Genomic DNA, 57,671 nt, shown 5'->3' on the forward strand with positions numbered 1-57,671 from the left:
ATTTAAAAGATGAATAATAGATTGATGGGAGAGGAAGAAGTGCTAATAAAAAAGCGGTTTCGCCTGTCCCATTGTCTAACATACCGACGGCAGGTTTAGAGGTGCATTAACACTCTCTATGGGGGGACGAAACCGCCCATATAAGAGTTCACATACGAACATAAAAATGCTCGCTGCGATAGTAGGCAGGTTTCCCCACCGTCTGTTAATATGTTAGACGTTGCAAATGTAGCCTTATTAATTCAATTCGCAAAATATTGGAGATATTTATTGATGCTTAGTGAAGCTAGTTTTCTTACAATGCAAAAAGATTTAGTGAATGGTTAATATGTAAAAATCCCCGGATAATCTAATTGTCCGGGGATGAATTATTCAAGTAAGAGAATATTGAATTATTTAATTCTCTTGTAACCATATACAGCCAAATCTCCCAGTTCCTCTTCAATGCGGAGTAACTGATTGTATTTAGCCATACGGTCTGAGCGGCTTAAAGAACCTGTCTTGATCTGTCCGCTGTTAGTAGCTACTGCGATATCGGCGATAGTAGCATCTTCTGTTTCACCCGAACGGTGAGAAGTAACAGTAGTGTATCCATGACGGTGAGCCATTTCGATAGCGTTCAGTGTTTCTGTCAGCGAACCGATTTGGTTTACTTTAATCAGGATAGAGTTGGCACAGCCTTTTTCGATACCCATTGCAAGGAAATCTACGTTGGTTACGAACAGGTCGTCACCTACCAACTGGCAACGGTTGCCGATGCGTTCGGTCAGCTTTTTCCAGCCTTCCCAGTCGTTTTCGCTCATACCGTCTTCGATGGAGTCGATAGGGAACTTGTTAATCAGTTCTTCCAGGTAGTCAACTTGTTCTGCGGAAGTGCGTTTCTTACCTTTTTCACCTTCAAACTTGGTATAATCGTAAATACCATCGTGGTAGAATTCGGAAGAAGCACAGTCCATACCGATCATAACGTCTTTGCCCGGTTCGTATCCTGCTGCTTTGATAGCGGCCAGAATAGAATTCAAAGCATCTTCCGTACCTTCGAGGTTAGGTGCGAAACCACCTTCATCACCTACAGCAGTGCTAAGGCCACGGTCTTTCAAGACTTTCTTTAAAGCGTGGAATACTTCAGCACCCATGCGCAGACCTTCTCTGAAAGAAGGAGCACCTACGGGACGGATCATAAATTCCTGGAATGCGATCGGAGCATCGCTATGTGAACCACCGTTGATGATGTTCATCATCGGTACAGGCATTACATACGTATTTGTTCCACCGATATAGCGGTATAGAGGAAGATCCAGATAGTTGGCAGCAGCTTTAGCTACGGCAAGAGATACACCGAGAATAGCGTTAGCACCTAAATTCGATTTAGTCTTAGTGCCGTCCAATGCCAGCATTGTGTAGTCGATACCTCTCTGATTGAGTGAAGACATACCAATCAGTTTCGGAGCGATGATTTTATTTACATTATCAACCGCTTTTTGTACTCCTTTTCCACCATAGCGCTGTTTGTCACCATCGCGAAGTTCCAATGCTTCGTGTTCACCTGTGGAAGCACCTGACGGCACAGATGCACGTCCCATAATGCCGGATTCCAATACTACGTCAACTTCTACTGTGGGGTTACCTCTTGAATCGAGAATTTCTCGAGCTACAATTTTTTCAATTTTCATCGTTTCTATTGTTTTTGAATAAGATTTCTGCAAAAGTACGGACTTGACGGGGAGTGAGAAATCACTATAAATAGGTATTCTTTTTGTGCCTATTCCCTATATGTCGTTAGTCCGACCTTATACTATAACAACGGGACGATGCTTTTTGTTTGAGTGCGGCGGGGTGAATTTGCAGGATTTTAATCTTCGATAATAACCCCTAACAGTGGAAGCAAATCCATTGCTTGCAGGGAAGTGATGACAGCCCCTTTCAGATCGCTGATGTTAAGCGTGATTCCGCTGATACGGGAAGTGCGCAAATCTATTCCGCGAAGCGGAGCGTGTGAAAAATCGGCTTCTACGAGATCGCAACTCTCAAATGCGACGGATGAAAAACGGCAGTCGTTCAGACTTCCGTTGCGGAGCTGGCTGTGTGCAAAACGTACCTGGTTCATTTTACTCATAGCCAGATTGATATAACCTGCGTTGCAGTCATGCAGCAAGACGTGATTCATCGTTGTTTCCGATAAATTGGTACCCAATAGTTTGCAGGAAATGAATTCTACCCGGTAGAGCGAACTTTCAGCAAAAGAAATGTTGGATAGGTCGCAGTTCTCGAACCTGACATCGCTCAGTTGAGAGGAACGGAATTTACATTCGCTGAATGTCTGATGCTGAAAGGTGCAGTTTTTGAAACTTTTGTAAGATTTGTCGATGCCTTCTTCTTTTCCTTTGCAGAATAAAAGATGAGAGACGGTTTCTTCTCTGTCGAGCCATTCCTGTAGGGTAATAGTACTGACTTCCTGTTCTTCCATCATGGGAGGAACAACGCGGACGGGTTTGGTTGGGTTTCTTTTAATCATGCCGTAAAGGTAGGATTTATATTCGAATTATTAAATCTGTTTTCCCACATATCCGCCGGCTAACGTTGCGGCTAATCCTATTCCTATACTTAATAATGTATATAGAACAAATGCTCCGTAAAATTCTCCTTTCAGCAGACCTACGCCATCACTGGAGAAAGTAGAGAACGTTGTGAAACCTCCACATAAACCCGTTGTCAGAAACAAACGGACCTCGAACGGAAGGTGGAATCGCTCTGAAAGAGCATAGAACAGACCGATGAGAAAACTGCCGAGAAGATTGACCGTGAAAGTGGCCCATGGAAAATGATAAGGGACGATTCGTTCGTGCATTAACAACTGGATAAAATAACGTAGTGCACTACCAGTTCCTCCACCGATAAAGATATAGATAACTTCTTTACTCATTTGATTGAAAGATTGATATTATTTGTAGGCGGCTTCAAAATCCTTTTCGAATTGTTGGAAGCCTCCGGGATAAACTAAGGTGTTGTGTCATATAAATAATAAAATGTTTGTTGATGTGATTGAGATAATAATCTGCAAATATAGAAAGATTATGCAATATTCATATTTAATCCTTTTAATTTAATCACCATAGACACTATATTTTTGGGGGGAGACAAAATGTGTTATCTGTTTTATTATTAAGTACTTATTTCGTTTTTGAATCTGTATTCCTCTATATTTTCTTTATAAAGAAAAACACTACTTGGATTTCCGGTCTATCTTTGCCATACGATTATTAACTAACTCATTTATATCATGAAGAACATGAAAATAGGAACTGCAATGTGGGTCTGCCTGTTGCTCTCTTTTTTCTTCGGCACATCAGCAAAGGCCGAAAGTATCACTTCTCCTGACGGACAATTAAAACTTAATTTCTCTGTCAACATGCAAGGAGAACCGGTGTATGAACTCTCTTATAAAGGAAAAGAGGTGATTAAACCTTCGAAACTGGGACTGGAATTGAAAAATGATCCCGGACTGATGAATGGATTCACTCTGGCCGATATTAAAACTTCTGCTTTTGATGAAACATGGGAACCGGTGTGGGGAGAGGTGAAATCGATCCGCAACCATTATAATGAAATGGCTGTTACCCTGAATCAAAAGGCGCAAGATCGTAATCTGATTATTTGTTTTCGTCTTTATAATGATGGCTTGGGGTTCCGCTATGAGTTCCCGCAGCAAAAGAATCTGAATTACTTCGTTATAAAAGAAGAACATTCGCAGTTTGCTATGGCCGGCGATCATACGGCATTCTGGATTCCAGGCGATTATGATACGCAGGAATATGACTATACCGAATCCAAGCTTTCAGAGATTCGCGGATTGTTGCAAGGGGCAATTACTCCAAATGCTTCTCAAACTCCTTTTTCACCAACAGGTGTGCAGACATCTTTGCAAATGAAGACAGCCGACGGGTTGTATATCAATCTGCATGAAGCGGCTTTGGTTGATTATTCTTGTATGCATCTGAACCTTGACGATCAGAACCTGATTTTTGAATCATGGCTGACTCCTGATGCAAAAGGGGATAAAGGTTATATGCAAACGCCTTGCCGTTCACCCTGGCGCACGGTGATTGTCAGTGATGATGCTCGTGATATTCTGGCTTCCAAATTGACTTTGAACTTGAATGAACCTTGTGCCTACGAAGATGTTTCCTGGATTAAGCCGGTGAAATACATCGGTGTGTGGTGGGAAATGATTACCGGAAAAAGTTCCTGGTCGTACACGGATGATGTTTATTCTGTGAAACTGGGACAGACGGATTATTCCCAAACAAAACCGAGCGGGCGTCATGCAGCCAATAATGACAAAGTGAAGCGTTACATTGACTTTGCTTCAGAGCATGGATTCGACCAGATCTTAGTGGAAGGCTGGAATGAAGGCTGGGAAGACTGGTTCGGAAATTCGAAGGATTATGTCTTTGATTTCGTAACTCCGTATCCTGATTTTGACGTGAAGATGCTCAATGCGTATGCAAAGGAAAAAGGAGTGAAGCTGATGATGCATCACGAGACTTCCGCTTCTGTACGTAACTACGAGCGCCATCTTGATAAAGCCTATCAGTTTATGATAGATAACGGATACAATGCTGTGAAGAGCGGGTATGTAGGTAATATTATTCCGCGTGGAGAACATCATTACGGACAGTGGATGAACAATCATTATTTATATGCGGTGGAAAAAGCGGCCGAATATAAGATCTGTGTAAATGCTCACGAAGCAACCCGTCCGACAGGATTATGTCGCACATATCCGAATCTGATCGGTAATGAATCGGCTCGTGGCACGGAATATGAAGCCTTTGCAGGGAATAAGCCGTTCCATACCACCTTGCTTCCTTTCACCCGTCAGATTGGTGGACCGATGGATTATACACCGGGTATCTTTGATACAAAACTTTCTTTCCTGTCAGGCGACCACAGTTTTGTACGTACAACTTTGGCAAAACAGTTGGCACTTTATGTAACGATGTACAGTCCTTTGCAAATGGCAGCCGACCTTCCGGAGAGTTACGAACGTCACATGGATGCATTTCAATTTATCAAGGATGTAGCCGTTGATTGGGATGACAGCAAGTATCTGGAAGCGGAACCGGGAGATTATATTACCGTAGCACGTAAGGCAAAAGGTACTGATAACTGGTTTGTAGGTGGTATCACCGATGAGAATCCCCGTACTTCTGCTTTTACACTTGATTTTCTCGAACCGGGAAAACAATATGTAGCTACTCTTTATGCTGACGGAAAGGAGGCGGATTTTGAAAAGAATCCTACTTCTTACCAGATAAAAAAAGGACTTGTTACAAACAAGAATAAGATGTCTGTGAAGCTGGCACGTAGCGGAGGATTTGCAGTAAGTTTGATTGAAGCAACTCCCGCTGACTTGAAAACGATCAAGAAATGGAAATAAGATTCCGGTAAAAAGATTGTTTCCGGATTCCCCGCTTTTTAATAAATATTAGTTGTGCTTCGCAAAGAAAACTAAAACTTTGCGGAGCGCTTTTTTTATAGGACGAATTCTTTTTTGTACTTTTGCGCCATCTTTTTTAAAACATCATCAATAAAGAGAACAACATGGGAGGTTTTTTCGGAACAGTCTCGAAAACTAGCTGCGTGACTGATTTATTCTACGGCACAGATTATAACTCACATCTGGGTACCAAGCGAGGAGGACTCGCAACATATAGTGAGGAAAAAGGTTTTATACGCTCCATTCACAATTTGGAAAGTACTTATTTCCGAACCAAGTTTGAAGGAGAACTGGACAAATTCAAAGGAAACGCCGGCATCGGCATCATTAGCGACACAGACGCACAACCTATCATCATCAATTCTCACCTCGGGCGCTTCGCCATTGTCACAGTCGCTAAAATAGTCAATATCCAGGAATTGGAAGAAGAACTTCTCAGTCAAAACATGCACTTCGCCGAACTTAGTTCGAGCAACACCAACCAGACGGAACTTATCGCATTACTTATTATACAAGGCAGAACTTTTGTGGAAGGTATCGAAAATGTGTTTAAGCACATTAAGGGTTCTTGTTCGATGTTGCTTCTGACGGAAGATGGTAGTATCATCGCTGCCCGTGACCGATGGGGACGTACTCCGGTGGTGATTGGAAGGAAAGACGGTGCTTATGCTGCAACGAGCGAATCGTCCAGTTTTCCGAATCTGGATTATGAGATTGAGAGATATTTAGGTCCCGGTGAGATTGTCCGTATGTATGACGATCATGTTGACCAGCTTCGCAAGCCCAATGAGGATATGCAGATTTGCTCGTTTTTGTGGGTGTACTACGGTTTCCCGACTTCTTGTTATGAAGGAAAGAATGTAGAGGAAGTGCGTTTCACCAGCGGATTGAAAATGGGACAGACAGATGAATCGGAAGTGGATTGTGCTTGCGGTATTCCTGATTCGGGAGTGGGTATGGCTTTAGGATATGCCGAAGGAAAGGGGGTTCCTTACCATCGTGCTATTTCAAAATATACACCGACATGGCCTCGTAGCTTCACTCCGAGCAATCAGGAGATGCGTTCGCTTGTTGCTAAGATGAAGTTGATTCCCAACCGTGCCATGCTGCAAAATAAACGTTTGTTGTTCTGTGACGATTCAATCGTGCGGGGAACTCAATTACGTGACAATGTGAAGATTCTGTATGATTACGGAGCAAAGGAGGTGCACATGCGTATCGCTTGTCCGCCATTGATTTATGCTTGTCCGTTTGTTGGTTTTTCGGCTTCTAAAAATGCATTGGAGTTGATTACCCGTCGTATTATCAAGGAACTGGAAGGGGATGAGAATAAGAACCTGGAGAAATATGCTACTACTGGTTCTCCGGAATACGATAAGATGGTTAGTATTATTGCAGAGCGTTTCGGTCTCAGTTCATTGAAGTTTAATACACTGGAAACGCTGATTGAGGCTATCGGATTACCTAAATGCAAGGTTTGTACACATTGCTTTGATGGTAGTAGCCATTTTTAAAGTAGTCAAATAGGATATTTAAGTATCCGGATAAAAGTATACAATAAAAAGAGCCGTGAATTGCTTTGTAATTCACGGCTCTTTTTTTACCTTTACGGCACTATAAACTATCAATTTGTAAATTGTAATTAGTAACTTGTAATTAAAACAATATGACTTTAGTAGACAGATTTTTAAAGTATGTAAGCTTCGATACACAATCTGATGAATCGACAGGGCTTACTCCAAGTACTCCGAAGCAGATGATTTTTGCTGAATACTTGAAAAAAGAGTTGGAATCTTTGGGATTGGAAGATATTACTTTGGATGAGCATGGCTATCTTTTTGCTACACTTCCTGCCAATATAGATAAAGAAGTACCCACTATCGGATTTATTGCCCACATGGATACAAGTCCTGATATGACAGGTAAAGATGTCACTCCGCGGATTGTGGAAAAATATGATGGCTCGGATATTGTACTTTGTGCTGAAGAGAATGTGATTCTTTCTCCGTCGCAATTCCCGGAATTGCTGGATCATAAGGGGGAAGACTTGATTGTAACCAACGGAAAAACGTTGCTCGGTGCCGACGACAAAGCGGGTATTGCGGAAATTATATCTGCGGTGGTTTATCTGAAGGAACATCCTGAAATCAAGCACGGTAAAATCCGTATCGGTTTCAATCCTGACGAAGAAATCGGTGAAGGTGCTCATAAATTCGATGTAGAGAAATTCGGTTGCGAATGGGGATATACGATGGATGGAGGTGAAGTAGGGGAGTTGGAGTTTGAGAACTTTAATGCTGCTGCCGCAAAAATAACCTTTAAAGGACGTAATGTGCATCCGGGATATGCCAAGGATAAGATGATTAACTCTATCTATCTTGCCAATCAGTTTATTACGATGCTTCCCTCACAGGAAAGACCGGAACATACGACCGGCTATGAAGGATTCTATCATTTGATCGGTATTCAGGGGGATGTGGAGCAAAGCACTGTGTCTTATATCATCCGCGATCATGACCGTGCAAAATTTGAGAACCGTAAAAAAGAGATAGAACGTCTGGTAGCTCAAATGAACGCTGAATATGGAGCTGGTACTGCGACACTCGAACTGCGCGACCAGTATTATAATATGCGTGAGAAAATAGAACCGGTAATGCACATCATCGATACTGCTTTTGCAGCTATGGAAGCCGTGGGTGTGAAACCGAATGTAAAACCGATTCGTGGAGGTACGGATGGTGCGCAGCTTTCTTTTAAGGGATTGCCTTGTCCGAATATCTTTGCCGGTGGTCTGAATTTCCACGGTCGTTACGAATTTGTGCCTATCCAGAATATGGAGAAAGCAATGAAAGTGATCGTAAAAATAGCAGAACTGGTGGCTTCCAAATAAAAAGACGGTAAGCTCCGGTAATACTTAATACCTGATACTTAAAACTTAATACTTTAAAATAATGAAAACCACTCCGTTTACAGAGAAACATATAGCACTTGGTGCTAAAATGCACGAGTTTGCAGGTTATAATATGCCTATTGAATACTCCGGTATCATTGATGAACACATAACTGTTTGTCAAGGTGTCGGTGTATTTGATGTATCGCACATGGGAGAATTTTGGGTGAAAGGACCGCAAGCGTTGGCCTTTCTGCAGAAAATAACATCTAACAATGTGGCGGCACTGGCTCCGGGTAAAATACAATATACTTGTTTTCCGAATGAGGATGGGGGGATTGTAGATGATTTGCTGGTTTATCAGTATGAACCGGAAAAATACATGTTGGTGGTGAATGCTTCCAATATGGAAAAAGACTGGAACTGGTGTGTTTCTCACAATACGGAGGGAGCCGAGTTGGAAAATTCGTCGGATAACATAGCTCAACTTGCTATACAGGGTCCGAAGGCTATTTCGGTTCTGCAAAAGTTGATGGATATTGATCTTGCTACTATTCCTTATTATACATTTAAGGTTGGAACGTTTGCAAGTGAAGAGAATGTGATTATCTCCAATACGGGTTATACCGGTGCGGGAGGTTTTGAGCTTTATTTCTATCCGTCTGCGGCTGATTCTATATGGAAGGCTATTTTTGAAGCTGGTGAAGAGTATGGCATTAAACCTATCGGTTTGGGTGCCCGTGATACGCTCCGGTTGGAAATGGGCTTCTGTCTGTATGGCAATGATCTGGATGATACGACTTCTCCGATAGAAGCCGGATTGGGATGGATCACTAAGTTTGTGGAGGGCAAGGATTTTGTCAACCGTCCGATGCTGGAAAAACAGAAAGCGGAAGGTGTTACCCGTAAACTGGTTGGCTTTGAAATGGTTGATCGCGGAATTCCCCGTCATGGCTATGAACTGGTGAATGATGAAGGCGAGAAAGTGGGAGTGGTGACCTCCGGTACGATGTCGCCTACCCGTAAGATTGGTATCGGTATGGGATATGTGAAACCGGAATATAGTAAGGTGGGTACGGAAATCTGTATCGATATGCGTGGTCGGAAATTGAAAGCTGTGGTAGTGAAACCGCCTTTTAGAAAGTAAAAAATAAGCTTGTTATTGTGTATAGCCCCGGATAAGTTACGACTCTATCCGGGGCTAACTTATTTTATGATGGTTATTGCAAAACATATTCGTAAATATGTTGTTTATCCCATAGAAATAATATAATTTTGTCATCAAATACGATAAAATAATGTCTCAATTACCTACTCTTATAGCTGACCTCGCACTTATATTGATTTGTGCCGGTGTTATGACTTTGTTGTTTAAGAAGTTGAAACAACCTCTGGTCTTGGGATATGTAGTTGCCGGATTTCTGGCAAGTCCGCATATGCCGTATACTCCTTCAGTGATGGATACTGCCAATATTAAGACTTGGGCGGATATTGGTGTTATTTTCTTGCTGTTTGCTCTTGGTTTGGAATTTAGTTTTAAGAAGATTGTCAAGGTGGGTGGTTCTGCCATCATTGCTGCCTGTACCATCATCTTTTGTATGATTTTGTTGGGAATAGGAGTCGGCATGGGTTTCGGCTGGCACAGGATGGACAGTCTGTTCTTGGGCGGTATGATTGCGATGTCGTCTACTACTATTATTTATAAAGCTTTTGATGATTTAGGATTAAGGAAGAAGCAGTTCACCGGACTTGTGTTGAGTATCTTGATTTTGGAAGATATTTTGGCTATTGTATTAATGGTGATGCTTTCCACTATGGCGGTAAGCCAACATTTTGAAGGTACCGAGATGTTGGAGAGTATCGGGAAATTATTGTTTTTCCTTATTCTGTGGTTTGTTGTCGGTATCTATCTGATTCCTGAATTCTTGAAACGCTGCCGGAAATTGATGGGAGAGGAGACTCTGCTTATTGTGTCGTTGGCACTTTGTTTCGGTATGGTAGTGATGGCGGCTCATACAGGATTTTCTGCTGCATTTGGTGCATTTATAATGGGATCTATTCTGGCGGAAACAATCGAGGCGGAATCCATAGACCGGCTGGTGAAACCGGTAAAGGATCTTTTTGGAGCTATCTTTTTCGTATCGGTCGGTATGATGGTGGATCCTGCAATGATTGTAGAATATGCCGTACCTATTATAGTTATTACTTTGGCTGTTATCTTGGGACAGGCCGTTTTTGGTACATTCGGTGTTATTCTCTCCGGAAAGCCTTTAAAGACGGCTATGCAATGCGGCTTTAGTTTAACGCAGATCGGCGAATTTGCGTTTATTATTGCTTCTTTGGGAGTCTCTTTGCATGTAACGAGTGACTTTCTGTATCCGATAGTGGTAGCGGTTTCTGTGATTACTACTTTCCTGACTCCTTATATGATTCGTTTTGCCGAGCCGGCTTCTACTTTTGTGGATGCTCATCTTCCGGAATCATGGAAAAAAATAATGATGCGTTATTCTTCCGGTTCGCAAACAGCTCTGAATCACGAGAATTTGTGGAAGAAGCTAATCTTGTCAATGGTACGTATAACAGTTGTTTATTCAATTGTCAGTATGTCGATTATTGCACTTTCTTTTCGTTTTGTCGTGCCATTCTTTAAAGAGAATCTGCCTCATTTCTGGGCATCATTGTTGGGAGCGGTATTTATCATTCTGTGTATTGCTCCTTTCTTGCGTGCCATTATGGTGAAGAAAAATCATTCGGTTGAGTTTATGACCTTATGGCATGACAGCCGTGCCAACCGCGCACCGCTGGTATCGACAATCGTGATTCGTATTATGATAGCGGCACTTTTTGTTATCTTTGTTATTTCCGGATTATTTAAGGCGTCTATCGGATTGATTATTGGAGTGGCTGTACTTGTTGTATTGTTGATGGTATGGTCTCGCCGTTTGAAGAAGCAATCGATATTGATTGAACGTCGTTTCTTTCAGAATCTCCGTTCCAGAGATGTACGTGCAGAGTATCTGGGAGAGAAAAAGCCGGAGTATGCCGGTCGTTTGTTGTCGCATGATTTGCATCTTGCCGATATGGAAATTCCGGGTGAATCCAGTTGGGCGGGAAAGACATTGATGGAGCTGAATCTGGGGAAGAAGTTTGGAGTTCATGTTGCTTCTATTCTTCGTGGAAAGAGGAGGATTAATATCCCCGGTGGTTCTGTCCGCCTGTTTCCGATGGATAAGATACAGGTGATAGGTACAGATGAACAATTAAGTGTGTTTAATGAGGCGATGCAAAACGGAGCGAAGATAGACTGGGAGGTCTATGAAAAGAGCGAGATGGCTTTGAAGCAGTTTATCATTGACAGTGATTCTGTTTTTCTGGGTAAAACGATTCGTGAATCGGGTATCCGCGACAAATATCATTGTATGATAGCCGGTGTTGAAAGTGAAGACGGTACACTGATGGTTCCTGATGTAAATGCTCCACTCGAAGAAGGCGATGTTGTTTGGGTGGTAGGCGAAAAAGAGGATGTGTACCAATTAGTCGATCAAAAAAACGAAAAAGTACAAGCAGGATAAGAATGGAATACTTATTTTTGCAACGATAAAAACTTAAAATAATAATATCATGAAGAGTGATCCGAAAGAATGTCTGTATTGCCAGAACAATGAAACGCTGCATAATCTGATGATTGAGATTGCGCAATTGAGTGTGTCACGTGTGTTTTTGTTTAAGGAACAAACCTACCGTGGACGTTGTCTTGTTTCTTATAAAGACCATGTGAACGATTTGAATGAATTGAGTGATGAAGATCGTAATGCTTTTATGGCAGATGTAGCGCGTGTCACTCGTGCCATGCAAAAAGCTTTCCAGCCGGAAAAGATTAATTATGGTGCTTACTCGGATAAATTGTCTCATTTGCATTTTCATTTAGCACCTAAATATGTGGATGGACCTGATTATGGAGGTATATTCCAAATGAACCCGGGAAAGGTTTATCTGACTGATGCAGAATATCAGGAATTGATTGATGCTGTTAAGGCAAACCTATAAACGGTAAATTTTGCGGGGTGCCCTGAAAGGGCTTAATTATATAGCGTAGGGCAACGCCCTACGAAAAAACGGTAATCTGAATTTGCGCCCTGAAAGGGCATAATTGTATACAGTTCCGCCCTTTCAGGGCTTGTGGCTGGTGTGTTTTTTTCGTAGGGCGTTGCCCTACGCTATATAATTAAGCCCTTTCAGGGCACCCCCAATAAATATATAATTGTAAGGCTTTCAGCCTAACCGATAAATTCTCATTTAACCGCTAAATTCCCATTTATTATTCTTCACTGTCAAAATCGAAATCAAAGTCGAAATCATCCATGAACTCCGGAGTTGTAAATTCTTCCAGTTCCCGACGATCTTTCTTGGTCGGACGTCCGGTTCCACGTGCACGGTCTACGAATCCGCTGATTTTACTCATTTCAAGCAGTTCGTATTGATCGGGAGTAGTTACGTTTTCCATCATTTCCGATACAAGTTTGGCTCCCACACGTTTTTCAATAGTTTGTAATACCTTGAATGAATAAGTGATAGGCGGTTTCTTCACCTGAATAACGTCTCCCGGTTTTATCATACGGGCAGCTTTGGCTAGAGAACCGTTGATGGTAATACGTCCTTTTTTGCAGGCTTCTGCTGCAATCGTACGTGTCTTGAAGATGCGGACAGCCCACATCCATTTATCTATTCTTGCTTCGGCCATTTTAGTTAGTTGTTTAGTGATAAGCAATTCGTTGGTTAGTATCAGTTGACGTTGTCATTTATCGCTAACCGTTCATTGCTATCTTTATTTTTATAGGACTAGTCTATTATTTTTTATTGAACTGGTTCATCGTGATGTCAATACCGGCGAGACAGAAACTTTTTATAATTTCCCCTGCCATCTCCAGTCTTTCATCCATTGTTTTCCAATCTTCGTCAGTGAAGTGTCCGAGTACATAATCAACCTGTCCGCCACGTGGAAAATCATTTCCGATACCAAATCGCAGGCGGGCATAGTTTTGAGTGCCCAGAATAGCGGCGATATGCTTCAATCCATTATGTCCTGCATCACTCCCTTTTCCCTTCAGGCGTAAAGTTCCAAAGGGAAGAGCCAGATCATCTACTACGATCAGTACATTTTCCAATGGAATATTTTCTTTCTGCATCCAATAGCGAACGGCCAGTCCGCTTAGGTTCATAAAAGTCGATGGCTTAAGCAAAATCAACTGGCGTCCTTTGATAGAAAAGCTGGTAGTGAATCCATATCGTCCATCCATAAAAGGAGGAGCGTTATTGATTCTAGCCAATGCTTCTACTGTCATGAATCCGATATTATGTCGCGTTTCATGATATTCGGGACCAATGTTTCCCAGTCCGACAACTAAGTATTTTATCATCGTATTTCCGTAAAACAGTTCATTAATATAGAAAGAGAAACGCAGATTAATACAAATTAATGCAGACTGAACATCTGCTTTAATCTGCATTAATCTGCGTTTGAAGTATATCTCTTTACAGGGATAATCTCAATTACTTACCAGCGGCTGCTGCTGCACCTCTTGCTGCACGAGTCAACTTAACAGCACATACAACGGCTTCTTTTGCACTAATCAGTTCAAGACCTTCGAAGCTCAATTCGCCAACTTTAACAGTCTTACCCAAGCCCAGGTGAGAAACGTTAACGGTCAACTTTTCAGGAATTACATTGTACAAAGCTTTCACTTTGATCTTACGCATCTGCAGTGCAAGTTTACCACCGGCTTTCACACCTTCTGCAAGACCTTCCAATTGTACAGGAACTTCCATTACGATAGGTTTAGCTTCGTCAATTTGATAGAAGTCAACGTGTAGGATAGTATCTTTTACCGGGTGGAACTGAATATCTTTCAGGATAGCGTTTACTTTTTTGCCATCGATAATCAGGTCTACAACGTAGATGTGCGGAGTATAAACCAAGTTACGAAGTCCTTCGTTAGTCACTGTGAAGTGAACTACTTCATTACCTCCGTAAAGTACACAAGGTACACCACCGTTTTTACGAATTTCTTTCAAAGCTCTTGCTTGTTCTGAAGAGCGTTCTGCAATTGTTCTTGCAGTTCCTTTTACTTCAATTGATTTCATTTCTTTAAAAAATTGTGTTACTCTAAATTAAGTTAGTTTGCTTAATTCACCATCACACGATGTGGATTATCACACGATGTTGCAAAAAAGCGGTGCAAAAGTACATCTTTTTTTTGAAATATCAAAGAGTTACTTTCTTAAAAGTCAATATCAATCTTAATTTCGCTCTCCAATTTGTTTTCCCGGGCTTCTTCGATTGCTTTCCGTTCATTTTCTTCATCAGCTTCGATGTTCAGGCGGGCGATATATTCGTTTGCGTCGCTGCACTCAATGAAATTGACTGCTTCTTCGAGTCCTGCCATAAACTTCTGAAAGTCTTCCCTATATAGGAAGATTTTGTGTTTCTCGAAACTAACTTGAGAATCATCGCCTTCTCCCGTTATCACTTTTTTGCTCTCTGTAATAGCCAGGAACATTTCATCTTTACGATTCTTTTTTACGTCGAGGTAATAGATGCGTTTACCTGCCTTAATGGACTTGGAGAATACGATCTCCTTATCATTCATGTCTGCGCTCATTTTCTTTTTTAAATCTTCCATATCTTTCGGTCCGTTTATAATCGGCTTCAAAATTGGATATTTTTTTTAAACTGTCAAAAGAAAAAGCGCAGAGAATCAAATACTGCATTAAAAAATGTGATTTATTAGTGGAAACTCATTAAAAATATCTACTTTTGCAGTTCGATAACAACAGTATTAATTTGAATTATGATCAACAGAGTTCTTATTCGTCTTAAGATTATACAGATAGTATATGCCTATTATCAGAATGGCAGCAAAAATCTAGACTCAGCGGAGAAAGAGTTATTCTTTAGTCTTTCAAAGGCGTATGACCTTTACAACTATTTGTTAATGCTGATGATAGCATTGACAGAGTATGCACAAAAACGTATTGATGCGGCAAAAGCTAAATTGGCACCTACGACAGAGGAATTGTATCCCAACAGGAAGTTCGTAGATAACAAGTTTATTGCTCAATTGGAAGTCAATAAACAATTGACGGAGTTTATAGCTAATCAGAAAAGAACCTGGACAAACGACCAGGATTTTATCAAAGAGCTTTATGAGAAAATTGTAGAAACCGATATCTATAAAGATTATATGGCTTCTGATGACAACTCATACGAAGCTGATCGTGAACTGTGGAGAAAAATCTATAAGACATACATCTTTAATAATGATTCTCTTGACCAGGTATTGGAAGACCAGAGTCTGTACTGGAATGATGATAAAGAAATTGTAGACACGTTCGTCTTGAAAACAATCAAACGCTTTGATGAAAAGAAGGGTGCCAACCAGGAACTGCTTCCGGAATTTAAGGATGACGAAGATCAGGAGTTTGCACGTCGTCTGTTCCGTCGCACCATTTTGAATTCTGACTATTACCGTCATTTGGTGAGTGAGAATACAAAAAACTGGGATTTGGACCGCATCGCATTTATGGATGTAATCATTATGCAGACTGCATTAGCAGAAATTCTTAGTTTCCCGAACATTCCGGTCAGTGTTTCGTTAAATGAATATGTAGAGATTGCGAAGTTGTATAGCACAGCTAAAAGCGGTAGCTTTATCAACGGTACGCTGGATGGAATAGTTAATCAATTAAAAAAAGAAGGTAAGTTGACTAAAAACTGATACCTTTGTCCATATAGTAGAAACTAAAACAGATTATTTATGAACGTATTGACTGTATTATTGCAAGCTCCTGCCGGTGCTGCCGGAGGTGGAAGTATGATGTGGATCATGCTGATAGCTATGTTTGTTATCATGTATTTCTTTATGATCCGTCCTCAAAATAAGAAGCAGAAAGAAATAGCTAATTTCCGTAAATCTCTTCAGGTAAATCAGAATGTGATTACTGCAGGTGGTATCCACGGAACAATCAAGGAAATTACTGACGACTATATAGTACTTGAGATTGCTTCTAATGTAAAGATTAAAATAGACAAGAATTCTATATTCGCTGATGCTTCAGCGGCTAGCAATCAGTCTAAATAAATAGTTGGTAAATAAATGCCTATGTTTGATCGTAGGAATATAAAATATACATATTTAAAACTATCTAAGAAAATTAAGGATTTTCTGCTCAGTGATAAGAGCAGAGAGTTCTTAATTTTTTTATTTTTCTTTCTGATAGCCGGTGGATTCTGGTTGCTTCAGACGCTCAATAATGATTATGAAGCGGAGTTTTCTATCCCGGTGCGAATGAAAGATCTTCCTAACAATGTAGTGTTGACTTCGGAACCTCCTTCCGAACTTCGTGTTCGAGTGAAAGATAAAGGGACAGTGCTTCTCAATTATATGTTGGGGAAAAGTTTCTTTCCGGTCAATCTAGGTTTTCTTGATTATAAAGGAAAAGATAATCATGTGAAAATTTATGCTTCCGACTTTGAGAAAAAAATATTAAGCCAACTGAATGTATCCTCCAAAATCCTATCGATCAAGCCGGATACATTAGAATATATCTATTCCGAAGGAAAGTCCAAGCTGGTTCCTGTTCGTTTTCAGGGGAAAGTGACAGCCGGACTTCAATATTATGTATCTGACACCATTTGTAAGCCGGACTCTGTATTGGTTTATGCTCCGGAAGGAATTTTGGATACTATAACAACTGCATATACTCAAAATATAACTTTGGAGAATATATCTGATACAACCCGGCGACGAATTCTGCTGACTTCTGAAAGAGGAGTGAAGTTTGTTCCGGCTTCGGTAGAAATGACTTTCCCGGTGGATATTTATACGGAGAAAACGGTCGAAGTGCCATTACATGGAGTTAATTTTCCGGCAGATAAGGTGTTACGTACTTTTCCTTCCAAAGTTCAGATTACTTTTCAAGTGGGCTTAAAACGGTTCCGCAGTATAAAAGCAAGCGATTTTATCATCAATATCTCTTATGAAGAATTGCTGAAGCTTGGCTCTGATAAATATACGGTTAAATTGAAGTCGTTTCCAAGTGGAATAAATCAAATACGTATTGTTCCCGAGCAAGTGGACTTCCTGATAGAACAAATTACTTCTAATGGCGATTAAGATTGGCATAACCGGTGGCATTGGTAGTGGAAAAAGTGTTGTTTCCAGGCTACTCGAAATAATGGGAATACCTGTCTATATATCAGATATAGAAGCAAAGCGAATTACACAGACAGATCCGGTGATTCGCCGGGGGCTTTGTGATCTGGTTGGTCAGGATGTGTTTCAGGGTGGAGAGTTGAATCGTTCTTTGTTGGCTTCTTATATGTTCGGTCATCAGGAGCATGTGCGGAAAGTGAATGAGATTATTCATCCGCAAGTGAAAGAAGATTTCCGTCAATGGGCTGCCCGGTTGAAAAGTGAACTGCTGGTGGGTATGGAGTCTGCAATACTGGTGGAGGCTGGTTTTAAGGATGAAGTTGATTTTCTGGTTATGGTATATGCGCCGCTGGAAGTGAGAGTGGAACGTGCTGTAAAGCGGGACTGTTCGTCAAGAGAACTGGTGATGAAGCGTATCGAAGCTCAAATGAGTGATGAAGTAAAGAGAAGCCATGCCGATTTCGTGATAGTGAATGATGATGAAACACCGTTAATTCCACAGGTTTTGGAGCTTATTTCTTTGCTATCTAAAAATAATCATTACCTTTGCTCCGCAAAAAATAATTAATAAATAAAAGGATATATACTATGTTGAAGACTATCTTGTCTATCTCAGGTAAACCGGGATTATACAAACTTATTTCGCAAGGAAAAAATATGTTGATTGTTGAATCAGTCAATGCTGAGAAGAAACGTTTCCCCGCTTATGGTAATGAAAAAATTATTTCTTTGGCCGATATAGCAATGTATACGGACGATGCAGAAGTGCCTTTGTATGATGTGCTGGAAGCTATAAAAGAGAAAGAGAAATCAGCGCAGGCTTCTATCGACCCGAAAAAGGCTACTCCTGAACAATTGCGTGAATACTTGGCTGAAGTATTACCAAACTTTGATCGTGAACGCGTATATGTAGCAGATATCAAGAAATTGGTAGCTTGGTATAACATCTTGATTTCTAATGGAATCACAGAATTTAAACCGGAAGGTGAAGTTAAGGAAGAAGCAGCTGCAGAATAATCTGTACCGTTTATTTAATCAAAAATAGAGAACATGATAAGCATTTTAAATGCTTATCATGTTTTTTCGTATAAACACTTGTATGTTCAGAAAAAAATTAGTATTATTTGGGTAATCTTTTACTAAAATAAATATCTTCTACTTATATTGTAAATAATGATGCTTTTTTATGTATCTTTGTCGCTGTTCACTATTCTTGGGAATAGCAGTAGTGAACGGTGAATAACAATAGAGAACAAAAGCGTTATAAAGATATTATTCAAGACTTGAGATCTGGACAATATTGAACTACTTAGGAATAATGTTTAAACGCTCGTGTTCTGCCATGTATGTAAATATGTGGTTGAACATTAGTTGTTTTGCATGATTTAGCTAGTAGATGTCTAAAGCGTCAAGGGGGGGATAATTGTAGTAAGTTCCCACGCTTTTTATTTTTAATAGCCTTCTAGGGGAGCAGACGGTTTTTGATATAGGGTATGGAGACAATAACAAATAAAGAAGTAAACGTCCGTTTGGACAATGAAAAAGGGACATTATGCCTGACAGGTTTGTTGGCAGGTACAATGGTATTCCTTTACGATTCACAGGGAGAATTAAAAGGCAAACATAAATTTGCTTTGCCTTCATTGACTATGGAAATCCCTCAACAGGGTACCTATGTTTTGGTAATGAGCCATCCGAATTGCCAACCGGAAGTCCGGAGATTTACATATTCAGGGATATAAATAATACCGGTATGCTTCTTATCAAGCATACCGGCATTCTATTTAAATGGAAACTCTTAATTTCTGAATACCAATCCGTCTCCACCAGCGTCAACGGTAATTGCTTTGCTGCGGTCGACTTCTTGGGAAAGTAACTTTTTGGATAGATCGTTCAATAGATAACGTTGAATAGCCCTCTTTACCGGACGAGCTCCAAATTCTGGATCATATCCCACTTGAGATAAGAAGTCCAATGCTCCTTCCGTCAGTTTCAGTTCCACTCCGTTTTCGGCAAGCATTTTCTGAACTCCCTTGATTTGTAAGAGTACGATCTGCTTGATTTCCTTTTCATTCAATGGTAAGAACATGATCGTTTCATCAATACGGTTCAGGAATTCCGGGCGAATCGTCTTTTTCAACATATTCATGACTTCCTTCTTCGTTTCTTCAATCACTTCTTCTTTATTGGAACCGTGCAACTTCTCCATCTGACTTTGTATATAAGAACTACCCATATTCGAAGTCATGATGATGATTGTATTTTTGAAGTTGACCACCCTTCCTTTATTGTCAGTCAGTCGTCCGTCATCCAATACCTGTAACAGGATATTGAAAACATCCGGATGAGCTTTTTCTATCTCGTCAAACAGGACAACAGAGTAAGGTTTCCGACGTATAGCTTCTGTCAGCTGACCGCCTTCATCATATCCTACGTATCCCGGAGGCGCTCCGACTAAACGGGAAACACTGTGCTTTTCCTGATACTCGCTCATGTCGATACGAGTCATCATCGTTTCGTCATCGAACAGGAATTCTGCCAATGCCTTCGCCAGTTCGGTCTTACCTACACCGGTGGTTCCGAGGAAAATGAACGAGCCAATCGGACGTTTCGGATCCTGTAATCCGGCACGACTACGGCGCACGGCATCTGCCACGGCTTCAATCGCTTCATCCTGACCGATTACACGTTGATGAAGTTCCTCTTCCAAGTGCAATAGTTTATCCTTTTCACTTTGCAGCATCTTGCTGACAGGAATACCTGTCCAACGGGAAACAACATCGGCAATGTCCTCAGCATCTACCTCTTCCTTAATCATGGCTTTATCGCCTTGCATATCACGTAGCTGCTTTTGAGTATCTTCTATCTCTTTGTCCAAAGCCTGAAGTTTACCGTAACGGATTTCGGCTACTTTACCATAGTCACCTTCACGTTCAGCTTTTTCTGCTTCAAATTTAAGATTCTCTATCTCAACCTTATTCTGCTGGATTTTATCCATCAGTGTTTTTTCACTCTGCCATTTGGCTTTAAAGGACTTTTCCTGTTCTTTAAGTTCGGCAAGCTCCTTACCGATGATTTCCAGTTTCGGTTTATCGTTTTCACGTTTAATAGCTTCCCGTTCGATTTCCAGCTGCTTGATTTTGCGGGAGATTTCATCCAGTTCTTCAGGAACAGAATCTACCTCCATACGCAGTTTGGCTGCAGCTTCATCCATCAGGTCAATGGCTTTATCCGGCAGGAAACGATCGGTAATATAACGGCTACTCAATTCGACGGCTGCAATGATGGCATCATCTTTGATACGCACATGGTGATGGTTCTCGTAACGCTCTTTCAGTCCACGAAGGATAGAAATAGTACTCACGTTGTCCGGTTCATCCACTTGTACGATTTGGAAACGACGCTCCAAAGCTTTGTCCTTTTCGAAGTACTTTTGATATTCGTCGAGGGTTGTTGCTCCGATAGAACGTAATTCTCCACGAGCTAAGGCAGGTTTTAGAATGTTTGCAGCATCCATGGCGCCTTCACCCTTTCCGGCTCCTACCAGTGTATGAATCTCATCAATGAACAGAATTATATCACCTTCTGATTTCTTCACTTCATTGACAACTGATTTCAGTCGTTCTTCAAACTCACCTTTATACTTTGCACCGGCAACCAGTGCTCCCATATCCAATGAATAGACCTGTTTGTTTTTCAGGTTTTCAGGTACATCTCCTCGAAGGATACGATGTGCCAAGCCTTCTACGATTGCTGTCTTACCAGTTCCCGGTTCACCGATTAGAATCGGATTATTCTTTGTACGGCGGCTCAATATCTGGAGTACCCGGCGGATTTCTTCATCACGTCCAATTACAGGATCCAGTTTTCCGCTACGGGCAGCTTCGTTCAGGTTGATAGCGTACTTTTCCAATGATTGATAAGTATCTTCACTAGATTGTGACGTTACTTTTTCTCCTTTCCTCAACTCGCTGATGGCATTGCGTAATTCTTTTTCCGTCATACCGGCATCTTTCAAGATAGTGGAGACGGTACTTTTCACAGTCAGCAATGCTAGTATGATATGCTCTAATGAAACAAACTCATCGCCCATTTCTTTAGAATACTGTGTTGCTTTCTGCAATACTTCGTTAGATTCACGACTCAGATACGGTTCTCCGCCGGATACTTTTGGCAGGGAGTCGATCTGTTTGTCGACAACAAGAGCTACCTGCTGTCCGTTCATGCCAAGTTTCTGGAAGATGAAGTTAGTGACATTTTCACCCACCTTCATTACTCCCTGCATGATGTGGACAGGTTCAATGGCTTGTTGTCCCCGGCTTTGTACCAGGTTCACGGCCTCCTGTACCGCTTCTTGAGATTTGATGGTAAAATTGTTAAAGTTCATATCTTTGTTCTCCTTTCTTATTTCACGTTTTTAATAACACCTAAGAGGGCGCAAAAGATTTGCCAAGTATAAAAATATGACAAAATAGCATGAGTATTAAGGAGTTAAAGGACAAAATGACCTTTTTATCTGGGAGTAACTGACGAATTTGCTATAAAATATCATTTGTTACCTGATACGCTTGTTTGTGTAATCTTAGCCTGTGATGAAAGAAAATAAATATTGAAAAGTGGATAAATAAAAGTATTGTAGTATCTTTATCCGCTGTAATAATATAGATGGTATATGAGTGATAAGCCCCAAATAAAACTTGCTGAAGCAGTGGTGTTGATTGACGCTGCTTTTTTGAATTTTGTAATAACAGATATAAAAGGATATTTTGAAGAAACTTTGCATCGTTCTTTACAAGAGATAGACCTTTCGATGTTGACCACCTATATAACCTTGGATGCAGGGATTACAGAAGGGAAGAACGAGGTGCAATTTCTTTTTGTGTATGATAAAGAATCCAGTCGATTGCAATATTGCCAACCTTCCGATTTGCAGGAAGAATTGAATGGAGTTGCGTTTCAGAGCCCTTATGGTGAATATTCTTTTGCCAGCGTTCCGTCGGAAGGAATGGTGTCAAGAGAAGATTTGTTTTTGGATTTACTCTCTATCGTTTCCGATTCGGCAGACGTGAAAAGGATGATCGTTATTTCTTTCAATGAGGAGTATGGAAAGAAAGTGACTGATGCTTTGCATGAAGTGAAAGGCAAAGAGGTCATTCAATTCCGTATGAATGAGCCCGAACTTCCGGTGGATTATAAATGGGATATGCTGGCTTTCCCTGTCATGCAGGCGTTGGGGATAAAAGCGGAAGAATTGCAATAACTATTGTGCTTTTATTCTTTCTGTAATTCATTATTCGTCATTGATTTCTTAACTGTTAATCATAATTGCCGTGTCCGATTTTCGTTTAAAAGTATTTCAGAGCGTAGCGAAGAATCTAAGCTTTACGAAGGCTTCGCAAGAATTGTTTGTCAGTCAACCTGCTATCACCAAACATATTCAGGAGCTGGAGACTTACTATCAAGCTCGTTTATTCGACCGTCAAGGGAGCAAAATCTCACTGACTAAGGCCGGAGAATTGCTGCTGAAACATAGCGAGAAAATCCTGGACGATTATAAACAATTAGAATATGAGATGCATCTGTTGCATAATGAATATATCGGCGAACTGAAATTGGGGGCCAGTACTACGATTGCGCAATATGTACTTCCTCCTCTGTTAGCGAACTTTATAGCCAAGTTTCCGCAAATCAATCTTTCTTTGATTAATGGAAATTCCCGGGGAGTGGAAGCTGCCTTGCAAGAGCATCGGATTGATTTGGGACTGGTCGAAGGGATCTTCCGCTTACCTAATCTGAAATATACTCCATTTTTGCAAGACGAACTGGTTGCCGTGGTGCATACACAGAGTAAATTAGCTGTCACGGATGAGATTACTCCGGAAGATTTGCTGAATATTCCTTTGGTTTTGCGGGAGAGGGGCTCCGGTACATTAGATGTGTTTGAACGTGCCTTATTGCAACATAATCTCAAACTTTCTTCTTTTAATGTATTGATGTATCTCGGTAGTACAGAGAGTATCAAGCTTTTTTTGGAACATACGGACTGTATGGGAATTGTTTCTATCCGTTCGGTGCATAAAGAGCTTGTAGCTGGCAATCTCCGTGTAGTCGAAATAAAAGGAATGCCGATGCTGCGCGAATTTAACTTTGTACAGCTGCAAGGGCAGGAGGGAGGATTGTCACAGGTGTTTATGCGTTTCGCCGGACATCATAGTAAAAGCCTGTAAGTTTGTCTTTTTCTCTCGTGCAATCGCTTCTCCAGAATAAGAAAAATGATTTTCATTTCTCATATTCTCATAATTATTTTATAATAATCTTATAACCAGATAATTACTGAATGGGAAACGTTTTGAGAAAGCCTATTTCTCATAGTTTCTTTAGTGAAATAGGCCTCAAAACAGTTATTTCTCATCTATTTTCGGGGTATTTCTCATACTGTTATCCTCTTCGTTCGACTATTTTTTCTTTATATATACCCTGTGTGCTCCTCTTCCTGTGATTTCTATTCCAGAATCCGGTTGATGTCCCCACTGTCTTAGTTCGTTGGTTGCTGCTGTTTGCAACAATCCTGTTAGTTTGCGATATTCCCAAACGGTCAGGAAGGGATGTTCATCCAGATACTTTAGAGCTAATGCCAGTCGTTGTTCCGATGTGAATTTATTAGAGGATCGTTGCTTTTTCCAGGGTGCTCTTTCCAGTTGGCATCTTTCGCTGATATTTCTCACCATTTCTCGGTCTACCCGGAAATTTACACCTCCTATAAAAATACTTTGTGCGTTGCGATGACTCCCCCCTTCTTCCGGATCTTCCCGCTCCTTGTCTCTGCCTAAAGTAAGAGAGGGAGTAAACGTTCCTATTCCGTCTATCTTTACCGAGCGTCCTTCTGCCATCAAATGCGCCATTTCAATGGCGGTCTGAAGTAGTACGCCTTCTATGTCTCCTGCACTGAATCCACTGACGTCACCTACTCGTTGCGCCAACTCTTTTATGCTTGTATTATCTATCCGCGCAAATTTAGGATAAGTAATTCTTTTGCCTGTTTTCTGAAGATCGGGCATCTCCTCTATGATATATCTTGCCATATCATCTATTGTTTAAAGTATTAATAGATAAGTTCTTTTGTATTAGAGGCAAACTTCCTTTCTTCTAATAGTAAAGTTCCTTTTGATTAATTATAAACTATAAATGCAACTTTTGTTTTTATAATTGAAGCTTGCGTTTATAAAAACAAAGCTTTCATTTTTATAATCAAAGCTTGCATTTATAGTTTACTCTTATACAAAGATAAGTTTTCTATTTGACAAAAAGAAGTTTATCCTTAATAAAGAAGAAGTTTTCTATTAATAGTTTGGGAGGGAATGAAGATGATTAAAGAGAAAGGATATAACGGGATTTAATGCTTAATATATTATTTCCTAAAAAGTGGATGCAATGCTTCTGTTAGTTTTTAGAAAAGTGTATATTTGTAATATTATGAGTCATACTAATATCATGCAAGCTGAAGAAAATGATTTGGTAAACATTTTATCTTTGCAAAAGAAATCTTTTATGGTGGTGGCCGAACGAATGAATAAATTCGATCTTCCCCCTTTGTTGCAAAATCAGGATGAGATTTGTGATGAGTATCAGACAGGCATTATTCTAAAATACGTATCAGATGATGGACAGATTGTAGGTTCTGTCAGGGGACGTATGGATGAAAATAGAGTATGTCATATTGGTAAATTGATAGTGCATCCCGATTTTCAGAATAAAGGTATAGGTAGAGAACTTATGACTGAAATAGAACGGTTATTTCCCCACTGTCATACGTTTTCTCTTTTTACAGGCGAAGAGACACCCAATACTTTGCATCTATATAGCAAAGTCGGTTATAATATTGTATGTAGAAAAGAAATGGAGGGTATCAGCATGATTATTATGGAAAAAGAAAAACTTACTTATAGAGATTTTACGTTTGACGATTTAGAAACTGTTTGTAAATTACCTCGAAACAAGCAGGAACTGTTTTTTATGTTTCCTAAAGCTGATTTTCCTTTAACAATCGATCAATTAAAGAATACAATAAAAGATAGATTTGATTCGACTGTTGTTTTATTTAATAATGAAGTAGTAGGGTTTGCAAATTTCTATGAGGTAAGAGAATCTCAATATTGTGCTATTGGAAATGTAATAGTAAGTCCTTGTTTTCGTAATCGTGGCGTTGGCACATTTCTGATAAATGCTATGGAAGATATTGGGAAAAAGAAATATAATGTATCGGAGCTTCATTTGTCTTGTTTTGATGCTAATACGAGTGGGCTTCTGTTATATACTAAATTAGGATATAAACCCTATGAAATAGAGAAGTACATTAATAAGGAAAACGAAGTCTCGGCTTTAATAGAATTGAAAAAAGTGCTGTGATTCGAAATAAATCACTTATTTGATTCTGTTATCTCCTGAAAGTATGATAACTTAAAAAAATGCGAGAAGTATCTATGACTGACTATAACTTACAACGATTTTTAGATGCCCAGCGAGGTGATTATGAACAAGCCCTTGCAGAAGTTAGAAACGGGCGGAAATATTCCCATTGGATTTGGTATATATTTCCTCAACTGAAAGGATTGGGCATGAGTTATAATTCACAGTATTATGGCCTTAGCGGCAAAGAAGAGGCTGAAGCATATCTTGCCCATCCAATTTTGGGAGAAAGACTTCGTGAAATAACGTCTGTTTTTCTTCATTTGAAAAATAAAACGGCGCAGGAAGTTTTCGGTTCGTTAGATGCGATGAAAGTATTGTCATGCATGACGCTTTTTAATGAAGTTGCTTCGGATGATTTGTTTCAGCAAGTGATCGACCATTATTATCAGGGTAAAGTGGATGAGACAACAAAAAGAAAATTGGAATAATAACTAATACTATTTTATATGTGCTGTTTAATGAATCTATTGTGGTTGCTGCTTGGTGGTATCTTTACTGCTGTCGAATACCTCATTTCGAGTTTATTGATGATGCTGACCATTATCGGCATTCCTTTTGGGATGCAAACATTGAAGTTGGCCGGACTTGCTTTATGGCCTTTCGGTAAAGAAGTCAGAAGTGGGAACCGTTCCGGTGGCTGCCTCTATATATTGATGAATATCCTGTGGATATTTCTGGGTGGCATTTGGATCTGTCTGTCACATTTGGTTTTCGGGGCTATATTGTGCATTACCATTATCGGAATCCCTTTTGGATTGCAACACTTCAAGTTGGCATCTTTGGCATTATCGCCTTTTGGGAAAGACATTGTAACAGTGTAAGAGTAGTTGGGAGAGAGTATGCCTATAATTAAAAGTTATAATGCATAATTAGAAACTATTGGTGGGTCTTGATTGTTTACCGTACCTTTGCACCCGGAAAACAATTAAAGATAAAAAGATATGATTTCAACAGCTACAAAAACTTTGCAGGCAAATAATAAGATGATTTATGTTGCACTGCTTTCTACTCTGACTTTCTTTCTTTTTTTAGACTATATTCCGGGATTGGAAGCATGGTCGGCTTGGGTAACTCCTCCGGTTGCTTTGTTCCTCGGACTTATTTTTGCATTGACTTGTGGACAAGCGCATCCTAAGTTTAATAAGAAAACCTCTAAATATCTGTTGCAATATTCAGTTGTAGGATTGGGATTTGGTATGAATCTTCATTCTGCTTTAGCTTCCGGTAAGGAAGGTATGGAGTTTACAGTCATTTCAGTGATCGGAACCTTGGTAATAGGTTGGTTTATCGGACGTAAGTTGTTCAAGATTGACCGTAATACAGCTTATCTTATCAGTTCGGGAACTGCTATCTGTGGTGGTAGTGCCATTGCGGCTGTGGGACCGGTATTGAAAGCGAAAGATAGTGAAATGTCTGTAGCATTGGGTACTATCTTTATCTTGAATGCTATCGCACTTTTCATTTTCCCCGCCATTGGTCATGCATTAAATATGGATCAGCAACAATTCGGAACATGGGCAGCTATTGCCATTCATGACACCAGTTCTGTAGTAGGTGCAGGAGCTGCTTATGGTGAAGAAGCATTGAAAGTGGCAACCACTATTAAACTGACCCGTGCGCTTTGGATTATCCCGATGGCTTTTGCTACTTCCTTTATTTTCAAAAGCAAAGGACAAAAGATAAGTATTCCATGGTTTATCTTCTTCTTCGTGTTGGCATTGGTAGTAAACACTTATTTGCTGGATGGAGTACCACAATTGGGAGCGGCTATTAACGGTATTGCCCGTAAAACTCTGACGATTACCATGTTTTTCATCGGTGCTTCTCTTTCTATTGATGTATTGAAAGCAGTTGGAATAAAGCCTTTGGTTCAAGGAATTTTGCTTTGGGTAATTATCAGTTTGAGCACATTGGCATACATTTACTTCGTGTAAGAAATAAAAGAGAGAATTATATAAAAGAGAAAAAGGTGGGAGAATGATCGTAGTAAACGACTTTCTCCCACCTTTCAGTTTTAGTTCAGTTTTAGCCTGCTGATAAAGCAGGGCTAAAGCAAATTATTTCTTCTTCAATTCTTCGAAGATCAATCCTTCCAGTTCTTCAGCCAGTTCAGGATTATCCATGATGCATTGTTTGGCGGCATCACGTCCTTGTCCTAACTTAGTATCATTGTAGCTATACCATGAACCGCTCTTCTTGATGATTCCCAGGTCAGCACCCAAGTCGATGATTTCTCCGGAATGGGAGATACCTTCACCGAACATGATGTCAAATTCTGCTTTGCGGAAAGGAGGTGCTACTTTATTCTTCACCACTTTCACCTTAGTCAGTTTACCGAGAATCTCTTCGCCATCTTTGATCGGCTGGCTACCACGGATATCCAAACGTACAGAAGCGTAGAACTTCAAAGCGTTACCACCGGTTGTTGTTTCCGGGTTACCGAACATAACACCGATCTTCTCACGCAACTGGTTGATGAAAATACAAGTAGTACGTGTCTTGCTCACAGCAGCTGTCAACTTACGAAGAGCCTGCGACATCAAACGTGCCTGAAGGCCTACTTTGTTGTCACCCATGTCGCCTTCGATTTCCGCTTTAGGAGTCAGTGCGGCTACAGAGTCAATAACGATGATGTCGATAGCAGAAGAACGAATCAGTTGTTCCGCAATCTCCAACGCCTGCTCTCCGTTATCCGGTTGAGAGATATAAAGATCATCGATATTTACGCCCAGTTTAGATGCGTAGAAACGGTCGAAAGCGTGTTCGGCATCAATAAAAGCAGCGATACCGCCGGCCTTTTGTGCTTCAGCAATGGCGTGGATAGCCAATGTTGTTTTACCGGAAGACTCCGGGCCATAGATTTCGATGATTCTACCTCTAGGGTAACCTCCAACGCCAAGTGCCACGTTCAGGGCAATAGAGCCTGTCGGGATCACTTCTACTTGTTCAACACTATCATCACCCATTTTCATGATAGAACCTTTACCGAAGCTCTTTTCTATCTTTTCCATGGCAGCCTGTAAGGCTTTTAGTTTTTCGCTTGATGCCATTTTATTATCTGTTTCAAAATTAAGTTCGTCTTTTTTTGCCATACCTTATTCTTATATAATTAATGGAGTTATTGATTTAAAATCTGTGAGGCATGTTCTTTGGTCTTCACTTCTTTGGGAGTGATAATTCGTTCTACGATTCCCTCTTCATTTATCAGGAAAGTAGTGCGGAAAGTACCCATGTAAGCACGTCCGTACAGTTTCTTTTCTCCCCATACTCCAAATTCTTCTACTAACTTTTTGTCAGTGTCAGCAATCAGAGTGAAAGGAAGATTGTTCTTTTCGATGAATTTCTGGTGCGACTTTTCATTGTCTACGCTGACACCGATTACTTCATAGCCGGCTTTACGTAGTTCGGAATAGTTGTCGCGCAGGTTACACGCTTGTGCGGTGCAACCTGATGTACTGTCCTTTGGGTAGAAGTACAACACAATTTTTTTTCCTTTATAAGCACTTAAACGGATTTCTTCGCCTTTCTCATTGATACCCAAGACTTCCGGTGCTTTATCTCCTACGTTTATCATAACTTTCTTTTAATGAATAGGTGTACTCTTATAATTCCAAATCCTTGTCGAACTCTTCATGCCAGGGAAGACCTTGCTTATTGAGTTGTTCCATGAACGGATCCGGATTGAATTCTTCTACATTGTTTACACCCGGACGATTCCATTCGCCTTTGAAGAACATCATGGCTCCAATCATTGCCGGAACTCCGGTGGTGTAGCTTACTCCCTGCATACCGGTTTCCTGATAAGCTTCCTGGTGACTACAGTTGTTGTATACATAGTAAGTACGTTCCTTACCGTCTTTCAGACCACGGATACGGCAACCGATAGAAGTTTCTCCTTCGTAGTTTTCTCCTAAATCCTGCGGGTTAGGCAATACAGCCTTCAAGAATTGCAATGGTACAATCTTCATTCCGTTGTAATCAACCTCGTCGATTCGTGCCATACCAATGTTTTGGATAACGCGTAAATGAGTTAAATACTCCTGTCCGAAAGTCATCCAGAAACGTGCACGTTTGATAGTCGGATAATGTTTCACTAAAGATTCCAGTTCTTCGTGATAAAGAAGATAAGAGTCACGCGGACCGATGTTCGGGTATGTAAGGTCTTTGTGGATTTCCAGCGGACCGGTAGTTACCCATTTGCCATTTTCATAATAGCGTCCGTTCTGCGTAATTTCGCGAATGTTGATCTCCGGATTGAAGTTTGTAGCAAAAGCCTTATGATGGTTACCTGCATTGCAGTCTACAATGTCCAGATATTGAATCTCATCAAAATAATGTTTAGCTGCATAAGCAGTATAGATACCGCTTACTCCCGGGTCGAATCCGCAGCCGAGGATAGCTGTCAGACCTGCTTCTTTGAAACGATCGTGATAAGCCCACTGCCAGCTGTATTCAAAATGAGCTTCATCTTTCGGCTCATAGTTGGCGGTGTCCAGATAGTTCACTCCGGCTTTCAGACAAGCTTCCATAATCGTCAGATCCTGATAAGGGAGAGCCACATTAATCACCATTTCGGGTTTGAAATCGTTGAATAAGGCTACCAGCTCCTCTACATTGTCTGCGTCAACTTTAGCTGTTTTTATATTGGGGTTACCTATTGCCTCGACGATTTTATCGCATTTCTCTTTCGTACGACTGGCAATCATGATATCTGTAAATACATCGGCATTTTGTGCCACTTTGTGTGCAACGACAGTGCCAACACCGCCTGCACCAATAATAAGAACTCTACCCATTTCTGTATTTAATGAATTATAATTTATGATTTATTGGTTTGGCAAATATACGTGATTATTTTCAGATAATCATTGCGCAGCTACTCCTTTTTATTTGTAACGTTGCAAGGTTCCGTTTTCGAATTCCAGCGTTTTGCCATTGTAGAACCAAGTTTCGAAACGACTGTCTTTTTTCAGCTCGATTTCTATCGGATCACCAATGGACAAACGACATTCTACCGTACTCATCCCTGCCTCCAAATCTCCCCGGGAGATAATCTGCCAACGTTTTTCTGTAATGCCCGGATATTTCTTATGTATATCCTCGAATCCGAAAAAATCTTCGATATAATTATCATTTTTGACAATCACGTCATATTTCAGATCTGTTTCCAATTCATAGATTGCCCCGTCCCTGTCCGTTAATGACAGGGTGGCCAGGCTGCCGGGGGAGATAATTTAATCTCTTTTATTTGCAGAACCGTATATCGGGGCAAGTGAACACGTGATTCGGTCTGCTTATCTTCAAAAGATACGATTCTTTTGGCCGGCAGCATCTTTTTAGGATAAACGGTCATTCCCAAGTATTTATTTTTCAGGCTTTCAATAGTACCCAGACTCTTGTTAGTGAAACTGAATGCATTTGAAAAATATTTCATTCTCTTTTCGCCTTGAAAATCATTCAGGTCCATGCCGGAGTTCGTTCGCGAGAGAGCGACTTCCAGATAATAAGAATGTCCCTGTGTATCTTTGAATACGATTTTCACTGGATATGCCTGACTGCCGACTCCAATAGCGGTAATTGTAGCTTCCGTATTGACAGGAATTGCTATATCCCGATAGCCGGAATAATTGTTGGCATCGTCTACCCGGGCACTTTCAGATTGTATATAGACTGTTTTTCCTACTAACAACTCTTTGGCAGTATCTACATCTTTCAGATAAACCAATCCATTGATACCGGCACGGGGAGCCTTCTCGCAAATCTCGTCCAGTCTCATGTTCTTTATGTCATAATAATATTTTTCTCCCTCACATTCGAATACGAAGCGAGTGGAATAGTTGGTTCCGGTTGATATATTTTGAGCCTTCTCTTCTGTTCCCGTGAAAGTGAGAATCTTGTGCTTCAGCAGGCTGTTGTCTATTCCTTTGTCGGTGTCGTAGCTGGAAAGAGTAGGAAGGAACATGTTCCGTGTAGAAGGAACAAACATAAACTTCATTCCGGGTGTCCATTTACACAGCGGTTGCAGTGGAAAGTTATTCTTGATGAATTGTTCTTCTTCACCTACAGGGATTTCCTGCGTGGAAGGAGTAGTGACAATGTAATCACTTTGAGCTGTGATAGGACACGTGCCATAACAGAATAGAATTAAAGATAGGACAATTATTCTCATATTTGTTTACTTTAAGTGAACTATGTAAATTGTTCGTTTGTTGTATATCTACTGGCAAATGTATATATTTTATGTTGTATTGGATGTTATTTTCCAATCTTTTTGATATCTTTGCCCCCGATTTTAACTTAAACGTTATAACAATATGAAGAAAGTATTTGTTTCAATTTGCATTGCTGGTGCAGCACTTGCAATGTCTTCGTGCCGTTCGGTTGAGAAGGCAATCCCTCTGTCATCTATCAATGGTGAATGGAATATTATAGAAGTCAACGGCTCGAAAATTGCTCCGGGCGAAAGTAGAACCCTTCCTTTTATCGCTTTTGATACAGCGACCGGTCGTGTGTCCGGCAATAGCGGATGTAATCGTATGATGGGTAGTTTCGATGTAAATGCGAAGCCGGGAAGCCTTGAACTTACAGGGATGGCTAGTACCCGAATGATGTGTCCGGATATGACTACTGAAAATAATGTATTGAATGCTTTTGCGCAAGTAAAAGGATACAAGAAGGCAGGTAAAGATAAGATGTATCTTTGCAATTCGTCCAACCGTCCGGTTGTCGTTCTACAAAAGAAGGAGGCTGATGTGAAACTTTCAGTTTTGAATGGAGAATGGAAAATTAAAGAAGTGAATGGTGAAGCAATTCCTTCCGGTATGGAAAAACAACCTTTCATTGCTTTTGATGTGAAGAAAAAGACCATTCATGGCAATGCCGGATGTAATTTGATTAATGGCGGTTTTGAAACCAGTACCAGCAATGCCAAATCAATTTCTTTTCCGGGAGTAGCGAGCACAATGATGGCTTGTCCGGACATGGAAACAGAAGGTAAGGTGCTGAAAGCTATCAATGAGGTGAAGTCATTCGATGTGTTGTCCGGTGGCGGCATTGGCTTGTATGATGCAAATGGCGCATTGGTCATCGTGCTGGAAAAGTAATAAATAGATCAATCTATATAATAGGATATGCCTGTGTCGCACATGACGACACAGGCATATTTTTTTTCTTTCATCGAACCAGAGTCGTCTGTATTTGTTTAAAGAAACAGTTGCTGACTGGCTTTGAATATGACTATGTCAGCAGTGTTTATTTATTAAAACTGTCTTTTTGGCAGATATTATGTCATGCATTCGTATAATTTCTTTTTGGCACACGGTTTGCTTTTTAGTAAGCGTCCGTTCGCGACGAGGCTCCTTGATAAGAGCCGGAGAAACAACCGGACAAAAAGAAATCAATGAATAAATAATAAATAAAAAAATAACGATCATGGGAAAAATTATTGGTATTGACTTAGGAACTACAAACTCTTGTGTTGCCGTATTCGAAGGTAACGAACCTGTAGTAATTGCAAACAGTGAAGGTAAACGTACGACTCCTTCTGTTGTCGCTTTCGTAGATGGCGGTGAACGTAAGGTGGGTGATCCTGCAAAACGTCAGGCTATTACGAACCCTACACGTACAATCTTCTCTATCAAACGTTTCATGGGTGAAACTTGGGATCAGGTACAGAAGGAGGTGACTCGTGTTCCTTATAAAGTAGTGAAAGGTGACAATAACACTCCGCGTGTTGACATCGACGGACGTCTGTACACTCCGCAGGAAATCTCTGCTATGATTCTTCAGAAAATGAAGAAGACTGCCGAAGACTATCTCGGACAGGAAGTAACAGAAGCAGTAATCACCGTTCCTGCATATTTTTCCGACTCTCAACGTCAGGCTACTAAGGAAGCCGGACAGATTGCCGGTCTGGAAGTAAAACGTATTGTAAACGAACCGACAGCCGCAGCTCTTGCTTACGGTCTGGATAAGGCTCACAAAGATATGAAGATTGCTGTATTCGACCTTGGTGGTGGTACATTCGATATCTCTATCCTCGAATTTGGTGGTGGTGTGTTTGAAGTACTTTCTACAAACGGTGATACTCACTTGGGTGGTGATGACTTCGATCAGGTAATCATCAACTGGTTAGTACAGGAATTCAAGAACGACGAAGGTGCTGACTTGACTCAGGATCCGATGGCTTTGCAACGTCTGAAAGAAGCTGCTGAAAAAGCTAAGATTGAGCTTTCTTCTTCTACAAGTACAGAAATCAACTTGCCGTATATCATGCCGGTAGGTGGTGTGCCTAAGCACTTAGTGAAGACTTTGACTCGTGCAAAATTCGAATCTTTGGCTCACGAATTGATTCAGGCTTGTCTTGAACCATGTAAGAAGGCAATGAGTGATGCAGGTTTGAACAATGCTGATATTGATGAAGTAATCCTTGTTGGTGGTTCTTCACGTATTCCGGCTGTTCAGAAATTGGTAGAGGATTTCTTTGGCAAGGCTCCTTCTAAAGGTGTGAATCCGGATGAAGTAGTAGCAATTGGTGCTGCTGTACAAGGTGCTGTGTTGACAGACGAAATCAAAGGTGTAGTATTGTTGGATGTTACTCCGTTGTCAATGGGTATCGAAACACTGGGTGGTGTAATGACTAAGTTGATCGACGCTAACACTACCATCCCGGCTCGTAAGAGTGAAACATTCTCTACTGCTGCCGATAACCAGACGGAAGTTACTATCCACGTATTACAGGGAGAACGTCCGATGGCTGCACAGAACAAATCAATCGGTCAGTTCAACTTGACAGGTATTGCTCCGGCTCGTCGTGGTGTTCCTCAAATTGAGGTTACATTTGATATCGATGCCAACGGTATCTTGAAAGTATCTGCAAAAGATAAGGCTACCGGTAAAGAACAGGCTATCCGTATTGAAGCATCCAGCGGTTTGAGCAAGGAAGAAATCGAAAAGATGAAGGCTGAAGCTGAAGCTAATGCTGAAGCAGATAAGAAAGAACGTGAAAAGATCGACAAGCTGAACCAGGCTGACAGCGTAATCTTCTCTACTGAAAATCAGTTGAAGGAATTAGGTGATAAGTTGCCTGCTGATAAGAAAGCTCCGATTGAAGCTGCTTTGCAGAAATTGAAAGATGCTCACAAGGCACAAGATTTGGCTGCTATTGATACTGCTATGGCAGAAATCAATACTGCTTTCCAGGCTGCAAGTGCTGAAATGTATGCACAGAGCGGTGCGCAAGGTGGAGCACAGGCTGGTCCTGATATGAATGGTGGTGCTGGCCAGCAAGATAACAGCAAGCACGGAGATAACGTTCAGGATGCTGACTTCGAGGAAGTCCACTAATATCTATAAGTAAACTACTAATAGTATGTAATATAAAAAGCGGTAAATCATTGATTTACCGCTTTTGTTTTTATGTTTTTCCTCTGTTTATTATGTTATATTTATATATGTTTGCATTATATTTGCCACATTGTTGTCACGCGCTTTATTATGTGAAAATATGATTTTTAATTAACATCTTTATCTATATTAAATTTTAATACTCACTTTGTTGTCTTTCTGGGTAATATTGAATAGTCTATCTCTGCACGAATTGTATCTTTACTTGCGTTTTTTTACAATAAATATGATTGACTGGTAGATGCTTGTCCGGTTTTATTATCCATTCCTTAATTTCAAAGGGGTACAATAATAAGTAGCGAAAATAAAGTAAGAGTCACAGATTTCATGGCTCTTACTTTATTTTATTTATTCTATTCTTCTTCCAAATTGAGCCCTAATTGCATTGCCGATTCCTTTACTACTTTGTAAATTTGTGCCGATTCATCCAATGGATTTAAACTTGTGGTTTTAGCCTTAAAAGAGATTTCTATTTCCAAACCATTATTTTTGAGAGGAACAACAAAGCTGGAGAATAAATCAGTCCAACGCTCAACCGGTACTTTTCCAGAGACTTTGATGGATTTAAATTTCCGTAACTCGTCTACAGGTTGGGAGGGGGCTGTATGCTCCGATTTTTCTCCTGTGGGTGAATTCCAAGCACTTGACTGTTCATCGGTAGAACTTTCTTCAGATTTTGGTTGATTATTAATAGATTTGTCCACTAACCAATATTGCGGATCGGTAACATCTAAGAATGGAACAGATTCATGATGATAAATGTGATTGTAGTTTCCTTGTTCACCACAAGCTACATTAAAATCACCATTCTCGCAATACCTTTGAATACTTTTGCTGACAGTTTCCACTCCACAAATCATGGGTTTGTCATCAAAGCGTAGAAAGGCCTCATATAAGTCGTTAACTTGTATGGGTTGCTCTATTGTAGGGTATAAGCCACTGCTGCGTAAAGTTCCGAGGCCAATTGACTTTTCAAGCAGCCATTCTTCTTCTTTTATATTGTTAAAAAGGTTGCTACTTAGTTGCGTGTTAAAATCTTGTGCAAAATCTTTAATCTCGATTTTCTCTATCCCCTCGCTAACAGAGTATTTACATACAATATTATAAGCTGCAATAAGTAAAGCATTTGCTTGTTTATCGTACTCGGCTTTACGCTCTAAAATATCTTTCTTCTGTTCTGGTTCTATCTGCCCGCTATATTCAGCTTGTATTTTCGCACAAGCCAAATACTCAAGTAGCTTACTATGTAGCATACCTAGACCTATTTCAGAACATGCCAAATATAATATAGTATTTCTGTATATTCGACTACTATAACCTTTATTTTGGGCTATTTGCTCAACTTGCTTTTTGGTTTTGGTATTTATACTTCCTGGTTGTGTTGCATACTCAGGACCGAGTATCACCAATGTAAGACTTTTTTGTTCAGGAATATCATTGGCTGGATTAACCAGTACCTTGATTTTTGATACATTACGGGTTTGTGCATTTAGTCGATTAATAATTTCTCCCGAAATATCCGCTTGACTTATTTCAGCTTTAGCCTGATTTACCAAAATATTGATATTAGGTTTGGATTGAAACCAATAACTGCGTGAACCAACATTGGTGGAATAGAGATAATGAGCTACTTGTTCCAATTTGTTTAATGCACTATTTACTTCACTATGATTAAATGCACTAGGTTTCAAAATACATAGTTTTAGTTCCTCAATAGTCAATCCTTTGTTTTGCAAGTTACCCAATGAAGCCATTAATATGGTAGTGGCTATACCTTGGGTCAAGTTATATTTGCCGATATTGTTGTTAGGATCTTCATTGTCTATTTTATAAGCATTGCTTGAGGTACCTATGACATCGGCATGAATCACTGTTTCCCACTGACTTCCCATCAAGCTGGTTATAGTACCTGTTAATGTTGGCAGATTACTAAGGTTGACATCCGAGGTATGGATTAATGCCTGGGTACCAGTTAATGATCCCCGTCGTGTCCACAAATCCTTCACGATGGATGCTAATAATCGTAATACTCCACGCGTACGCTGGAAACGAGAATCCTGTCCCCATTTTAAACGAAACATATCAATCAATTCCGGATGGAAGGGATAAGATTTGCGCATCTTGTTAATATATTCCATGCGGTCGGCTTGATTGGGTAAATCGGAACGCCGATTATGATATGTATTCTTGTAACGGTTTAAAACAAGCTCTATCACTTGCGGATTCCCAATATTGTCGAATAAACGACGGCGAACGACTTCAAATATTTCTTCATCTTCGACGGGTTTTATACTTGTTCCAACTCGGACAATACGGTTTTCTAAAGCAGTCAGTATCTGTTGACCGATGGCCGATGAAGCAACTTCCGTTGCGCTAGCGGGTAATGTGGCAATTAATACGCAGCGAGGTACAGAAGATACCACTTCAGTCAGTGTTTGCATAAAACCAATAGTCTGATCGGATAGACTTCCTTTTCCTATCATGACTGCCGATGCTTTATTACAATAGTCTGCTAACTCATCAATTAGTATAAGAGCAGGGGCTGACTTTTCCAAAATAGGTCGAAATAAATTGGCTGCCGGTGAAATCCGTTCTATGTCATTCTTTTTAATTAAGTTGTATCCTTCTAAACCTCCTAATTGATAAGCCAGTTCTCCCCATAAGGTATAAATAGTGATTCCATCATCGGTGGTTCTGCCTTGTGATACATCAGTGGTGTTATTGGTAAACACTGCCACTTGCGCATTCTCAAACTGAGGGGCTACTTTACTATCTAAAATATGTTGAGTATAGGCTGAAGAGAGCAGAGATTTTCCAGTTTTTGTAATGTGGTATAAAGAGATCAACGTATGTGTTTTACCACCTCCGAATCCTGTCTGCAGGGAGATTACTCGATTATCGGTTTCTTCGCCGTTCAACGCACGAACAACTCGGTTGGCTATATCGCGCAATCCGGCTGTGATATAGGTTTTTTCAAAGAACATGGTCGGGTTGCTATACACTTCTTGTCCGATGCCCATAGCCACTTCACTAAGGTTTGCTGCAAAAACAGATTCATCCAGTGAGCCGTTGCGGATATCATAATGGGGATATACATTCGTATACCAGGCCGGTAGAGGGGAGTCTTCGGAGAAAGAAACTGTAGAAGAAGCTTCTGTAGTGACAGGTGTCTCTATTTGAATAGTCGGTTCATTTTCTCTATTTTTTATTGTATCTATTTCTGTTACTAAATCAGGCATCTGAAGTAATTTGGCTACTAGTTTCATAGTGCCAAAAGCTCTGTCTATCTCGTCTTCATCCAATGGCTGATAGTGATTGCATTTATTACGTACTTCCTGTATCTCTTGCAGATAGCTGATAAGTTTATTTGCTTCTTTGCTATTTCCCAATTCATCGGTTAGCTCTTGTTTAAAGGCAATGGCAAAGCTTGATAGATTGCTATAATCTACCAGTTGCTTACGGTCACTATCTGCGGATAGCGACTGAACAGCTTTATTCCAGGTGTTTTGTTTGTCCGGTTTAAGCCGTGCAAAGAATATGCCTTCCCAAGGCTCATCCTTAAATTTCTCCAGTAAGAAACCCACGACGAACGGACGCATGGCTTCAATAAAAATACTGAGTGCTTTGGATAAATTATCATTCATAATCATTCTGTATTTATTAAAATCCTAAATTCATTTGTGTAGCTTGACCGGTTATATCCTTCTGGCAAGACTGAATTAGTTCCTCACTATTAGCAAGTAGCTCATTTACTTGTTTAAGGTCATCTCCATCGGGGAGTAACTCTTTTAGGGAGGCCAATACACGCCAAAAACTATTGTTAGCTTCAGAACCTACCAGCTTAATAAGACGCAATAGTTTAGGACGATTTTCTTTAGACCATAGCATCATAGCCTGTTGAACTTGGTCTATCAATGGATCATTGATGTTAGTACCTTGTATTTCGCCCGTGATTCGTTCTGTGTAGGAAGCTAAATGCTGCTTATTCCCATCTTTAATAAGTAAATGATGATGGAATATGTCGCTAACATCTATATTCATTCCGATGCGTGTGAATTTTGCAGCATCATCAAAATCTGTTTCTTCCATACCGTTCATTTGCAACCAGCCAATGTAGAATTTGGTATATTCATCTCCTTCAAAACCTCTGAGCAAAGCATTGAAAGCTGCTGTTTTTGCTAGTTCTAAAAGTTCCGTTACAGTTACTTCGCTTCCATCAGCTTTTTCTACTTTTTCATATTTGCCAAATTCACTTACTGCTTGTCCAAAGCAAGCTGTTAATAGATCGGCGCCGCGGAAACCTAACCCATAAAGTTTTTCTACCTCTTTATTAACTTTTTCTTCAATGGCTCGTTTCACTTGTTTGAAGCTGCCATAACCAGAACGTTCGGAGGGGCGACAGGAAACGGTTACAGAAGATTCAAGTGCGGCACTTGCCAGTCCCAAACTTCTATTTGCCATTTCAGTATCCATAGGCCAGCTGCCTGTTATGTTCATGCGGGCACTTAGAATAGAATTACACAACGTGGTCCATGCTTCTGTTGTTTGGTGAGCAAACATTATACTGACTATATCAGACGTTTGTTGTTCTATTGCATCAAATATATCTGTGAGCTTCTTTTCAAAGTATAATTTAGCTTCTTGTTCGCTATTGTTATGATGATGTTTTAGCGCAGTACACTCCTCTGATTTAGGTGTTTGCGGTGTTGAAAAGTTTAATGGATATGTATCATTTAATGTTCGCTTTAGCCAAACGTAGAAAAAATCTGATATATCAGCATACGCAATCGCATCATAATATGGAGGATCTGTAACCACAGCAGTCAGCTGTTTACCTCCAAATTGGCTTCTTTCTCCACTTGATGCATTTTTTAAATTAGTACAAAAAGAAGAATTACTTTCTGATTCTATATATCGCAGTATCCATTCAAGTTGGTTTGTTGCGCTGCCAGAACTACTACAGAAAGGATTGGATTCCGGATAATCGAAAACCATGGCAATAGCTTGTCTGCTGAATGGATGTTCAATAGTTTCACGGCCATTATGCCATCTTCCCAATGAAGTATTAGCTACAGCAATTCGATCAATCCAGATTGCTAGGTAAGTGTAAAGAGCTTGAGTATATTGTGTCAGCTCTATTCTCTTTTTTAAAAGAGAGAAGCTTTTTGTAAATGATTGGAGCATAAATAGCTGACGGTCAGAGAACATGTCTCCATAAATTTCTATTCCCCATCCTGGAGTATTGAAATTTCTATTATTTTCAACAGCCATTCTATCTGTAGGCTTATCTATATTTTCAGATTGTGGCTTAATGTATTCATTTTTACTTGATGATGTATACAGCTTTCCACTATTTGTTTCAGAAATGATTGCTAATAAAACTTCTTTAGATGTTTTTACCTTAAACTGTTGTTTAACCTGATTTACAGCTGTAATGCTTCCACAGCAAGGGCAAGTCATGTTTCCCCGATTATTCCATCCTTCTTTTATTGAACAAACTCCTTCCTTAATCTCAAATTGAATATCTGTCCCATTAATGATAGGATTCAAATACACCTTCTTCGATGAAGTATTCACCAAATAGAATTGTTTCAACAAGGGCACTTCTGCTTTGCAGCTTGGATTAGAGCAAGTAGCAGTTCTTGCCCAATAGTAGGCGATTGGTTTGTTCCCATTTTCATCAGCAGGATATAAATGTCCTACCTCTTTCTCTGTCATAGCCAACAATTGTTTGGCATAGTATTCCACATCAAAAGAAAGTCTGTTGGGAATATCTATAATGCCGTTGCTAATAGAAATTCCCTTGGCAATGAGTATATCTATACCCTCTTTCCCGTAAATACGACGAAATTCCTCTTCTGTATATCGTATGGGCTTACCATATTTTTGCGGAAACTCTACACTTCCTTTTTCAATGATATGGGCAACCGGATTAATATCATTGCCATAGCTGCGACATCCCAAACGTGCTGCCTCTAAAGGTATAGCACCTCCACCCGCAAATGGATCAAACACACTTGGCATCTGTTTTTGAAAACAATCAATTGCAGTTTGTAGCGCAGTCTCCTTTTCTTTTATGATATCAGTTTCTAAATGACGGTCTATACAACTATAGAGATTGTTTTCAGCTTCTTCAATAGCTTGATAGGCAGCATCAAATGATTGACTTAACGAAATAAAAGAAGCATTAGGATTCTGTCCTGCATTGTATGCAACCCAGATTAACTTTCTTGCTTTTGTCAAAACAACCTTATCATTCTTACTTTCCCATTTTATCAGGCAACCTTCACTTAACTGCTCTTTCGAAGCTGTATTTTTGCCTTTCAACATATTAGCTTGACAGACTGGAGAAAACTTGCCTATAAACATCAGCAAACGATTGCGCAGATTGTCCGGCATTGGATCGTATATGGCAGTATATGGAATATCCGGATAAGGTGCATAAAGTGGATCGTTTCCTAACAACTCCTGTATAGCATCTTTAAAAGCCTGCGGACATTGTTCATCTAATGGGTCTGGTACCAGACTGGCAAAGATTACAGCCCTGCACACAGGAAGTGGACGGCGTGCCCACCATAAATGTAAAGTAGAAATGTGCCCGTGACGAATAGATTTATCACGTACACTTTCAGCCGATATTTCTTTAATCGGCATAGCTACCTCTATTAGCTTTTTTGCTTTTGTCATATCTATGTTTTCTTATTTTTCAGTTTTATTTCTCCATTCATCCAGTGGCAGGTAGTATTGTACTCCTTTATCTTTCCGTTCAAAGATGAGCTTCTTGGCTGGGTTTTGAATACGGTGCAATTGTGGCTTAGATTTGCAATTCACTACAATATAAAGCCATGCACTGTTTCCTAGTTGTGCCAACCGGTTCATTTCATTCTCCGACAGCATAACTCCATCGATTCCTGAACGCCCTTTGACCTCAATATACCGTTTAATATCCAACTTGTTGATGCTCCGGATATCATATCCTAAGTTTTGGCTGGAAACATCTTCCGCTTGCCATTCATTGGCAGCCTCATACTCGATAGCCATGTTTATAGCTATGGCTTCTACTTCATCGTCTCTTTTCATACCATAATGTTGCTCATACTCCATTTGGCTGAGGGGGACGACATAAGCACATCCCAATATTTCCGGAGCTTTGGGATTTATCTGAACCATTTGCTCCATTTCGCGTATGCGTTCATCTTTTTTGCGGAGTAGTTCTGCTTTTCGTTCCATCTTATGCAGCAGCTTTTCCTGTATTTTTATGTCTCCCAATAACACCTTACCTTGCAATTCATTAATTTCAATGTCCAGATCCATGATAATCTGACTGAATGCAGTCTGCAGATATTCTTTCCGCTTTGCAGCATCTGATTCTACAATCTCTTGCGTAGAGGTGAACAGAGGTAAAGTGATATTCTCGAATGCCCATTCGGTGACTTCTTCATTACCTATAAGAGCAGGAGGAGTGATTTGTTTGGCAAATTGAAGAGGGGCATGCAGATCCAGAAACTTGGCTGGTGAAGTTACATGAAACACTCCATTATTATTTTGATAAACAAAACTAAGTTGTTCATTTGCTATACTGTCATCTCCTTTGTTGGGACGGTTGTCTGTAATTTGATTTTTAACGTAAAAAGCAAAATAGTCTTCAGTATCTTCTGGTGAAACAAGAATCGTACCTTTCAGCATTTCGTCTCTGAAAGAATCGCGTACACAATCAATGAGTGCATCAAACAAAGCGTTACCCGGATTGATATAGTGTACCTTACCCAATATGGCATTGGTGTTCTGATAGTCCAGGAATATGTGCTTATCGAAGCAGAACAATAATTTATTGATATTTTCAGCATAGATATTATAATCATCTTTTAGACGTTTGGAAAGTACATCCGGAATGTTTTCCATTTGATAAATTCCGTCCTGTATCATCCTATATTTGCCATCTAAGTAGCTGAAAGTCCTTTCAAAAAACAGATGAATATAAATCGGTTGCAATCGTTTCTCGTCAGAATGTTCTTTGAGGATACGGGCATCTTTATAATCGACTTCACTATGGGCGATTACTTTTTGTTGTTCTTCTATCTTATTCCGAAATACTTTCTCAATGATGGTTTCATCCTGCTCTATAAACTTATCAAAGGAAGATTCTTTTCCATCAAAGACGGAAGCTATAATAGCATCCAGACTAACATCCTTCAGTACATCTTGAATAACATCATAAACGCGGTCATCACCCATGCTTTGACGAATAATATCCAACTTTATCAGTAAACGGGACAATACTTGTCCTTCCCGAGTGTTGTCCGCCACCATATTGAATACCAGTACATCATTTTTTTGTCCATAGCGGTGGATACGTCCCATGCGTTGTTCTAAGCGATTAGGGTTCCATGGGATATCCCAATTTATTAGCAATCTACAAAATTGAAGATTGATACCTTCGCCGGCAGCATCAGTTGCAATGAGTATTTGGGTTTCAGGAGACATGAAATCCCATTGTGCCTGGCGGCGTTCATCAACCGATAAGCCTCCATGAATGACTGCTACTTTATAGCCGTTGTTGCTTAAACGTTCTCTCAAATAGAGCAATGTGTCCTTGTGCTCTGTGAAAATAACCAGTTTTTCACCATTGATAACTCCCTGACTTTTCAAGAGCTCTTTTAGCTCAATGTATTTCTTTTCTTCTTGATTTTGATTGTACAGGTTGTTCGCCATCTCATAAAGACGTTTCACTTCTTGAGCTTCGGTCTGTATCTCTGCTAAACTTTTTGAAGTGGTGAACAGTTTGAATTTTCGAGGGTCAGATAGGATACCATCCAACGCATCCCGTTCATCGTCTTCCAGGTCATCGTATTGGTCGATGCTATCCACATCCAGTTCTTCTAACTTCTGACGTTGTTTCCATATGTTAGGATTCTTGCCTACTTCATCCACTATGCCTTGTAACGCAATCCAACGTTTGTATAATGTGTTTTTGATGGCAAAAATAGAACTGACTAATCGTCGTTGCATTACAGCCAAAGCCAAAGATACATGAATGTTCCTTGTTTCGGCTGCTTCTTCTTTCTGCTTGGTCAGATAGTTGGTAACATTGTCATAGAGTCGCTTCTCTTCTGGTGTCAATTGAAAAGATACTGTTCTGGTATATCGATCCTTGTATAGATTGTTGCCATTCCAGTCTTTCATGTCCTCCTTTAATCGGCGTATGAAAAACTTATTCAGCCCATCTTTACTTAATTCTTTTACTCTGTCGGCAGCAATATCCTCTGTTGCAAAGATATCTTCGTCTAATAATTGAAGAAGTTTTTTGAACGTATCAGTTCTTCCTCTATGTGGGGTAGCTGTCAACAGCAAGATGTGTTCACATTGTTGAGAAAGTAAGTGTGCAGCTTCATATCGCTTTGACTTATATGTTTTTTGCCCATATTCATAAGCCGATAGCTTATGAGCTTCATCAAAGATGACTATATCCCAGTTTGTATTGCTGACAATGTTCAACACATCCTCCCGACAAATGAAATCAATAGAAGCTACCACTTTATTTGCCGAGCGAAAAATGGTAGGGTCAGCATTAAAAATACTTCTATTGACAAGCGTAAACGGAATATTAAATTTTACTCCCATTTCATCTTCTTGCCATTGTTTGGTCAGGCCGCCTGGGGTGATAATAAGTATACGCTCAATGATCTTTCGCATTAATAGTTCCTTCAATAATAAGCCTGCCATAATTGTTTTTCCTGCACCTGTATCATCTGCCAGCAGAAAACGTATCTTAGGTTGGGGAAGCAAAAATTTGTATACGGCTTCTACTTGGTGGGGTAGTGGATCTACAACACTACAATTGATGGCAAATAGAGGATCAAATTGATAAGCGGAATTTATTCTTTCTGCTTCTGCAAATAATACAAATTTATCGGGATCGCCCTTGAAATTGAACTCTCCATCAGATGTCAATACTTCTAAAGAACTGAACTGTTCTTCTGTAATCACCTTGGAACTGCTTTTATTCGTATTTACTCCTGTAAATTTGAGCGAATACATAGTTCCTAATTTCTGTATTTTGTTAACAACAACAGCTTCTGTTGGTATTAGATTCTTTATTATATTGCCGACTTCAATCATTGTTAGAGGATTTTATAAGATCTTTTACGTCCATTTGAAGGACTTCTGCTATCTGAAATAAGACTTCCAAACTGGTCTGTCTTCTATTGCAAACATAAGAATTGACAATACAGAAACTTTTTCCAGTTTTTTTGCCAGCTAGGTTTGTTTGATACCTTTTCTTCAAATACTTTTTTTATCCGATTCATGGTTTTGTCCATTACAAAATTCTTAATTGTTAAACAAAGATATAAAACAATCTGCTATAAAAAGAGAAAAGAGGATGATTATTTCTCTTGGGAGGGTAAAAAAGAGGTGTAAAGTGTCTACTTAATATCCTTGTTTCATGGTATCACAGGTCTGATATACTATCTATTTGGATTAGAAAACTCTTTATACGAAAATGACGATATGCTCAGCTACAAAGTGCAATATCCATCTAATAGATGGAGGCACTTCGATGTTGAAAGCTGTGACAGATGAGTAGAGAATTAGCCGCGAACTGACGAATAAGGAAATGAATACATAAAGACACAATGAAACAATGAACTGACGGACAGGGAGAATTAACAACGGGTGGCTTTGCCAGTTAATCAGATTGTAGTGTCAAAATAGGTAGAGATGAATTATAATCAGGGAATGGAACAAAGAATAGCCACATTTACTTTTTTTATATAACTTGGGTGTAACAGAATTTATTGAAGGAAGACCCTCGGGTGTTACTTGCGTCTCAAATGCATCCTATCAGTGTCTTTCTAAGATATTTATTTCCATGTATTACCTTTCGGGATTTAATTTTATTGGCACTTTCTTCATTACGAGCTTAAATCCCTGCTAAGAGACTAATGCGGAAGCCGTGAGAGACGATTTCATATCCACTTTGCGTTCTACAATAATAGTAGTAGCTGACCACTGTTTGCCCTAGGGGATTGTTTGTGAGTTATTTTGAAAGGTACTTATTGCTAAGCTCATTCATTTTCAATAGGCATTCTACCTTGTGTATTTTTGCTGAATCGATTTCCATCTTCAACTGCCGTATTACATCCACACCCGTTTCATTGACAATTCCGATTAGTGCATCTTTTATAATATCCGGTCCAACACGGTTAAGAGTACGTCTATGTATCTGCTCTAATAATACTTCGGGGCTGTCACGCCATTAAGTATACACTCCAATGCATTTTTATAACTTTTTGAATCTGTTATTACACCATTGTAGACAGACATTCAACTTGGGAAATTTATAGACAAATTTTTTGTTTAAGTCGAATATCCGACGGTCATACTGACAAAGGTGCTGAATTCCCGTTACTCTTCCTGCCAGGAAATAGTTTAATATAATAGGAATTCTCTAACTTTAGTGAAAAATAATTTTCATGAACTCGCCAAATAGGTATCCGATAGACTCTGGTACTTTGTTATTGCAACTTCGCCTATTGCATTTTCAATTAATAAATTGCGAAATTTGTCTAATTTACTAGTTAAGATACCAAACTTCTCTTGAATTTTATCTCCATTCTCACCTAATATGCACACAAAAACACTATCATTGTGAACTTCAACCACAATTTTTCTCATGGGACATAAGATTTATGGCATAGATCACGGTAAATAAAAAAGTATTTGTGGCTCACACACTGAGACCACTTCACCAACAAGGATGAGAGTAGTCTTGTTTTTTATCTAAGCTTAGGAACAGGATTCAATTATAAAACTCGCATCTTGTAGTTTCCCACTTTACACAAAATAGTGGACGGCGTAAGATATAAGATAATTATAGCTGAATCCTGTTTCTTATTTATATAATATTTTGAGCACTTCCTATTAAACAAAACTGTATGGTGAACTTTTTGTCGTCATTATCTTCCCTAAAAGTATTTCTACTTTACCTTTTTTGTTAATTCATTTAATTGTTCTTGAGCTTTATATATTTCCAAACGTTCCTTGAGAAATTAAAAAATTGAAGGGTGAACGGAGAACTCGTTTATCTTATTCCAACCATCCCCCAGCGAGTATATCAGTTCGTTGACAAAAGCCTCGTCAGGGGTTATGTCGCTGAGTATTTCTCGCACATACACTTTGTGGTTAATAGAATGAAAATTACCCTTTGTATTTGGACCAGCGCAATACTTCCACAACTTCGCATCCTGTTTCCAGTAATGTACATTAACGCATGCAGCCAATGTTTCCTCGCTGCGACCTGCAGTTCTGAAGTCTTGCCCTTTCTTGATATTATACTTACTAGTTACAAGTCGCATCAGTTTCCGGGTAAGTTTCTCTTCCGGTGGAGCTTCCTTACCTAGTTTCTTAATGTCTGAATAGAACAAGTCATGGGACACATTATCTGCATATTCGCGAATACGCTGCTTGCATAGTACCTTCGACTCATTGCTTTGCACCATATCCATAAGGTCATGGTATACCTCAACTGGTACTTGTACATTCTTTAATCTCACGAGTGCCTGGTGTATTTCCTCCATTTCAGGGAATACAAACTCACAAGTGTCATAAATGTTGTATGTGATACCATCCTTCTCAATACAATAGATAAAGTTCTCGTTATATCCCTTCTTAAATGCAGGAATATGATATTCGTGCGATTCAAAATTCTCTCCCAAAACTGTAATCACGCCATCGTGAGCCAATCGAGGTTCTCCAACCTTGTAAGCTATCGATCCGTCTTTGGCTATGGTAAGTTGTGCAAAGTAATACAGATTATTTTTCTTTTTCTCTGCATACGTGATGACGCATCCTTTGAAACGTTCTATCATATACTGAGGCAGTGCCTCTCTTATACAATAGTCCTTAATCAGTATCTGACGGAAGATATTCTTGATAGTGGCCGCCTCAATCTCAGATTTAATCATCACATCTTGGGTAGGAATTTTCTTTTCTATCAGTTCCATTTTCTCTTTCAAATGTCTATAATCCAAAGTTTGGTGTTCGCTATCAGAAAGTTTTTCCTCCTGGTCTTTGTCACCAACGATACGAATGCAGATTTGTTTTCTACGCTTGTCCTTCTCATGCCAACCTTCAAAGCTATTGCCAAACAGCTTTTTGATGTACTCCCTTGATTTCTGCTCTATCAAATTTCGTAACTTTTCTACACCTGTTTCGGTGGTATGACAGGCTATCTCAATCCATGAGGTAGAGAGCATATCACGCAACAGTTCATCTTCTTTCCTGAACTCTGCATCCTGTGCTTTCAATAATGTAGGCTTTTTGTACTCTATTGGATTAACAGACACGTACTTCAAATAGGTTGTAAGAAAGTCCTGCAGCACACTTCGAATAAGATAAGCCTGCGATTCCTCAAAGTGTTCTATATCACTGAATCCTAGGAAAGGTATGTGGTTCTTGTTACCTTTTCTAAAAACAGACGGATGGTTATAGTATTCCTTCGTTCCCTTCTTTTTCTTGGAAGAAAAATAGATTCGTTTTTCATCAAACTCCAAATGATATACCGGAGAATCTTTCTTGTTATTCTTTTTTACCTTATCTTCCTCGGCAAAAGTCAATGTGCGCGCAGTCAAGAGATTATCGTAATCGAAACTAATATGCAGGCCCAACTCCTCACCCGCACTTCTCCCTTTATTATATATGCTACTGCAAGTGCCACAAATTAGTTTACCATGGGCATAGCTCAAGGTTTTATTACGATTTGGAATCATTGACAACAATAGGTTTAGCATATTGTTAGTATGGATACCTTCATCGTAAGCAGGACGATAGGTAATCTGTTTAATTTTGACATTAACTTTCTTCAGACATTCCTGCAGCAGTGCCATTGTGAGTTTCTCCTTCTTTCCACCCTGAACCGCTTGTACTCGTCGAGTGTCAGCCGCAATGTCTTGGAGTCGAGCGCCATCGTGACCGAATCCACCCGCATGTGCTTCACCTCCGAAAGCAGCGCGTACTATTCGATTGGTAACGGTCCCGTTCCGTCCTCAGCCGCACGGCATGACTGTGTTGCAACCATACGACACCACCGAGAATCACGACAGCAGCCAACGGGCATTTTACCGGAATTCTATTCATAGGTCATCGTATTCTCAGGGATAAACCATAGAAAATCATCCAAATATGCCTCCTTTAATAGCACCAGCGCACCGCGGTTTTTCTTCCTTCTGGAAGCGAGGTCTTCCACGACCAATCCGTGCCGGTCCGCCAGTTCGTCGAGTCTCAACTCGGAAAGCTCCGCCGAGACTACGTTTCACGTTTATTGGGGGGCAATGTATCAATAATATTCATTCGGAGTATCTGTAAAAATGTTATATGCCGGATATGGGTTCGGTATACTTCGCCTGAGAGGTTCTTTTTGCAGAAGTAGTTTTTTGAGTATAATGGTAAATATATTAATTATTAGATACTATATTTGGATTTAAGCGTTAATATATTTACTTTTGTGCTATGATGACAAATTCTATAACCCGGGCGATGTCCAATCCGGAGATTATTGCGGAGTTGGGCAGAAGATTCAAGGAATACAGGCTGGCTGGCAAGCTCACCCAAAAAGAGGCCGCCGAGCAGGCCGGTGTAAGCCTTGTTACTTTACGGCAGTTTGAGAATGGAAATGCCTGTAACATCAACATGGGTAATTTTCTTGCACTCCTACGGGTAGCGGACTGTCTGGAACAAATGGATGAGCTGTTGCCAGAAATACCTGTTTCGGCATACGTGCTGGAAGAAATGAAGAGTAAAAAACCGAAAAGGGTGAGACATGGAAAATAATATTGTGAATGTTATGCTATGGGGTGAAGAGGTAGGGAAGCTTTATTGGGACGAAAGGAACAGAAGGGCCATCTTCAACTATCATCCGGATTTCGTAAAGAAAGGCTTGGAAATAGCTCCGCTGACCGCTTCTGTCAAGGGTGGGGCAGCAAAAGGTATGCCTATATCCGGCAATAAGGATAAACTCTATCAGGGATTGCCGCCGTTTCTGGCAGACTCTTTGCCTGACCGGTGGGGAAATATGGTTTTTGACCGGTGGGCCGCGCAGAACCGTATCCCGAAACGTATGCTCACTCCGGTAGATAAGCTCTCTTTCATCGGGAAACGAGGGATGGGGGCTTTTGAGTTCGTTCCAGCCACTCCCGGACTGGAATCTTCTTCTGCTCTTCAGATAGACAGTTTGTACCAACTGTCACGCCGTATTTTTGAAGAACGGGAAGAGGTGTCGGTGCAAGAAGACGAGACGTTGCATCTGCAAAGTATCTATGAGGTAGGAACTTCTGCCGGGGGACAGCACCCGAAAGCCATTATCGCCATTCATGAAACCACACATGATATACGTTCGGGCCAGGTGCCCTTGCCCGAAGGCTATACTTATTACATCCTGAAATTTTCGGAAGGAGAAGATTTTCCTTTTACACAAATGGAAATGGCGTACTATGAGATGGCAAAGGAAGCCGGAGTGACCATGATGCCCTCGCGGCTTATTGAGATAGAGGGGAAATATCACTTTCTGACGGAACGCTATGACAGGATAAACGGGGAGAAAGTACACACTCAGACGCTTGCTGCGATGAATCCCGATGCAACAAGTTATGAAGATTTGTTCGAAGTGTGCCGGAGGCTGAATATTCCGGCCAGTGAGCAATCGGAACTCTACCGCCGGATGGTATTCAATGTAATGGGTGGTAATGTGGATGACCACATCAAGAATTTTTCTTTCCTGATGGAGAAAGACGGGAAATGGCATATTACTCCGGCATACGATGTAACATTTACCACTAATTTGGACGGTGCAGCATACGAAAACATACACTGTATGAGTATTGCCGGAAAGAATGATGAAATAGTAGAAGATGACCTGCTACAGTTTGCGAAGCTGAACGGTATAAAGAATGCAAAAAAGATAATAGATGAAGTGGGTATTGCCATCGGCCATTTCTATGATCATGCCTCTGACCTGCAGATAGACGACTACTGGAAGAACCGTATAGAGCAATATCTTTCGAGCTTAGTGCCTCTGGAGATAGGAGAGGCTATGAGGCATTATTTGCCTACACTTGTAGAGCCGTATGAAACAGAAGACAACCTACAGGTATCGGAGGTTAACATCATAGAGAATACTCGGCATGACTTCCGCATAGAAGCAATGATTAACGGAAAACGGCAAAAATATATTGCCGGTCGTAAAAGTGATTTGGCCGCTGAAATCATAGCTAAGGGCAGAAACAAGATGCCTACGGAGGATAAGAAAGCACTTGTGGAACGGCTGTTGCTGCCTTTGGCAAGAAGGGATAGTGAGAAAACAAATAGCAATAGCAGGAGATAGACTGTTGTGAACCGTTGGATACGTGAGCCAGCGGTTTTTATATGGGGGGAGTAGTAGGTTTGGAATGTAGCCAGTAGGTAACTGGCTTTTTTTGTATATTGTATACAGGTAAAACATTATGAATTCATGGAATTTGAGGGACTAAAACAAGATGGATACATTTATTGCAAAACAAACTTTGTACAATAGCAGGAGTACATTCTGTAAAATTGAGATGCTTGCGGCTATCAATGGTTCAAAAATAAAATATTTATAATTTTTTAAACAGAGAAAACGCTGTTCTGTTTCTATGAATTTACATCTGATTATCAAATTATTAACTTAATAATAGTAGATATGAAAAGAAAGCTGTAAGAACATGCAATGACTCCAAACGTTTTATATGGTATTTATTACGTATGTCGCCTGAGTATGAATATTGTACGTAAACCTATTGTAGAAGAAGGTGTGTTTTCGGAAACAGAACTAGGTATCATCGGTTCCTGCCTCTTCTTTGTCTACGCCGTAGGAAAGTTGACAAATGGTTTTCTGGCTGACCGTAGTAATGTAAGGCGCTTCATGTCAACCGACCTGCTCTGTTCTGCCTTAATTCATTTGCTATTGGGGTTTACAAACTCTTTTTATGCCTTCGTCCTTCTTTGGGGATTGAATGGATGGTTTCAGTCAATGGGGGCTGCATCGGGAGTTGTTTCCTTGAGTCGCTGGTACAACAGCAAAGAATGCGGAACCTATTATGGCTTCTGGTCGGCCAGCCATAACATCGGTGAGGCTTTTACTTTCATGACAATCGCCTTGATTGTAGGTTGGATGGGATGGAGGTATGGAATGATTGGTGCAGGGGAGATCGGCTTGCTTGGGTTCCTGATGATGATTACCTTTATGAGGGATACTCCTCAAAGCCAGGGGTTCTTGTTGGGCAACGAGGCACCCGCTCCCAATGGTAATGCCAAGAAACAGTAGGAAGAATTTAGTCGTGCCCAGAAAGCGGTACTTCGTAATCCTGCCATTTGGATATTGGCACTTAGCAGTGCTTTCATGTATATCAGCCGATATGCCGTGAATAGCTGGGGAGTGTTCTATTTAGAAGCGCAGAAAGGTTATTCCACGTTGGATGCCAGTTTTATTATTTCCATAAGTTCCATTTGTGGAATAGTCGGTACCGTTTTTTCGGGTATTATTTCTGATGAGCTGTTTGCAGGAAGCCGTAATTTTCCCGCATTAATCTTTGGACTGATGAATGTGATAGCTAGCATAATTGTATTCTTTTCATACGTTGTTTTCTAATGCAAACTTATATAAAAAACTTGATTTATAAGCGTGTTCAATAAAAATAAAGACCACTCCGTTCGTTCATATTTCGAGATTCCCGAACATTTAGTATCTTTCAAGTGCTAAAAAATAGTACTAATTATATGAGGAACGTATGTGGTCTTAATGTGCATAAAGATAATGTGTTTATGTGCATTCTCAAAGAAAATGGTGATAAAATTGAAGAAAAGTTTGGTGTATTAACTCCTGAGCATATCTTTTATTTCAAGTGCCGATAATATGCTGAAGTAATCTTCTTCGTTTATCTTACATAATCGACAAAAGATTTTCTTATTTGCTCCTTCAGGTAGTAAATTTGTAAAGAAGGGGAACAAGTATTGGCTTGTGTACGATTGGTGAGACTTAGATAAAGTCAATGAGATGGCAGGAAGGGAAGGATTGATAAAATAACCATCATCATAACAAAACGTATATTCTTGTTTTGAATGTTCAGTAAGTAATCCGGCGTAAATATGATTACAGAATATTTTTAATTCTCTCATAGGTGTTACTGTTTTTAGCTTGTTGTTTTCTTTACATTAAGGCAAATTTCTAGCCCAAGTACTTCGCAAATTTTTTCTATTGTTTTTAAGGAAGGGTTTCCTTTTTCTCGTTCAATGTTCTTGATTGTGGATAAACTTATCTCTGATATTTCAGCTAAATCCTCTTGCGAAATTCTGAGGATGCTTCTTCTGCTTTTCAATACTTTATAAAACTCCATAGTTTGATATAATGAGCTAATTATGTAAATATAGTGAGAATGTATTGGAATATCTATAAAAGTTTAATTTAATAAACTTCTAACTAATCAAAATACATTCAATTGATGATTTATTAAGATGGCTATATATTTATTGATTTTCTGATATACTTATTGTTGTTTATATCTTGAAAAACTTTATCTTTGCACAGGCAATTGTTATCTATAGTGATGAAGTATAGGTAGTTATAGGTGATTTTTCCTATAATCATTGATTTATTATAATAACTGTGGTAACTTGTGCTATTTTTGATATGCTAATAGATACTTATTGTGTTTTTGGCACGATTTTGGCACGGTTTCTGTGTAATTTCTTGATTTACAGTATTTATTACTTTTGAGGAAGTGAAATAAAATCGCTGAATAAGACGATTGAAATAATAGAAAAGGGGCTGAAAGTCATAGACTTTCAACCCCTTTTTATTTTTGAATGACTATTATTCTATATCGGAAAGTTCAAAAAAAAGTCCGTACGTCTTTTTTTTAGGGCGATTTGTCGAATAAATTTTCTGGTAATGAAAATGTAGCTTATCTTTGGTATAACAAAATAACATGTAATGGGTATGAGAACAATTTATTTTCTATTATTTCCCTTGTTTTTGTTTTTTATAGTATCCTGTACTGAAGATGAAGTAGATCCTAACTTCTCGATAGAGAATGTCGGAGATGTCGTGATGGGTTCGGCTAAAGGTTCGCAGGTAACAATCAGTTTTACGAGTACCCGTGAATGGAAGGCGAGTACAGTTGCGGATTGGTTTACAATCGCTCCGGTTTCGGGAGAAGCGGGTACGTGCAATATTACGCTTACTGCTATCAGTGAGAATATAACAGGAAGTGTACGTACGGCAACGCTTACATTAACTTCCGGGACATTGACACAAAACATAATCATAGAGCAGGAGCCGGCAGAATTTGTGAATCTTGAGCAGAATATATATAATGTATCTGTTGAAGGTGGGGAATTGGATATTAGATTCTCTACGAATATAGCTGAAGATGAATTGTTGATTTATGGTTCTTTGGGTACTGGCACTTGGCTGACACAGGAGACAAAGACTCGTGCATCCTCTTCCTACATGCTTAATCTGACTGTATTGCCTAATACTGATGGTGTTTCCCGTACTGCCTATATCTACTTTGTGAAAGTAACTGATATGGAATCAATCGTAGTAGAGATAGTTACTATCATACAAAGGGGGGAAGTGGCTAGTGAATCTACTGATTATTCGTCAGATAAAAAAGTACGTGTTCTGCAAACAGCAAAGTTGGGAAAAGGGCTTCCTATTGTGCTTATGGGCGATGGATTTATAGATACTGAAATTAACGATGGAACTTATGATGCGGTTATGGACAAAACTTTTGAGAATCTTTTTACGGAAGAACCCATCAAGTCACTTCGAGATTATTTTAATGTATATGCAGTAACTGCGGTTTCGAAACACAATATTTTTGGTACAGGATATGAAACAGCGCTTGGTTGTGAACTGGCGGGTGGAAACAGTACGGGGATTTCCGGTGAAGATAATGCTGTACAACGTTATGTACAATGCGTGGATAATATAGATATGAGTGAAACATTGGCTGTTGTAATTCTAAATTCTCCTGCGTATGCAGGAACTACTTATTTTGGTTATACTAATCAGACGAAAGTGGTTGAGTTTGCTATTGCTTATTGCCCGGTGATATACGATTTGCAAAGTGAAAGTTTCAGGCAGGTACTTGTACACGAGGCTGTTGGACATGGTTTTGCCAAATTGGAAGATGAGTATGCTTATCAGGAAAATGGGACTATTTCTTCTAAAGAAATAAAAAATGTACAGTATCTGCAGACATTAGGATGGGCGCAGAATGTTGATTTTACATCCGATCCATCTCAGGTACTTTGGTCTGCTTTCTTGAATGATAATCGGTATGTGTCAGAAAAACTGGGAGTATTTGAAGGGGCATGTACTTATATAAAAGGGGCGTATCGTCCTTCGGAAGAGAGTATGATGAATAGTAATACCGAGGGATTTAATGCTCCTTCCCGTAAAGCGATATATGATAAAATAATGGAAAGAAGTTTGGGTACACAAATGTCTTATGAGGAGTTTGCCGTATTTGATTTGCAGAATAAATCACAAACGCGCAGTGCTAAACCAACTGTAGGACCAAGTAAACCATTCACACGTCCTCACTTTGTAAATAGAATGTTAGATAAGTAAAGCAGATGAGGCTGAACTTCAAATTTAGTTTTGAGTTCAGCCTCATCTGGACTTTATATGTAACGTATTTATTTTGAATCAGAACTTTATTGCAGTATACAGCCTATACAGAAACATTAAAGCTGTTGTATAGTGGGTACTATACTTTTGTATTCCATTCTGGCTTAGATACAAATTACGTTAAGTACAGTATTTCTCTAATCTTTTCCCGGTTGCCTACAATCCAGACGAGATCCCCTAATTGGAAAGTTGTGTCTTTATCCAAGGTAATCAGTTCGTCATTTCGTTCAATGGCTACAACAATACTGTCATGCTTCTCTCCTAAATGAGACTGCGCGATAGTCTGATTTAAAAAGCGGAATTCTTCGTCTACCGTGAAAGAGTGGAGAGTTATCTTTTTATCCACTGCATCTGTATCTGATGTGCTTTTTACATCTTCTATTCTATTTCTAAATTCCTGTAATTGTGTATCTGTACCAACTACTGTCAATTTATCCTGCGGATAGATGTGTTCAGAGCTTTTCGGTATATATATGTTCAGATCGCCACGAGTGATTGCGACGACATTTACTCCAAAATTTTGCCTGAATGAAAGTTCTCCTAAAGACTTGCCGATGTAATCGGAATAAGGCGATACTAGGATAGATGTCAAGTCAAGGTCTTTATCATTGAATTCGCTATTGAAACTTGTTTTTAGCGGGTGCCGTTTTTTAGCTACCTCTTCTCGTCGGTTAAGATTGGCAAGGAATCTTGTTTCCAATCGTGAATATTGCGTGAGGTCTTCCCTAAGAATAAGAATCAATGCTACTACGGCTATGGCAATAATCACACTTATTCCCCAGTTGAGTTTAAAGTAGCTGATGACTACACTAGTGATAAAGAAAAGAGCAACAGATACACGTCCCAGAACCAGGGAAACCAGGCGTCCGTGATTGTAATTCTCGTCTCTCCATAGCTTCAGGAATAATTCCGAAGAGTTGTATTTGTTGGAGATGAGCGCCCATAAAAAAGGAGTCATAAGCAGAAGAGTACCCAGACACATCACCAATTTGATCCATATAGTGATAGGAGTAAACATTTCGCTGATGGCGGGATAAATGATTTGTATCGACAGCAGCCAAATAGCAGTGAGCAGTACGCTATAGATGACAACTCTCCCAATCATGTTTTTTAGTAATTTCTTCCAGTCACTATCGTGGTTCATGGTCTTCTTGCCGGAAGCATAACGATCTAATGTCTCCTGTACTTTAGTAGGCAATATTTTGTAAAGCCATTCGGCAAAAGGATTGGCTAAACGGATAAAGTAAGGAGTCGTGAAAGTGGTAATAACAGATACAGCCACAATGATAGGTGAAATAAACGGATCAAGCACTTTGAGCGAAACACCCAGTCCGGCAATAATGAAAGCAAACTCTCCGATTTGTGCCAGGCTGAATCCGGATTTGATGGAAGTGTTCAGTGGTTCTCCGGATAAGAGTACGCCAAACGAAGAGAAAATGGCTTTGCCGATAATGGTAACCAGTGTAATGATGATGACAGGCCAGG

44 protein-coding genes and 3 pseudogenes (1 of these 47 running past the window's edge) are annotated in these 57,671 nt (G+C 39.9%); 25 read left to right on the plus strand and 22 right to left on the minus strand.

Translation table 11 applies throughout. The features are described 5' to 3' along the window. Positions 1-392: 392 nt before the first annotated feature. From eno to crcB, 3 genes are all read right to left on the minus strand, one after another. The gene (gene eno, locus KQP79_RS06840; protein WP_138343591.1) at positions 393-1,673 is read right to left on the minus strand and encodes a phosphopyruvate hydratase; all 1,281 of its coding nucleotides are present in this window, start codon (positions 1,671-1,673) and stop codon (positions 393-395) included. Positions 1,674-1,852: 179 nt separating this feature from the next. Then, positions 1,853-2,515 (minus strand): pentapeptide repeat-containing protein, encoded by a 663-nt coding sequence (locus tag KQP79_RS06845; RefSeq protein ID WP_008644437.1) that lies wholly within the window; start codon positions 2,513-2,515, stop codon positions 1,853-1,855. A 30-nt stretch (positions 2,516-2,545) separates the two neighbouring features. Continuing rightward, on the minus strand, positions 2,546-2,923 hold the full coding sequence (gene crcB, locus KQP79_RS06850) for a fluoride efflux transporter CrcB (RefSeq protein ID WP_004309778.1): 378 nt from the start codon (positions 2,921-2,923) through the stop codon (positions 2,546-2,548). 357 nt (positions 2,924-3,280) lie between these two features. Here crcB and KQP79_RS06855 point away from each other — a divergent pair, with 357 nt between their 5' ends. The 6 genes from KQP79_RS06855 (at position 3,281) to KQP79_RS06880 (ending at position 12,437) form a co-directional block, all read left to right on the plus strand. After that, positions 3,281-5,440 (plus strand): glycoside hydrolase family 97 protein, encoded by a 2,160-nt coding sequence (locus KQP79_RS06855; protein ID WP_004309779.1) that lies wholly within the window; start codon positions 3,281-3,283, stop codon positions 5,438-5,440. A 164-nt stretch (positions 5,441-5,604) separates the two neighbouring features. Next, positions 5,605-7,014, plus strand: a complete 1,410-nt coding sequence (locus KQP79_RS06860) for an amidophosphoribosyltransferase (RefSeq protein ID WP_004302052.1) — start codon at positions 5,605-5,607, stop codon at positions 7,012-7,014. A 152-nt stretch (positions 7,015-7,166) separates the two neighbouring features. Further along, positions 7,167-8,390 (plus strand): peptidase T, encoded by a 1,224-nt coding sequence (gene pepT / locus KQP79_RS06865; protein WP_074557092.1) that lies wholly within the window; start codon positions 7,167-7,169, stop codon positions 8,388-8,390. Positions 8,391-8,451: 61 nt separating this feature from the next. Beyond that, positions 8,452-9,537, plus strand: coding sequence for a glycine cleavage system aminomethyltransferase GcvT (gene gcvT / locus KQP79_RS06870; RefSeq protein ID WP_008644440.1), 1,086 nt, complete (start codon positions 8,452-8,454; stop codon positions 9,535-9,537). 151 nt (positions 9,538-9,688) lie between these two features. Next, entirely contained in the window at positions 9,689-11,962 is a 2,274-nt protein-coding gene (locus tag KQP79_RS06875; protein WP_008644441.1) for a cation:proton antiporter, read from the plus strand. 49 nt (positions 11,963-12,011) lie between these two features. After that, positions 12,012-12,437 (plus strand): HIT family protein, encoded by a 426-nt coding sequence (locus tag KQP79_RS06880; protein ID WP_004302057.1) that lies wholly within the window; start codon positions 12,012-12,014, stop codon positions 12,435-12,437. Between the two features lie 271 nt (positions 12,438-12,708). On the opposite strand, the gene KQP79_RS06885 is transcribed toward KQP79_RS06880, so the two are convergent. The 4 genes from KQP79_RS06885 to KQP79_RS06900 all read right to left on the minus strand — a co-directional run bounded on the left by KQP79_RS06885 (position 12,709) and on the right by KQP79_RS06900 (position 15,070). After that, positions 12,709-13,131: an RNA-binding S4 domain-containing protein gene (locus KQP79_RS06885; RefSeq protein WP_008021285.1), complete on the minus strand. Its 423-nt coding sequence runs from the start codon at positions 13,129-13,131 to the stop codon at positions 12,709-12,711. Positions 13,132-13,237: 106 nt separating this feature from the next. Further along, positions 13,238-13,804, minus strand: coding sequence for an aminoacyl-tRNA hydrolase (pth, locus tag KQP79_RS06890; RefSeq protein ID WP_032811507.1), 567 nt, complete (start codon positions 13,802-13,804; stop codon positions 13,238-13,240). Between the two features lie 136 nt (positions 13,805-13,940). Then, positions 13,941-14,531: a 50S ribosomal protein L25/general stress protein Ctc gene (locus KQP79_RS06895; RefSeq protein ID WP_004309786.1), complete on the minus strand. Its 591-nt coding sequence runs from the start codon at positions 14,529-14,531 to the stop codon at positions 13,941-13,943. A 137-nt stretch (positions 14,532-14,668) separates the two neighbouring features. Next, a complete protein-coding gene (locus KQP79_RS06900) occupies positions 14,669-15,070 on the minus strand; it encodes a PUR family DNA/RNA-binding protein (RefSeq protein ID WP_004309787.1) in 402 nt (133 codons plus the stop codon). 168 nt (positions 15,071-15,238) lie between these two features. Between KQP79_RS06900 and nusB the strand changes: the two genes are divergently transcribed. From nusB to KQP79_RS06930, 6 genes are all read left to right on the plus strand, one after another. Then, on the plus strand, positions 15,239-16,165 hold the full coding sequence (gene nusB, locus KQP79_RS06905) for a transcription antitermination factor NusB (protein ID WP_004313974.1): 927 nt from the start codon (positions 15,239-15,241) through the stop codon (positions 16,163-16,165). Between the two features lie 39 nt (positions 16,166-16,204). Continuing rightward, positions 16,205-16,528 (plus strand): preprotein translocase subunit YajC, encoded by a 324-nt coding sequence (yajC, locus tag KQP79_RS06910; RefSeq protein ID WP_004302063.1) that lies wholly within the window; start codon positions 16,205-16,207, stop codon positions 16,526-16,528. A gap of 21 nt (positions 16,529-16,549) precedes the next feature. Next, complete coding sequence (locus KQP79_RS06915; RefSeq protein ID WP_061447728.1) at positions 16,550-17,563, plus strand: CdaR family protein; 1,014 nt, start codon at positions 16,550-16,552, stop codon at positions 17,561-17,563. Further along, entirely contained in the window at positions 17,553-18,170 is a 618-nt protein-coding gene (gene coaE, locus KQP79_RS06920) for a dephospho-CoA kinase (protein ID WP_061447630.1), read from the plus strand. The genes KQP79_RS06915 and coaE overlap by 11 nt, the downstream gene beginning before the upstream one ends. Positions 18,171-18,190: 20 nt before the next feature. Then, positions 18,191-18,619: a DUF5606 domain-containing protein gene (locus KQP79_RS06925; RefSeq protein WP_004302066.1), complete on the plus strand. Its 429-nt coding sequence runs from the start codon at positions 18,191-18,193 to the stop codon at positions 18,617-18,619. 476 nt (positions 18,620-19,095) lie between these two features. Then, on the plus strand, positions 19,096-19,344 hold the full coding sequence (locus KQP79_RS06930) for a hypothetical protein (protein ID WP_004309790.1): 249 nt from the start codon (positions 19,096-19,098) through the stop codon (positions 19,342-19,344). Between the two features lie 56 nt (positions 19,345-19,400). On the opposite strand, the gene clpB is transcribed toward KQP79_RS06930, so the two are convergent. Further along, a complete protein-coding gene (gene clpB, locus KQP79_RS06935; protein ID WP_004309791.1) occupies positions 19,401-21,989 on the minus strand; it encodes an ATP-dependent chaperone ClpB in 2,589 nt (862 codons plus the stop codon). 285 nt (positions 21,990-22,274) lie between these two features. Between clpB and KQP79_RS06940 the strand changes: the two genes are divergently transcribed. After that, positions 22,275-22,862 carry a DUF6621 family protein gene (locus tag KQP79_RS06940; RefSeq protein WP_004309792.1) on the plus strand — a complete coding sequence of 196 codons (588 nt, stop codon included), beginning with the start codon at positions 22,275-22,277 and terminating at the stop codon, positions 22,860-22,862. Between the two features lie 70 nt (positions 22,863-22,932). Then, positions 22,933-23,829, plus strand: a complete 897-nt coding sequence (locus KQP79_RS06945; RefSeq protein ID WP_004309793.1) for a LysR family transcriptional regulator — start codon at positions 22,933-22,935, stop codon at positions 23,827-23,829. 228 nt (positions 23,830-24,057) lie between these two features. Here KQP79_RS06945 and KQP79_RS06950 read toward each other — a convergent pair whose 3' ends face one another. Next, entirely contained in the window at positions 24,058-24,684 is a 627-nt protein-coding gene (locus tag KQP79_RS06950; RefSeq protein ID WP_004302073.1) for an HU family DNA-binding protein, read from the minus strand. A gap of 409 nt (positions 24,685-25,093) precedes the next feature. On the opposite strand from KQP79_RS06950, the gene KQP79_RS06955 reads away from it, so the two are divergent. From KQP79_RS06955 to KQP79_RS06970, 4 genes are all read left to right on the plus strand, one after another. Then, positions 25,094-26,008 carry a GNAT family N-acetyltransferase gene (locus KQP79_RS06955; protein WP_224262864.1) on the plus strand — a complete coding sequence of 305 codons (915 nt, stop codon included), beginning with the start codon at positions 25,094-25,096 and terminating at the stop codon, positions 26,006-26,008. 59 nt (positions 26,009-26,067) lie between these two features. Further along, complete coding sequence (locus tag KQP79_RS06960; RefSeq protein ID WP_004312519.1) at positions 26,068-26,499, plus strand: DUF1810 domain-containing protein; 432 nt, start codon at positions 26,068-26,070, stop codon at positions 26,497-26,499. A gap of 18 nt (positions 26,500-26,517) precedes the next feature. Further along, positions 26,518-26,892 (plus strand): YccF domain-containing protein, encoded by a 375-nt coding sequence (locus KQP79_RS06965; RefSeq protein ID WP_004312518.1) that lies wholly within the window; start codon positions 26,518-26,520, stop codon positions 26,890-26,892. Positions 26,893-27,012: 120 nt separating this feature from the next. Further along, entirely contained in the window at positions 27,013-28,005 is a 993-nt protein-coding gene (locus KQP79_RS06970; protein WP_004312517.1) for a YeiH family protein, read from the plus strand. 123 nt (positions 28,006-28,128) lie between these two features. Here the strand turns inward: KQP79_RS06970 and recA are convergent, their stop codons facing one another. The 4 genes and pseudogenes from recA to KQP79_RS06990 form a co-directional block, all read right to left on the minus strand. Next, positions 28,129-29,163 carry a recombinase RecA gene (gene recA / locus KQP79_RS06975; protein ID WP_004312516.1) on the minus strand — a complete coding sequence of 345 codons (1,035 nt, stop codon included), beginning with the start codon at positions 29,161-29,163 and terminating at the stop codon, positions 28,129-28,131. Positions 29,164-29,189: 26 nt separating this feature from the next. Then, positions 29,190-29,645: a thioredoxin-dependent thiol peroxidase gene (gene bcp, locus KQP79_RS06980; protein WP_004312515.1), complete on the minus strand. Its 456-nt coding sequence runs from the start codon at positions 29,643-29,645 to the stop codon at positions 29,190-29,192. Between the two features lie 28 nt (positions 29,646-29,673). Beyond that, positions 29,674-30,867: a saccharopine dehydrogenase family protein gene (locus KQP79_RS06985; RefSeq protein ID WP_004312514.1), complete on the minus strand. Its 1,194-nt coding sequence runs from the start codon at positions 30,865-30,867 to the stop codon at positions 29,674-29,676. Positions 30,868-30,957: 90 nt separating this feature from the next. Beyond that, positions 30,958-32,240, minus strand: a pseudogene (locus KQP79_RS06990) (hypothetical protein). A 145-nt stretch (positions 32,241-32,385) separates the two neighbouring features. On the opposite strand from KQP79_RS06990, the gene KQP79_RS06995 reads away from it, so the two are divergent. Beyond that, positions 32,386-33,174 carry an META domain-containing protein gene (locus KQP79_RS06995; protein WP_004313951.1) on the plus strand — a complete coding sequence of 263 codons (789 nt, stop codon included), beginning with the start codon at positions 32,386-32,388 and terminating at the stop codon, positions 33,172-33,174. Between the two features lie 328 nt (positions 33,175-33,502). Next, positions 33,503-35,416, plus strand: a complete 1,914-nt coding sequence (gene dnaK, locus KQP79_RS07000) for a molecular chaperone DnaK (RefSeq protein ID WP_061447629.1) — start codon at positions 33,503-33,505, stop codon at positions 35,414-35,416. A 413-nt stretch (positions 35,417-35,829) separates the two neighbouring features. Here the strand turns inward: dnaK and KQP79_RS07005 are convergent, their stop codons facing one another. From KQP79_RS07005 to KQP79_RS07035, 6 genes are all read right to left on the minus strand, one after another. Further along, entirely contained in the window at positions 35,830-39,120 is a 3,291-nt protein-coding gene (locus tag KQP79_RS07005) for a DUF499 domain-containing protein (protein WP_032849356.1), read from the minus strand. Positions 39,121-39,136: 16 nt separating this feature from the next. Next, positions 39,137-42,163: a DUF1156 domain-containing protein gene (locus KQP79_RS07010; RefSeq protein ID WP_138343593.1), complete on the minus strand. Its 3,027-nt coding sequence runs from the start codon at positions 42,161-42,163 to the stop codon at positions 39,137-39,139. Positions 42,164-42,175: 12 nt separating this feature from the next. Then, positions 42,176-45,595 (minus strand): helicase-related protein, encoded by a 3,420-nt coding sequence (locus KQP79_RS07015; protein ID WP_061447628.1) that lies wholly within the window; start codon positions 45,593-45,595, stop codon positions 42,176-42,178. Positions 45,596-46,948: 1,353 nt separating this feature from the next. After that, a complete protein-coding gene (locus KQP79_RS07025) occupies positions 46,949-47,152 on the minus strand; it encodes a hypothetical protein (RefSeq protein ID WP_008775111.1) in 204 nt (67 codons plus the stop codon). A 374-nt stretch (positions 47,153-47,526) separates the two neighbouring features. Further along, positions 47,527-49,362: a hypothetical protein gene (locus KQP79_RS07030; protein WP_008775110.1), complete on the minus strand. Its 1,836-nt coding sequence runs from the start codon at positions 49,360-49,362 to the stop codon at positions 47,527-47,529. Between the two features lie 106 nt (positions 49,363-49,468). Beyond that, on the minus strand, positions 49,469-49,612 hold the full coding sequence (locus KQP79_RS07035; protein ID WP_162864672.1) for a hypothetical protein: 144 nt from the start codon (positions 49,610-49,612) through the stop codon (positions 49,469-49,471). Between the two features lie 372 nt (positions 49,613-49,984). Here KQP79_RS07035 and KQP79_RS07040 point away from each other — a divergent pair, with 372 nt between their 5' ends. From KQP79_RS07040 to KQP79_RS07055, 4 genes and pseudogenes are all read left to right on the plus strand, one after another. Beyond that, positions 49,985-50,305 (plus strand): helix-turn-helix domain-containing protein, encoded by a 321-nt coding sequence (locus KQP79_RS07040; RefSeq protein ID WP_032849336.1) that lies wholly within the window; start codon positions 49,985-49,987, stop codon positions 50,303-50,305. Further along, positions 50,295-51,854: a type II toxin-antitoxin system HipA family toxin gene (locus tag KQP79_RS07045; RefSeq protein WP_032849335.1), complete on the plus strand. Its 1,560-nt coding sequence runs from the start codon at positions 50,295-50,297 to the stop codon at positions 51,852-51,854. Before KQP79_RS07040 ends, KQP79_RS07045 begins: the two co-directional genes overlap by 11 nt. 363 nt (positions 51,855-52,217) lie before the next feature. Continuing rightward, positions 52,218-53,102 (plus strand): annotated as a pseudogene (locus KQP79_RS07050) (MFS transporter); the annotation flags it as partial. Between the two features lie 164 nt (positions 53,103-53,266). Continuing rightward, positions 53,267-53,374: pseudogene (locus tag KQP79_RS07055) on the plus strand (IS110 family transposase); the annotation flags it as partial. Here the strand turns inward: KQP79_RS07055 and KQP79_RS07060 are convergent. Both KQP79_RS07060 and KQP79_RS07065 read right to left on the minus strand, forming a co-directional pair. After that, positions 53,363-53,665, minus strand: coding sequence for a HipA N-terminal domain-containing protein (locus KQP79_RS07060; protein WP_008775103.1), 303 nt, complete (start codon positions 53,663-53,665; stop codon positions 53,363-53,365). The pseudogene KQP79_RS07055 and the gene KQP79_RS07060 sit on opposite strands and share 12 nt — an antisense overlap. A gap of 14 nt (positions 53,666-53,679) precedes the next feature. After that, positions 53,680-53,883, minus strand: a complete 204-nt coding sequence (locus KQP79_RS07065) for a helix-turn-helix transcriptional regulator (RefSeq protein ID WP_008775102.1) — start codon at positions 53,881-53,883, stop codon at positions 53,680-53,682. A gap of 596 nt (positions 53,884-54,479) precedes the next feature. On the opposite strand from KQP79_RS07065, the gene KQP79_RS07070 reads away from it, so the two are divergent. Beyond that, on the plus strand, positions 54,480-56,126 hold the full coding sequence (locus tag KQP79_RS07070) for a M64 family metallopeptidase (RefSeq protein WP_061447627.1): 1,647 nt from the start codon (positions 54,480-54,482) through the stop codon (positions 56,124-56,126). 175 nt (positions 56,127-56,301) lie between these two features. Here the strand turns inward: KQP79_RS07070 and KQP79_RS07075 are convergent, their stop codons facing one another. Continuing rightward, positions 56,302-57,671, minus strand: partial view of a cation:proton antiporter gene (locus tag KQP79_RS07075; RefSeq protein ID WP_004312493.1) — the 3' portion only. The gene runs 886 nt beyond the window's last position; 1,370 of the gene's 2,256 nt are visible here — the last part of the coding sequence; its start codon lies beyond the right edge, outside the window; the stop codon is at positions 56,302-56,304.

This window comes from Bacteroides sp. DH3716P, assembly GCF_025914115.1.
Lineage (GTDB): Bacteria > Bacteroidota > Bacteroidia > Bacteroidales > Bacteroidaceae > Bacteroides > Bacteroides ovatus.

Coding starts and splice junctions, on each gene's coding strand:
- KQP79_RS06950 (WP_004302073.1), bottom strand. CDS start 24,684: ATGGCAAGATATATCATAGAGGAGATGCCCGATCTTCAGAAAACAGGC.
- KQP79_RS07065 (WP_008775102.1), bottom strand. CDS start 53,883: ATGGAGTTTTATAAAGTATTGAAAAGCAGAAGAAGCATCCTCAGAATT.
- KQP79_RS06845 (WP_008644437.1), bottom strand. CDS start 2,515: ATGATTAAAAGAAACCCAACCAAACCCGTCCGCGTTGTTCCTCCCATG.
- KQP79_RS06895 (WP_004309786.1), bottom strand. CDS start 14,531: ATGAAATCAATTGAAGTAAAAGGAACTGCAAGAACAATTGCAGAACGC.
- KQP79_RS06995 (WP_004313951.1), top strand. CDS start 32,386: ATGAAGAAAGTATTTGTTTCAATTTGCATTGCTGGTGCAGCACTTGCA.
- KQP79_RS06955 (WP_224262864.1), top strand. CDS start 25,094: ATGCAAGCTGAAGAAAATGATTTGGTAAACATTTTATCTTTGCAAAAG.
- coaE (WP_061447630.1), top strand. CDS start 17,553: ATGGCGATTAAGATTGGCATAACCGGTGGCATTGGTAGTGGAAAAAGT.
- crcB (WP_004309778.1), bottom strand. CDS start 2,923: ATGAGTAAAGAAGTTATCTATATCTTTATCGGTGGAGGAACTGGTAGT.
- dnaK (WP_061447629.1), top strand. CDS start 33,503: ATGGGAAAAATTATTGGTATTGACTTAGGAACTACAAACTCTTGTGTT.
- recA (WP_004312516.1), bottom strand. CDS start 29,163: ATGGCAAAAAAAGACGAACTTAATTTTGAAACAGATAATAAAATGGCA.
- KQP79_RS07040 (WP_032849336.1), top strand. CDS start 49,985: ATGATGACAAATTCTATAACCCGGGCGATGTCCAATCCGGAGATTATT.
- KQP79_RS06960 (WP_004312519.1), top strand. CDS start 26,068: ATGCGAGAAGTATCTATGACTGACTATAACTTACAACGATTTTTAGAT.
- KQP79_RS07025 (WP_008775111.1), bottom strand. CDS start 47,152: ATGAGAAAAATTGTGGTTGAAGTTCACAATGATAGTGTTTTTGTGTGC.
- KQP79_RS06900 (WP_004309787.1), bottom strand. CDS start 15,070: ATGGAAGATTTAAAAAAGAAAATGAGCGCAGACATGAATGATAAGGAG.
- KQP79_RS06880 (WP_004302057.1), top strand. CDS start 12,012: ATGAAGAGTGATCCGAAAGAATGTCTGTATTGCCAGAACAATGAAACG.
- KQP79_RS07060 (WP_008775103.1), bottom strand. CDS start 53,665: ATGAGAGAATTAAAAATATTCTGTAATCATATTTACGCCGGATTACTT.
- KQP79_RS07005 (WP_032849356.1), bottom strand. CDS start 39,120: ATGAATGATAATTTATCCAAAGCACTCAGTATTTTTATTGAAGCCATG.
- KQP79_RS07045 (WP_032849335.1), top strand. CDS start 50,295: ATGGAAAATAATATTGTGAATGTTATGCTATGGGGTGAAGAGGTAGGG.
- KQP79_RS06930 (WP_004309790.1), top strand. CDS start 19,096: ATGGAGACAATAACAAATAAAGAAGTAAACGTCCGTTTGGACAATGAA.
- KQP79_RS07030 (WP_008775110.1), bottom strand. CDS start 49,362: ATGGCACTGCTGCAGGAATGTCTGAAGAAAGTTAATGTCAAAATTAAA.
- KQP79_RS06860 (WP_004302052.1), top strand. CDS start 5,605: ATGGGAGGTTTTTTCGGAACAGTCTCGAAAACTAGCTGCGTGACTGAT.
- nusB (WP_004313974.1), top strand. CDS start 15,239: ATGATCAACAGAGTTCTTATTCGTCTTAAGATTATACAGATAGTATAT.
- KQP79_RS06875 (WP_008644441.1), top strand. CDS start 9,689: ATGTCTCAATTACCTACTCTTATAGCTGACCTCGCACTTATATTGATT.
- pepT (WP_074557092.1), top strand. CDS start 7,167: ATGACTTTAGTAGACAGATTTTTAAAGTATGTAAGCTTCGATACACAA.
- KQP79_RS06965 (WP_004312518.1), top strand. CDS start 26,518: ATGTGCTGTTTAATGAATCTATTGTGGTTGCTGCTTGGTGGTATCTTT.
- KQP79_RS06915 (WP_061447728.1), top strand. CDS start 16,550: ATGTTTGATCGTAGGAATATAAAATATACATATTTAAAACTATCTAAG.
- eno (WP_138343591.1), bottom strand. CDS start 1,673: ATGAAAATTGAAAAAATTGTAGCTCGAGAAATTCTCGATTCAAGAGGT.
- yajC (WP_004302063.1), top strand. CDS start 16,205: ATGAACGTATTGACTGTATTATTGCAAGCTCCTGCCGGTGCTGCCGGA.
- KQP79_RS07035 (WP_162864672.1), bottom strand. CDS start 49,612: ATGAATAGAATTCCGGTAAAATGCCCGTTGGCTGCTGTCGTGATTCTC.
- bcp (WP_004312515.1), bottom strand. CDS start 29,645: ATGATAAACGTAGGAGATAAAGCACCGGAAGTCTTGGGTATCAATGAG.
- KQP79_RS06940 (WP_004309792.1), top strand. CDS start 22,275: ATGAGTGATAAGCCCCAAATAAAACTTGCTGAAGCAGTGGTGTTGATT.
- KQP79_RS07070 (WP_061447627.1), top strand. CDS start 54,480: ATGGGTATGAGAACAATTTATTTTCTATTATTTCCCTTGTTTTTGTTT.
- KQP79_RS06925 (WP_004302066.1), top strand. CDS start 18,191: ATGTTGAAGACTATCTTGTCTATCTCAGGTAAACCGGGATTATACAAA.
- KQP79_RS06885 (WP_008021285.1), bottom strand. CDS start 13,131: ATGGCCGAAGCAAGAATAGATAAATGGATGTGGGCTGTCCGCATCTTC.
- KQP79_RS06855 (WP_004309779.1), top strand. CDS start 3,281: ATGAAGAACATGAAAATAGGAACTGCAATGTGGGTCTGCCTGTTGCTC.
- clpB (WP_004309791.1), bottom strand. CDS start 21,989: ATGAACTTTAACAATTTTACCATCAAATCTCAAGAAGCGGTACAGGAG.
- gcvT (WP_008644440.1), top strand. CDS start 8,452: ATGAAAACCACTCCGTTTACAGAGAAACATATAGCACTTGGTGCTAAA.
- KQP79_RS06970 (WP_004312517.1), top strand. CDS start 27,013: ATGATTTCAACAGCTACAAAAACTTTGCAGGCAAATAATAAGATGATT.
- KQP79_RS07010 (WP_138343593.1), bottom strand. CDS start 42,163: ATGACAAAAGCAAAAAAGCTAATAGAGGTAGCTATGCCGATTAAAGAA.
- KQP79_RS07015 (WP_061447628.1), bottom strand. CDS start 45,595: ATGATTGAAGTCGGCAATATAATAAAGAATCTAATACCAACAGAAGCT.
- KQP79_RS06985 (WP_004312514.1), bottom strand. CDS start 30,867: ATGGGTAGAGTTCTTATTATTGGTGCAGGCGGTGTTGGCACTGTCGTT.